Genomic DNA, 55,193 nt, shown 5'->3' with positions numbered 1-55,193 from the left:
CAAGGCCGGCAACCTGCAGGCTGATCTGAAGGCGGCCTGCCCGGATGGCATTGATGTGTACTTCGAAAACGTCGGCGGCGAAGTCACCCGGGCGGTGGCTACCCTGCTGAACCCCGGCTCGCGCGTGCCGATCTGCGGTTATGTGTCAGCCTACAACGCCGAAGATGCGAGCAAGGTCGAGACGCCTTTCCATGTCTTCAAGGCGATGGACAATCCGCCGGAGCACCGCTTCTTCCTGGTGACCGAGTGGCAGGACCGTCATCAGGAAATCACCGGCATACTGGCTGATCAGGTGGCTAACCATCAGCTGAAATACCGCGAGACAGTGGCTGAAGGTCTGGAGAATGCAGTCGAGGCGTTCAAGGGAATGCTCAAGGGCAAGAACTTCGGCAAGCAGCTGGTTCACATCGCCGACTGATCTGGGTCAACAGCGAGCCGACGTCCAGCGCCGGCTCAGTCTGGGGGCCCTGGGGGTGTAGCGCGCCCGCGCTACGCCAAGCTCGCAATCAACGCTAAACCCCGTCGGCGCGCAGGCGCACGCCAACCCCAGGGAAGCCCCACTCGGAGCTGCTACGTCAAAATGGAGAATGCAGGGTGCGGCAGGCAACGCATCCCTGGGGGTGTAGCGCGCCTGCGCTACGCCAATGTCGCAAGCAAACACCAAAGCCTATCAATGAGACCGAACGCGGACCGCGTACTTACCAAACCCGTCGGCGCGCAGGCGCACGCCAACCCCAGGGGGACTCGGCTCGCAGCGCTCCTGGGGGTGTAGCGCGCCTGCGCTACGCCTATGTCGCAAGCAACACCAAAGCCCATCAACGAGTACGAACGTGGCCGGAGGTGCTCATCACACCCCGTCGGCGCGCAGGCGCACGCCAACCCCAGGGGGGCTCGGCTCGCAGCGCTCCTGGGGGTGTAGCGCGCCTGCGCTACGCCAAGCTTGCGGGCAACGATCAACAACCCCAACCTAACCCCTCCAGCTTCCAGCCCTTAACCCTGAATCAACTGCTCCAGCTGCTCAATCCGCGCCTGCAGCGTCGCCTTGTCGGCACAACGTAGCGTGGCGTGACCGACCTTGCGGCCTGGCTTGAAGGCCTTGCCGTAGTGATGCAAATGACAATCCTTAATCGCCGTAACCTTCTCGACCGGCGGCACTTCCCCGATCAGATTGACCATGGCGCTTTCGCCGACCCGCGCTGTGGAGCCAAGCGGCAATCCGGCAATGGCGCGCAGATGGTTCTCGAACTGGCTGCACTCCGAGCCCTCAATCGTCCAGTGCCCGGAGTTATGCACCCGTGGAGCGATTTCATTGGCCTTGAGCCCGCCATCGATCTCGAAGAATTCGAAGGCAATCACGCCGACGTAATCCAGCTCCTTCATTACCCGGCCCAGATAGTCCTCGGCCAGGGTTTGTAAGGGATGCTCACTGCTGGCGACCGAGCGCCGCAGGATGCCATCTTCGTGAACGTTGTGAACCAGCGGATAGAAGCGTGTTTCGCCGTCACGGGCGCGCACGCCGATCAGCGAGACTTCGCCTTCAAAGGGTACGAAGCCTTCGAGTATGCAGGGCACACTGCCCAGCTCGGCGAAGGCGTTGTGTGCATCCTCAGGATAGCGCAGCACCTTCTGTCCCTTGCCGTCGTAACCCAGCGTGCGGGTCTTGAGTACAGCAGGCAGGCCGATGCGCTTGATGGCCGCTTCAAGGTTGTCCTGCGACTGGATGTCGGCGAATTCCGGGGTGGGAATGCCCAGTTCGAGGAACATGGATTTTTCGAACCAGCGATCCCGGGCGATACGCAGCGATTCGGCGTTGGGATAAACCGGAACGAATTGCGACAGAAAGGCCACCGTCTCGGCCGGCACGCTTTCGAATTCAAAAGTCACCACGTCGGCTTCATCCGCCAGCTGGCGAAGGTGATCGTGGTCGTTGTAATCGGCGCGCAGATGTTCGCCTAGCGGCTGTGCGCAGGCATCCGGAGCCGGATCAAGGAATGCAAACTGCTGGCCTAGGGGGGTGCCCGCCAGCGCCAGCATCCGTCCCAGTTGTCCACCGCCGATTACGCCAATCTTCATGATGCTATCCTCACGCCTGACGCGGGTCCGGGTTATCCAGCACCGTCTCGGTCTGCTTGTTGCGAAAATCCTTCAATGCCTGCTGGAACTGCGGGTGCTTGGCACCGAGAATGCTCGCTGACAACAACGCGGCGTTAATCGCCCCGGCCTTGCCTATCGCCAGCGTGGCAACCGGAACGCCGGCAGGCATCTGTACGATGGAAAGCAGCGAATCAACACCGGACAGCATAGACGACTGCACCGGGACGCCCAGCACCGGCAGGTGGGTCTTGGCCGCGCACATACCGGGCAGGTGGGCGGCGCCGCCGGCACCGGCAATGATCACTTCGATGCCGCGGCTATCGGCTTCTTCAGCATACTGGAACAGCAGATCAGGGGTGCGGTGAGCGGAAACCACCTTCACCTCATAGGGAATGCCAAGCTGCTCGAGCATATCGGCCGTATGGCTCAGGGTCGACCAGTCTGACTTGGAGCCCATGATCACGCCAACCAGTGCGGTCATTGTTGTTGCCTCATTCAGTTGTGCCGCTCAATTGCGGTAAAAACCAACAAGCCACGCAAGAATGACTGGCGTGGCTTGGTGGTGCAGTCTGCTGAAGGGAATGCCCCAGCAGTGCGCGGAATATGAAGCGGCACAGTATAACCACATTCGACTGCGATCAGAACTGATCTGCGCCGCGCATGAGCGCAGCGCTAAGCTTCAGTTCACCACCAGCCTCACAGGGTGGGGGAGTAGCGTGATTTGGGCGTCGCCATAGGCAGCGGGCCGTCGTCAATCAGGCGGAATTTTCCGGTTTCAGCATCGTAGGCCCGGATCTCGCAGGTTTCGATATCGTATACCCAGCCATGGATGAACAACTGCCCGCTTGCCAGACGCGCCGCCACCGATGGGTGAGTGCTCAGATGGTTCAGCTGCGCCACCACGTTCTCCTCGGTCAGGGCACCCAGGGTGGTGTGATCGGCGCAGCCGCAGTTCTCCTCAACCACCACTCTGGCAACCTCGGAATGGCGCAGCCAGGCTTTTACCGTCGGCATGCGTTTGAGCGAGCCAGGGTTGAGTACTGCCTTCATTGCGCCGCAATCGGAATGGCCACAAATAATGATGTGATGCACATCCAGCGCCATCACGGCGAATTCGATAGCCGTTGAGACGCCACCCATCATCTGACCGTAGGCCGGTACCACGTTGCCGACATTCCGGGTAACGAACAGATCGCCCGGCGCACTCTGGGTAATCAACTCGGGTACCACGCGCGAATCGGCGCAAGTGATGAACATGGCCTTGGGCTTTTGCTCATGCGCGAGCTTCTTGAAGAGCTCCTGCTGCGCTGGATACACCTCTGTACGAAACCGCTTCAGTCCCACGACGATCGATTGCAGGGCTTCCTCAGCTGTTTCCGGCTGGCCTGAATTATCTTCGCTCATCTCTATCCTCCAGTTTTCTGACCCACGCAGCGGCGAATATTGCACCGCTGCACGGGTAATCAGGCTTCAATTTCAATCAGGATCTCGCCGGGATTGACCCGGTCGCCCTTGGCCACATGCACGGCCTTGACGGTGCCGGCGATCGCGGCCTGGATTTCGCTTTCCATCTTCATTGCCTCGCTTACCAGTACAGCCTGGCCGGCCTTGACCGAGTCGCCAACGGCAACCAGTACTTCGACAACGTTGCCCGGCATGCTGGTGGTGACATGGCCCGGGTGGCTGGCCTGACGACGCTGGCCTGACTCGCCGCTGGCGGTAAAGGTATTGAGTGGCTCGAACACGGCCTCCTCAGGCATGCCGTCCAGGCTCAGATAAAAATGACGCTTGCCAGTCGATTTGACACTGACCCCAGTGATATCCACCCGATAGGATTCGCCGTGCACGTCAATGATGAACTCGGTCGGCACACCGTCCTCGGACATCGGCTTGGCTTGCTCGCCGGTCTGTGGCAGCAGTTCCTCGGGCTTGAGCGTACCGGCGGCGCGCTCTTCGAGGAACTTGCGCCCGATATCGGGGAACATGGCGTAGGTGAGTACATCTTCCTCGCTGCTGGCGATGCTGCCGGCTTCTGCGCGCAGTTTGTCCATCTCCGGCTGGATCAGGTCCGCCGGCCGCACGTCGATCACCTGCTCGTTGCCAATGGCGCGGCGCTGCAGATCCTGATTGATCGGCCCTGGCGCCTTGCCGTAACGGCCTTGCAAGTAGAGCTTCACTTCGTTGGTGATGGTCTTGTAGCGCTCGCCCGCCAACACATTGAAGACCGCCTGGGTGCCGACAATCTGTGAGGTTGGTGTCACCAGCGGAGGAAAGCCCAGATCCTCGCGCACCCGCGGAATTTCCTCGAATACTTCCTGAATGCGGTTAAGCGCGTTCTGTTCCTTTAGCTGGTTGGCCAGGTTGGACATCATGCCGCCCGGCACCTGGTTGACCTGCACCCGGGTATCTACGCCGGTAAATTCGCTTTCGAACTGGTGATACTTCTTGCGCACCTCATGGAAGTACATGCCGATTTCCTGCAGTAATTGCAGATCCAGACCGGTGTCGTAGGGCGTACCTTTAAGGGCGGCAACCATGGATTCGGTGCCCGGATGGCTGGTGCCCCAGGCCAGTGACGAAATGGCCGTGTCGATGTGGTCAGCACCGTTCTCGATGGCCTTGATCTGGCACATTGCGGCGAGGCCGGCGGTGTCATGCGAATGGATATACACCGGCAGCGACTGCTCGCTCTTCAGCGCCTTGACCAATTCACCTGTGGCGAAGGGGGTCAGCAGGCCGGCCATATCCTTGATCGCCAGCGAATCGCAGCCCATGGCCTCCATCTGCTTGGCCTGTGCAACAAACGCCTCGACGGTATGCACCGGCGAGGTGGTGTAGGCGATGGTGCCCTGGGCATGCTTGCCGGCGGCCTTGACCGCTTCGATGGAGGTGCGCAGGTTACGCACATCGTTCATGGCATCGAATATGCGGAACACATCGATGCCGTTAGCGGCGGCCTTGTTGACGAAGGCGCGCACCACGTCATCGCTGTAATGGCGATAGCCAAGCAGGTTCTGGCCGCGCAGGAGCATTTGCAGGCGCGTGTTGGGCAGCGCTTCGCGCAATTGGCGCAACCGCTCCCAGGGGTCCTCCTTGAGAAAGCGGATGCAGGCGTCGAAGGTCGCGCCACCCCAGACTTCAAGGGACCAGTATCCCACCTGATCCAGCTTGGGGCAGATAGGCAGCATGTCTTCGGTGCGCATGCGAGTCGCCAGCAGGGACTGGTGGGCGTCGCGCAGGACGGTATCGGTGATTGTGATGCGTTTGCTCATGGTTTTGTCTCCTCATGAGCTGGAAGCTCGAAGCTTGAAGCGGGGTGTCGGCCTGCCGCTTCCGGCTTTCAGCTTTCAGCTGAATTTATAGTCCTGCATGCGCAGCAATGGCCGTGGCGATCACCAGGGCTATTTCCTCTGGCTTGCGCTTGGTCGAGTAGCGTGTGAGTTCGGGATGGGTCTCGACGAAACTGGTGTCGAATACGCCCGTGCGGAACTCCGGGTTGCGCAGGATTTCCTGGTAGTACTGCGTTGTAGTCTTGACCCCGTGCAGATGCATGTCATCCAGCGCGCGCAACCCGCGGTCAAGTGCTTCTTCCCAGGTCAGGGCCCACACGATCAGCTTCAGACACATCGAATCGTAATAGGGCGGGATGCTGTAACCGGTATAAATCGCCGTGTCCACTCGCACACCCGGCCCGCCCGGCGCGTAATAGCGGGTGATCTTGCCGAAGGAGGGCAGGAAGTCATTCTTCGGGTCTTCGGCGTTGATGCGGAACTGGATCGCAAAACCCTGATGTTTGATGTCCTCCTGCTTTACCGAAAGTGGCAAGCCTGAGGCGATGCGGATCTGTTCGCGGACGATATCGATGCCGGTGATCTGCTCGGTAATGGTGTGTTCGACCTGCACGCGGGTGTTCATTTCCATGAAATACACTTCGCCCTCGGCCAGCAGAAACTCCACCGTTCCGGCGTTTTCATAGCCCACGGCCTGCGCCGCGCGCACGGCCAGATCACCGATATAGGCACGCTGCTCCGGGGTCAGCTGCGGGCTGGGCGCAATTTCGATGAGCTTCTGGTTACGCCGCTGGATCGAACAGTCACGCTCGAACAGATGCACGGTATTGCCGTGACTGTCGGCCAGGATCTGCGCCTCGATGTGCCTGGGATTGACGATGCACTTTTCCAGGAACACATCCGCCGAACCAAATGCCTTGGTCGCCTCGGAGATGACCCGTGGCCAGGCCTGTTCCAGTTCCTGTTGGCTGTTGCAGCGACGAATCCCGCGCCCGCCGCCGCCAGATGTGGCCTTGAGCATGACCGGATAGCCGACACGCTCGGCCTCTGAGAGCGCCTGTTGCAAATCGCTGAGGTTACCTTCGGTGCCGGGTGTGACCGGAACGCCGGCCTTGATCATGCTGCGCCGGGCCTCGGTCTTGTCGCCCATGCGGCGAATCACTTCTGCGGAGGGGCCGATGAACCGGATGCCGCGTTCGGCGCAGATCTCTGCCAGCTCGGCGTTCTCGGAAAGGAATCCATACCCGGGGTGCAACGCATCACAGCCGGTTTCCACGGCCAGATTGACCAGTTGACGCGGGTTCAGATAGCCGGCCAGCGGGTCGCTGCCAACGTTATAGGCTTCGTCCGCGCGCTTGACGTGCAGCGCGTAGCGATCCGCCTCGGCATAGATGGCGACCGAGCGAATATTCAGCTCGGCGCAGGCGCGGACAATTCTGACGGCAATTTCACCGCGGTTGGCGATGAGTATTTTCTTGATCATGGCCGTTCCTCCTGAGAGTGGTCGGTAGGGTCCTCGCTGCCGTCACGGCCTTGACGGGTGAGCACCTGTAATCAAGCTACGCCTGCACGCGCTCAGAGAGAAACGAATAATATTTGCACTAGGTATTAGTAATTACTAATGTATTACGCTGAGTTCACAACCTTTAAGGAATAGCCATGCGCCGTTCGCTATGGCGTATCACCTTGCGTCAGCTGCAGGTGTTCCGTGCGGTCTGCCATACGCGTTCGTATAGCCGCGCGGCCGATGAAATGGCATTGACACAGTCTGCGGTCAGCCAGCAGATCCGGCAGCTGGAGGAGCTGGTCGGAGCGCCGCTGTTTGAATATGTTGGCCGCAAGCTGTATCTCACCGAGGCGGCCGACCATTTGCTCGAGGCGAGCGAGGACGTGTTTCAGCGGCTCGATAACCTGGACATGAGTCTGTCTACGCTCAAGGGCAGCCTGCGCGGCGAATTGCGCATTGCGGTTGTCAGCAGCGTTCAGTACCTGACGCCGCATCTACTGGCCGCCTTTCTGCAGTGTTATCCGGACGTCAGCTTCCGTCTCGAAGTGACCCGCCGAACGCAGGTGATACAGCGCTTGCAGGATAACCGTGACGATGTGGTGCTGATGGCACTGGTGCCGGAGGATCGGGCGCTGGAGTTTTTCCCTTTCCTGAATAACCCGATTATCGCTGTGGCGCGGCCGGATCACCCGCTGGCGGGGCGCAAGGACCTGGCGCTCGCGGAGCTGGAACAGCATGTGTTGCTTCAGCGCGAGCCGGGCTCTGGCACGCAGAAAGCGGCGGACGATTTTCTCGATGAAAAGCGCGTGCATCCCCGTCGCGTATTGCAGCTGGGGTCCGGCGATTCAATTATTCAGGGCGCGCTGGCCGGACTGGGCGTTACGCTGGTCACTCAGCATGCCGCGGCGCCCTTTCTGCGTAGCGGTGAGCTGGTACAGCTGGACTTCCTAGGGTTGCCACTCTATCGCAGCTGGTGCGTTGTGCATGCGCGGGGCAAGCGCCTGAGCCCCGTGGCGGAAGCCTTCCTGGGCTTCATGCGGGAAGAGCGTGCCTTGATCAGGCGTTTGGCGGAGCACTTCAGTGGGCCGGCCGGCGCTGGAAGCCAGCCCCCAGGCTGACAGTATCGAGGCGGCATGCTTGAATGACTCAAAGCCTGTCCAGTGACGGCTGAATACCCAATAATGACGCCCCTTGGCTGGAACGCTGTTCCGCCGCCGCTCTGCCGTCTTCCAACACACATAAAGGAAACACGATAATGGGTCTGGTCCTGATTCTGATCGCGCTGATTGTCTTTATTGTCCTGGCGACAACGCGACTCAAACTGCATCCCTTCCTGGCCCTGCTCGGCGCCGCGCTGCTGGCCGGCTTCGCCTACCAGTTGCCGGCCCTGGAGATTGTCGGGCACATCACCCGAGGCTTCGGTGGCATTCTCGGTTACATCGGCATCGTCATTGTGTTTGGCACCATCATCGGCGTCATCCTCGAACGCAGTGGTGCAGCTATCACCATGGCGGAATCGGTGATCAGCCTGCTGGGTGAACGCTTTCCCACGCTGACGGTGTCGATCATCGGGTATCTGGTGTCGATTCCGGTGTTCTGCGACTCCGGCTACGTCATTCTCAACTCGCTGAAAAACGCCCTGGCGGCGCGGATGAAGGTATCTGTGGTAGCGATGAGCGTGGCGCTGGCGACCGGCCTGTATGCCACCCACACCTTTGTGCCGCCGACCCCGGGCCCGATTGCTGCGGCCGGTAATCTGGGACTGGAATCCAGTCTGGGGCTGGTGATCCTGGTGGGTCTGGTCGTGTCGTTTGTTACCGCCATGGCCGGCATGCTGTGGGCCAACCGCTTCATCGGCAAGGACATCGAACTGGAAGATAATGGCGCGCCGATCATGGACAGCAACGACTATCAGGCCATGCGTGACAGTTATGGTCAGCTGCCGAGCGCGGCCAAGGCCTTCGCCCCCATCTTCGTGCCGATTGCGCTGATCTGTCTGGGCACGGTGGCCAACCTGCCTGCCCGCCCCGTGGGTGAAGGGGGGCTGTATACCCTGATCGTTTTCCTCGGCCAGCCGATTTTAGCTCTGGCGATTGGTCTGGCGCTGGCCTGCACGCTGCTCAAATCGGACAACAAGCGACAGGAGCTGCATGACCGGGTGGCGCAAGGCATCGTAGCTTCGGCACCCATTCTACTGATCACCGGCGCCGGTGGTGCCTTTGGTACCGTGCTCAGTGCCACGCCGCTGGGGGATTATCTGGGCCAGACGCTGTCCTCCCTGGGCATTGGTCTGTTCATGCCCTTCCTCGTTGCTGCCGGATTGAAGACCGCCCAGGGGTCGAGCACGGTATCCCTGGTCACCACCTCGGCGCTGGTAGCGCCGCTGCTCGGGCAACTGGGTCTGGACAGCGAGATGGGCCGGGTACTCACGGTAATGGCAATCGGTGCCGGCGCCATGACGGTATCCCACGCCAATGACAGCTTCTTCTGGGTGGTCACCCAGTTCAGCCGCATGAAGGTGGCCACGGCTTATCAGGCGCAGACGGTCGCCACCCTGATCCAGGGTGTGGTGGGCATGTTCACGGTATGGCTGCTCAGCCTGGTGCTGCTGTGATGAAACTGGTGATCGCCCCCGACTCGTTCAAGGAAAGCCTCAGTGCCGACGATGTGGCCAGCGCCATTGCCCGGGGCTGGCAGACGGTCTATCCCGACGCGGATATCCGCCTGTGTCCGATGGCCGATGGCGGCGAAGGCACCGTGGATGCTGTGCTTGCCGCCAGCGGAGGCGAGCGGCGCGAGCTGAGGGTGTGCGGTCCGCTAGGCCAACCGGTGCAGGCCCATTGGGGCTGGCTGGAGGATGGCCAGGCGGTGATCGAAATGGCGGCCGCCAATGGTCTGCACTGGATCGAGCCGGCCCAGCGTGATGCCCGCATCACCACCAGCTACGGCACCGGGGAATTGATACTGGCGGCGCTGGATGCCGGAGCCCGGCGTATCATTCTCGGTATCGGTGGCAGTGCCACCAATGACGGCGGAGCCGGGCTGCTGCAGGCGCTGGGTGTGCGGTTGCTGGATGCCGCTGGCGAGCCGCTGGCAACAGGCGGCGCAGCACTGATCAATCTGCAGCGCATCGAGCTGGACGGCCTGGACCCGCGCCTGACGAGTGTGGAAATGCTGGTGGCCGCGGATGTGGACAATCCGCTGTGCGGCCCGCGTGGCGCTTCCCATGTATTCGGTCCGCAGAAGGGCGCCACGCCGGAGCAGGTGGAGCAACTAGATCGGGCGTTGGGGCATTTCGCTGATGTGATGGCGGCCACTCTCGGCGAGGACCACCGTGACGTACCAGGGGTCGGTGCTGCCGGAGGTCTGGGCTTTGCCGCCCGGTCGGTACTCAGTGCCAGCTTCCGGCCGGGCATTGAACTGGTGGCGGAACTATCCGGGCTGGCCGCGGCGATGCAGGGCGCCGACCTGGTCATCACCGGTGAAGGTCGGCTGGATGGTCAGAGCCTGCACGGCAAGACGCCGGTGGGCGTGGCGCGCGTCGCCCAGGCCGCCGGGGTGCCGGTGATCGCACTGGTCGGTAGCCTGGGTGACGGTTATCAGCGGGTGTACCAGGCCGGTATCGAAGCGGCATTCAGTCTGGCGCCGGGACCGGTCAGCCTGGAGCAGGCCATGGCCGAAGCCGATAGCCAGCTGCAATCACGCGCCGCGGACATCGCCCGGCTCTGGCGCCTGGCTGCGCGCTCCGTCTGATGCGGCGGCATGTGTCCTTCTCTGTCGAGCCCTAGGACCAGTGGCTGGAATCGCGCAGTTGGCTGCCGAGCAGGTCATGAAAGTCGCAGACCTGCTTGTGCAGGACCTGGCTGTCACGGTACTCCTCGATGGCTCGCCGATAGGCCATGCGCTTCTTGTCCTGCTCGAGTCGCCGTTGGCGGCGCAGGCTGCTGGTACTGTCGGTTGCATTGTCTGGATGGAACGCCATGGTGCATCTCCGTGCAGTGAGTAGCTGACGGTTCTATCCTTGATGACATCCATGACGTATCCATGACAAGGGGCCCGCTGGCGACGAACGGCAAGGTTGAAATGCCTCGCAGGGCGGGCCGAAGATCAAGCCTCGCGCAAATGCCTTTCCATCTCCTCTTCACGCTCCTTCGCTTCGATGGACAGGGTGGCTGTCGGGCGTAGAAGCAGTCGTTTGAGGCCGATAGGCTCACCGGTTTCGGCACACCAGCCGTAGCTGCCGTCGGCAATCCGGTCGAGGGCCTGGTCAATCTTGTCGAGGAGCTTTTTTTCCCTTTCCAGCAGGCGCAGCTGCCATTGGCGCTGTTCTTCGGCACTGCCGCTGTCAGCAATGTCGCTGCCCGGTTCGTATTCGCGTAGAGCCTGAAACTCGGCGTCGATGCGCACCTGCAGATCAGCACGCTGTTCCAGCAGCAGCTTCTGAAAGAACGCCAGCTGGCCCTCATTCATGTAATCGTCTTCGGGCTGGGCTAGTAATTGTTCGGTTGTGAGTGCTGTTTCGCTCATGGTAGTTGGCCTTGTTCAGGTGGCTTGAGGCTCATATCTGAAATGAATTGCCGGCTTAAGTTCCACTCGCAGCAGCTCAGCGGCTGGCAGACCGCAGCGATGCCAGCCGCGACTGCCAGTCACCGCCATTCACGCGGGCACATTCTTCCTCCGTATCGAAGCGGACATGGGCTTTGACTGTGTCGAGTGCAACGTCGGCTTCTTTCAGAGCCTCCGCGCTAAGCTGATACATGCGTTTGCCCTGACCGGTCTCGAGTGCCCGGGTAAGATTCTCGCGGGTATCGAACACCCAGATGATTTGCAGACTGCCGGGAAACGCATGGCGCTCCGCTTCATGGGTCAGCCATGAGAAGCCGACAATTTCGGCCTTGGCGGTTTCACATGCTTGAGTCAAAGAAGAAACGAGCCGTCGCTCGATCTGTCCCTGTTCGCGCTGACTGTTGATCATATTCACCTCGGTGACTGTCCTGTCTGATCGATTTTAGACCGTGGCTTTATCCAAAGGTGCCGGCTTGAGAGCTTATAGCGGCGGGGGCTGGTTGGTCGATGCCGCATAACCCGGCGTAGCGCAGGCGCGCTACACCCCCAGGGTGTGCTGCGGGCTGGTTTTCTGGGGTTGGCGTGCGCCTCGGGCCGCGTTCGGACTCGGCGACGGGTTTGCGTGCTGCTTGCCAGCTTGGCGTAGCGCAGGCGCGCTACACCCCCAGGGTTGGCATTAGCTGCCGCACCGTAGATAGACGAACACGAGCCGGATCAGGACGCGACGCCGATTTCGCGCAGGTAGTCTTCATAGGTGCCGCTGAAGTCGGTCACGCCGTCTGCGGACAACTCGATAATGCGGGTAGCCAGGCTGGAGACGAATTCCCGGTCGTGGCTGACAAAGATCAATGTGCCGGGATAGTTATCCAGCGCCAGGTTGAGTGCCTCGATGGATTCCATGTCCAGGTGGTTGGTCGGTTCGTCCATGACCATCACGTTGGCCTTTTTCAGGATCATCTTGCCGAACAGCATGCGGCCCTGCTCGCCGCCGGAGATGACCTTTACCGATTTGTCGATGTCGTCATTCGAAAACAGCATCCGGCCGAGCGTGCCGCGTACCAGCTGCTCGCCACCCTGGGTCCACTGTGACATCCATTCGAACAGGTTGCAGTCGTACTTGAAATCATCGCCGTGTTCCTGCGCGAAGTAGCCCACGTCAGCGCTCTCTGCCCACTTGACGGTGCCGGCCAGCGGCTGCATTTCGCCCACCATTGTGCGCAGCAGCGTGGTTTTGCCGATGCCGTTGGGCCCGATAATGGCGACCCGTTCCCCGGCTTCGATCTGCAGGCTGAGGTTCTTGAACAAGGGCACGCCATCAAACCCCTGGCTGACCTGGTCCAGAATGACCGCCTGACGGTGCAGCTTCTTGTGCTGCTCGAAGCGAATGAAAGGGCTGACGCGGCTGGATGGCTTGACCTCGTCCAGCTGGATCTTGTCGATCTGCTTGGCGCGGCTGGTGGCCTGCTTGGCTTTGGACGCGTTGGCAGAAAAGCGGCTGACGAAGGTCTGCAGCTCGGCGATCTGCGCCTTTTTCTTGGCATTGTCCGATAGCAGGCGTTCACGGGCCTGAGTCGAGGCGGTCATGTATTCATCATAGTTGCCCGGGAACAGGCGCAGCTCGCAGAAATCCAGATCAGCCATATGGGTACATACGCTGTTCAGGAAGTGACGGTCGTGGGAAATGATGATCATGGTGCTGTTGCGTGAAGTCAGCACGCCTTCCAGCCAGCGAATGGTGTTGATATCCAGATGGTTGGTCGGCTCGTCGAGCAGCAGGACTTCCGGATTGGAAAACAGCGCCTGTGCCAACAATACCCGCAGTTTCCAGCCGGGCGCGATCTCGCTCATCGGGCCGTTATGCTGATCGAGCGGGATGCCCAGGCCGAGCAGCAGTTCGCCGGCGCGGGACTCGGCGGTGTAGCCATCCATCTCGGCAAATTCGGTTTCCAGCTCAGCGACCTTCATGCCGTCCTCTTCGCTCATTTCCGCAAGCGAATAGATGCGGTCCCGCTCGGCATGCACTTTCCACAGTTCTTCATGGCCCATGATCACCGTGTTCAGTACGCTGAAGTCTTCATAGGCGAACTGATCCTGGCGCAGTTTGCCCAGGCGCACATTGGGCTCGAGCATAACCTGGCCGCCAGATGGGTCCAGCTCCCCGCCGAGAATCTTCATGAACGTCGACTTGCCACTGCCGTTGGCGCCGATCAGACCGTAGCGATTGCCGCCGGTGAATTTGACAGAAACGTTCTCGAAAAGGGGTTTTGCCCCGAATTGCATGGTGATATTCGCGGTTGAAATCAAGATGAAGCCCTGCGGGAAAAGAGAGGAGTCGGTGCCGGCCGGCGTACAGAAGGGAGCACCGGAAAAGCGGACCGCGTATTGTACGGGCTAAACCCGATGAGTAACAGGCCGGGCCGATGAGCGCGCATGGCGGCTCGACTCGGGCAGGGGTCAGAGCACTATGCCGATGCCGCCGCACCCGAGAACGACCAGCCATGACGGTAGTTTGCAGCCGGTCAACGCAGTCAACGCAAGCAGTGCCAGGGCAAAATCCGCCGGGCTGTGGATAGCGCTGGTCCATACCGGATCGTACAGCGCCGCCAGCAACAGGCCAACCACCGCCGCGTTTATGCCCATCAGCGCAGCCTGCGCGCGCGGCTGGGTGCGCAGGGCTTCCCAGAACGGCAGTGCGCCAGCGATCAACAAAAACGATGGCAGAAATATCGCAAGCAGGGCAATCACGCCGCCAGGCCAGCCGCTGGGCGCATGGTTCATTGCAGCGCCGAGAAAGCCCGCGAATGTGAATAGCGGTCCGGGAACGGCCTGCGCAGCGCCATAGCCGGCAAGAAAGGTTTCGCCATCAACCCAGCCGGTCGGCACGACCTCCGCTTGCAGCAGGGGCAGCACGACATGGCCACCGCCAAAGACCAGCGACCCGCTGCGATAGAAGGCATCCACGAGCGCCAGGCTTTGCGATGGAATCGCCCCGGCAAGCACCGGCAACCCGAGCAAAAGCAGCCCGAAAAGCGAAAGCCAGAGGGTGCCTGCGCCTCGACTCAACATGACCGGTAAGGTCTCATGCTTTGTATTTACCGCCGGCTTGAACAGCAGCGTACCAATGATTGCTGCCAGTACGATCACCGCTATCTGGCTGAGCGGACTGTTTACCAGCAGTACCAGGCAGGTCGCCACCGCCATCATGCTGACCCGCTGCCTATCCGGGCACAGATTGCGGCCCATGCCCCAGACCGCCTGAGCCACCACCGCCACGGCAGCTATCTTCAGTCCGTCCAGCATGCCGCCAGGTACAGTCTCGCCCCACTCACTCAGCCCCAGCGCAAAGGCGATCAGTAACAGCGCCGAGGGCAATGTGAAGCCGCACCAGGCAGCGAACATGCCCGGGTAACCGCCACGCATCAACCCCAGCGCCATGCCCACCTGGCTGCTGGCCGGGCCCGGAAGGAACTGACACAGGGCAACCACGTCAGCGTAGCTTTTTTCGCTGAGCCAGCGACGCCGGATGACGAACGCTTCGCGGAAATAACCGAGATGCGCCACCGGCCCGCCGAAAGAGGTCAGCCCCAGACGCAAAAATATTACGAAAATCTGCCAACTCCGTTCCGGTCGCTGGCGGGTTTCTCCAAGCATGCGTAGCCCCACAATGGTTAGTCGTGTGCCGCGTCCCGGCATCCCATCGCTCGCTCCCCGGCACCTGCGCTTTTGGATAAGCGCGGGTATCCGGATCGTGCAGCGGCTTGACCATGCGGTTGATGTAAACCCGCATACGCCTGTTTTTCAATTAGCTGTTCGCATTCACGTCGTTATGAGTGGTGGCAAACCGGGCCAGCGCCTGTTCCATGATGTGCGCCTGTTCGGTTATCGACTCGCTGGCTACGGCGTTTTGCGTAACCTGTACAGCGCTTTGGCCTAGCAGTTGGCTGAAGCTGCTGATGCGTTCATTGATACCTGCGACAGCGACGGTCTGTTGCTCGATAGCAGTCGCGATTTCGCTGGTTTTTCCGCCCAGCTCATGCATTCCATCGGTAATGGCCCGAAATGCCTTGAGAATGCCGCCGGCATGGGTCACTGCGGTTTCGCTTTCCGTCAGACTCTGGTTCATCATCGTTGCGGCCTGCCGGGCGGTGCGTTGTAAATCGCTGACCTGGCCGGCGATTTCCGCTGCGGACTGTTGCGAGCGGCGGGCCAGGTTGCGGACCTCGTCGGCGACGACCGCGAAGCCTCGGCCATTCTCGCCAGCCCGAGCCGCCTCGATGGAGGCATTCAGTGCAAGCAGGTTGGTCTGCTCGGCAATCGCGCCGAGTATGTCGAGGATGTTGGTGATTTGCGCGCTGTCCTGCTCAAGCTGCTGCACCGCAGCCGACGTATCGCGAGCGGTGTTGGCTAGAACGTGCAGCGAGGCGATATTGGTCTCGACCAGGCGAGCACCTTCTTCGACCTGCTGTTGCGCCAAGGCTGCGATACGTTCGCCGTGGCTGCAGTTACGGCTGACGTCCTGCATCGAATATTCCATTTCGTCTATTGCCCCGGCGAATTGCGTAACGTGCGTTTGTTGCTGGTTCAATGAGCTGGCCGCCTCGCGACTGTTGATCGATAGCTGAGCAGAGGCGCTGGCGACCAACTCGCTGCTATGGCGGATCTGCTGGTTGAGCTGCTGAAAGCCTTCAAGCATTTCATTGAATACGTGCCCGGCCTGATTGATCTCATCGTTCCCGGTTTGCCTGAAGCGAGCGGACATATCCTTGGTGTCACGTACGTGTTGCAGCGTGTGGGTGAGCGCTTCGATGGGGCGCATGATGGCGCGCATCAAGGTCCAGGCCACTGCCAGGAAGGCGAGAACAATCGCTGCGGTCAGACCCAGCTCCAGGGTGCGAAAATGCACTTCACGCTGCTGCATAACCTGCTGGTTGGTCTGTAGCAAGCGATCGACTTCTGTGCGGAAGAGGTCCAGGGACGCGTTCAATGCGGCCCGGACACCCTTGGAATCATCAATCCCGAGTTGTTCGGTAACCAGCACCAGGTTCATGAAATGGTTTTTATATTGATCAAACAGACCTTGCAGCAGGGGCTGGTTGGCCGGATCGTCAGCACTGAAGTCGCGTGTCAGGTAACGCTTGATCTGCTTGTGCGTTTTCAGGAAGCGAGAAGACTGCGCGAGATCGCCATCGAGACGGAACCGTAACAGCGGGGCTGCCAACAGCTCGCTCTTACTGATCAGCTCAGCGTCAAACTCCTGCTCGGTGACAACGGCGATCTGGCCAGAGACGTGGTCCAGCTCGCCAAGCAGGCCATCCCCCGGCTCGAAACCGATCCGCTCCCAATAGCTCCGCATATGTTCGAAATGCCCACCGATCTCCGTCTGATACCGGATCAGACGGCCTATTTCCGCCTCGGCTTCAATCAGCCCCACGTCCTCCTGCAGAGCCTGCAGAACTGGCCAGCCGGCATCCAGTTCAAGCAGCGATTGCTCGATCCGCTCGCCCAGGGCGGTGGATGGATCCCTGGCGAAAGCCGCGAGATCGGCTTCCAGACTGGCCATGTTTAACGCTGTTTTGCTGAGGTGCTGTTCGAGGCGCTGGAACCCGCGCTCGAGATGTTTGATATACAGCCCGCAAGCGTATAACAAGCAAATGCCAGCCAGCCCGAGGCATACCAGCATTATCGTTTTTCGCCTGATCGTCATCCTGTCCCCTGACCGCTGATTGAGATGCAGTCGGGATGGCGGCATTATGCCGCCATCCCCAGCCGGGGCAGTCTAGGAAGGCGTTATGACAGAGTGATGACCGACGGAGCGATCCGGTGTCAGGTGAGGTTGACCGACCCCATGGTTTGCCGGGAAAAATGGTAATCGCACAGATCAACCAGGGTCAGTTGATCCGGTGGCTCCCATCCGGCAATGCTGCTACCGGGGGTATAGCTATCAACGGTAACGCCAAGGTTTGCGATTGGCGCATCCACAGCTTCGGTGGACGGGTAGAACGGACCGCTTTCAAGCAAGCCTCTGAACACGACGCTGGCTTTGTTGAAGTCGCCGCGGCTGAGAAGTTTCAGTGCGATCTTGCACTGGTGAAGAACCGATATCACCACCCGGCGGGGGCGGTAGTATTTGCGCGCCACGAAAACTTCGTTACGCACGTAATGGCGATGGTATTTAACCCGGTTGGGATTACGCTCGGCCATGATATCGATCGCCCCGTTTTCCTGGCGCAGATGTACCACCTTACTGCTTCCCACGACAAATCCGGGGGCATGTTCAGTGATGCGCAAGGTGTATTCGGTATCCTCGCCCCAGATGAACATCGAGGCGATCGGCAGCCCGTAAGTGGCCAGCGTACGCCGCGGAACCAGGATGGAGACGAAGGTGGCTCGGCGCACGGGTGCGATGCCGTGCTCAAGCGTCAGGGGCCAGTTTTCATAGGCGATACGGTTGGGGCGCTGGTCAATGCTCGGGGCGTTGGTTACCAGGCCGTGCTCGGTATAGGCGGTGGACAGCAGGAAGGCGGGTTCAATTGCCTTTTCGGCAAGTAACCTGTCGGCCTTGAGCAGCTGCTCCAGGGCATCTTCAGCGGGAATGACGTCATCATCCATCATCCACACCTGATCGGTGCCGCTCTGATATGCAAGGCGAAACCCTGCATTGAAACCTCCCGAGGCGCCAATGTTCTCGGAGAGACGGTGTATCGTCACATTGGGCAGGGACAGCTGACGAAGCATTTGCTCTGTGCCATCAGTGCTCGCATTATCGACGACTATAATCTCGTCACAGGGCCGGGACTGGCGACTGACCGCATCAAGGCACTGGCTCAGGAGGTCTTTCCGGTTGTACGTCAGAATTACCGCGGTGATCTTCATTTTCTTACCTCCCTATGAGTGCTGCGTGCAGAACGTGACGTCCTATCCTGGTGGCCACTTACCACCGACTGCCGATCTAGAATACCCACCGTTGTTGGCGGGCCGGAGTCTGTACCAATGGGTTGTCGGTCATGCGCAATGCAGGTGTAGCTGCTTCAACAGGCGCTTGAGACTGCCATTCAAAGCCGCTGACATTGGTGCCATGGTAGCTTGGGACCGCTGCTTCGGCCTGGTCGATATTGTTCTGAAAAATGAGCATCAACGCGGCTCCAAGCACGAGAGCAATTGCTGGTGAGACAAGCGAAGCCGGGCGATATTCCATTTTCGAAACTCCTTTGGTCGGATTTGTTAGTTTTATGCGCCCATAACTTTTGCAAGCCTCGTACCAAGTAGTGGTAAGTCATTTTGTGCTTATTTATCAATAAGATAGACGAAGTGCCAGGCGTTAGGAGTATTGCATTTTGCACGATGGCCAGCGAATGGCCGTGCATTTGGCATGATTCGACTAGCGCGTCTGTGAGCTGTCGCACACTTGAGACGATTTATCTGGAGGCGAGAATTGAGATTCAGACATTGAAGAAGTGAGAGCGGCGGGAAGGCTTAGCGTCGAAGCAGGGAAAAACGGAGGCCGTGGCCTCCGTTTATGGTTGCGTTAGCTACGGCCGCCACCATGGCTATTCTGGCCGCCTTTCTTGCCGGCTTCTGAAGCCTTTTCGCGATCGTTTGCAAAGTTGCCACCGCTGTTGTGGCCGCCTTTTTTCCCTGCTTCCGACGCTTTCTCTCGATCGTTTGCAAAGTTGCCTGGGTTCTTATTGGTAGTCATGTGTCAATCTCCTCACTTGGTGTCAGGGACATACACGAACGACCGGATATCGATCGCTCTTGCAGAATTCGACCCTTGCCTCGATTGAAGTTCCTGTTTTTGAAAGCAAAGCTAATTCCAATTCGTCGTTAAAATTCTTCTTGAAATAGCTGAATGGGAGTAGATACAAGCAGTGGCATGATCGAACGTCTGGTCAGATCCATCCGTGATGAGCGCAGCATGCGGCTGCAGCGCGAAGTCGAGGAGAAACGCTTTCGGCATCGAACTGAAACTTCAGAGCGGCGAGTATTCTCGCTGGGTCAGCATTTTACCTAATAGCTTCGGAGAAGGCCGCTTGCCGGGCGTAGCCAATGATGTAACCGAGCGACAGCTGGCCGCTCACGCCGCTGAGCACATGGCCGTTACCGACCTGCTCACCGGTGTCGGCAACCGTCGCGGCCTGATGAAGCGGCTCGATCAGTCGATGCGGATCGTCGAAAGCGATCCGGGCTACAGCTGTGGTCTGGTCATGCTCGACCTCGACAGGTTCAAGCAGGCCAACGATACCTACGGCCACGCAGTTGGGGATAAGGTCCTGCAGCACGTTGCGTCGCTGCTGACCGAGCTGGGCCGTCAGTCAGATTATGTCGCCCGGCTCGGCGGCGACGAGTTCGTGGTGCTTCTGGAGGGCACGGCGCGGCGGGAAGGTATCGAGCGGGTTCTTGATCGATTCCTGCAGCGAGTCAATGAACCTATCAGAATCGAATCCGGGGTCGAGGTCAGCATTGGCGCCAGCCTCGGCGTGGCCATTCTGAACCGACATGCACAATCCGCTGAGGACCTGCTGCAGCGCGCCGATAGCGCGATGTATCAGGCAAAACACTCCGGTCGCAACTGTTACCGTTTTCACAACGGCTGAAATGCCGTCGCGTGGACCAGGCAGAAAACGCTCAGCCGGGCGCGTGTGCCCTAAAAACGCCTGGTCTGCTGAATGGTTGTGAACTTTCCAGAGGGCTTCCTTTCGTAGTTGGTGAGGGCGGTATGACGCTCGGAAAACAACCGAGGCGGTACCGTATCCCTTTGATATTTAGGTGATATTGCACTTGTCTAGAGGAGAGTTGTATGTCCAGTAAAGACAACATGAGCACAAGCCAGGCCGGTCAGAAGGGCGGTCAGAAAACCTCGCAAACCCACGACAAGGAATTCTATCAGGACATCGGTAGCAAGGGCGGCCAGAACAGCGGCGGCAACTTTGCCAACGACCCTGAGCGCGCCTCTGAGGCTGGCAGCAAAGGCGGCCAGAACAGCGGAGGTAACTTCGCCAACGACCCGGAACGGGCGTCGGAAGCGGGCAGCAAAGGCGGTCAGAACAGTGGCGGCAACTTCGCCAATGACCGCGAAAAAGCATCCGAAGCCGGACGCAAAGGTGGCCAGAACAGCCACAGCGGCGGCCGCAATAGCTGATGCGGACAGGCGGGGGCACAGGCTCCCGCCTTCTTTTTATCTATTGATAACGGAGGCAATCATGACCCGAGGCCTAGGGGGCGACTCCCCGGCAAACGTAAGCACCTATCTGAAAGGTATCGATTTCCCTGCCAGCCGGGACCAGCAGAACGGGGCTGAGCGGGACGTGCTGGACCAGATGCCCGAACAGCAATACGACAACATGGCAGATGTTATGAAAGGTTACGGCGAGGTGAACTAAGCTGAGTAAAATCACCAGACCCGAGGATCGCCATGACGTCATATGTCGTTCATTTCACCGGCCCGATCAACTCATCGACTACCGGACAGCTCATCAGGAAATGCTCGGACGCGGTCAATAGCGAAGCATCCGAGCTGATCGTCAAAATTGCCACAATGGGTGGTGAGTGCAGCTACGGATTTTCGCTGTACAACTTTTTGATGTCTTTGCCCATTCCAGTGCATACCCATAATCTGGGGACGGTCGAATCCATGGGCAACATTATTTATCTCGCGGGCGAGCGTCGCACTGCCTGTAAACACAGCAAGTTCCTGTTTCATCCTTTTCACTGGACCTTGCATGGTTCGGTCGATCATTCGCGCATGTCGGAATATGCCATGAGCCTGGATTACGACCTTCAGATGTATGCGGATATCGTCCGCGAACGGACCGAGGATGTCGGCGACTCGCTGGATACCCTCAGTTATCTGACCGCAGCACCGCGTATCCTCAATCCGAGCGAGGCGATAGCGACCGGACTGGTCCATGAGGTCGACGAGCTGACAGCGCCGCGGGGCGCGACGATCTGTTGTATCCACGCCTGATTGAGTCGCTTCGAGCCACAGCAAGCCAGGGGTCCGGCTGAATGAGCCATGGCCGGCAACCAGGAGCGGACTCTCGGGGCATGACCATTCGATCTGGATGTCGCAGACTCCCAGCTGATCGGCAGAACATTTATCCAGACCCGGAGTCGCAGAATATATAGCCGTCAATCAGCGCGGCCGAGTACTGCCATGGCAAGGAGCGCCCACGATCGGAGACACCCCATGATCCAGTCCAGGCGTATCACCAGGTTCGGTTTACCCATCGCGCTCATTTTTGGGTTGTTGACTGTTTCTGGCTGTAGTGACTCAAACTCCAGCCCGGCAACGGCTTCGCAGGGTGATGGCCATGGCGGGGCGCAGGTTCAGGTCGAGCATCCCAGCGAACATCTGCGGGTGACGGAATTTCCGGGCGGTCTGGTCGCGGCGGATCTCTCCAGGTGGCGCGAACAGGTCCCCGATGTGAAAGACATCGAGATACCCGCCTCGGCTGATGGCGCTTCGCAGAAGGCGCTGTTTTATGACTCCGGTTCGGATCAGGAGAAACCGCTGCTGCTGGTGCTGCATAGCTGGAGCACAGACTATCTGCAGAATATCGATATCCCCATCGCGCAATTTGCGGTCGCCAACGATTGGGTGTTCATGCATCCGGATTTCCGCGGTCAGAATGACGGCCGGCCCGAGTCCACCGCCTCTGACCTGGTGATGTCCGACATGCAGGATGCCCTCGATTATGCGCGCGAGAACGCCAATATCGATCCGCAGCGGATCTACCTGCTGGGTTATTCAGGCGGGGCTATGAATGCCATGCATCTGGCCAGCCGTCATCCGGACGTGTTTGCCGGGGTGTCGTTATGGGTGCCGGTATATGACCTGATTGCCTGGTATCAGTGGAACGACTCGCAGGGCGCGAAATACGCCGGCGAAATTGCCGGTGCCTGCGGTGGCGAGCCGGAGCAAGGCACCGATGCCTATGCCGAGTGCCTGGAACGCAGCCCGCGGTCGCGATTACAGGACGTGCGCGGTGAATTCCCGGTTCATATCGCGCATGGCCTGGGCGATGAGACCGTTCCGCCGGAGCAGGCATTGCGCGCCTTCAATGATCTGGCCAAGGAGGATGACCGGATCGCACCCGACCTGATCGAACAGCTGAACGCCGAGCGCAGCATCCCCGAGGCGCTGAGCGAGCGTTCGATTCATCAGGACGGCGACTATCCCCGGTTCGAAGAAGCAAACGCGAACGTGGTGTTACATCTTCAGTCGGGCCCGGCCGATCTGGTGATCTTTGAGGGGGAGCACGACATGCTCTATCGTCCGGGTCTCGATTGGCTGGCGCGCCAGCACAAGTGATAAGGCCAGCTTCCATGCGCAGTTTTTTCAATCCGATCCGTACAGCCTTGCTGGTGCTCAGCCTGATGACAGTGGGCATTCTGACAATCACCTGGCCAACCGACGCCGCTGCCCAGCAGGACTGGTCGACGGCGGCGGGGCCGGTAGAGGGTGAGCCCCGTATCATCGGGCATCACGGCGGTGCCTGCCTGATCGGCGCGCAGCAGCTGCCCGAGCAAGGCACGGGCTATCAGGCAGTCGATCTCGAGCGGCGTCGCCATTATGGGCACCCCTCGCTGCTTGATTACATTCAGGCTCTCGGCGAGCGGGTGGATGAGGAAGGCTTCGGCCCGATACTGGTGGGCGATATGGCGCAGCCGCGAGGCGGTCCCATGTCCTATGGGCATGTCAGTCATCAAAGCGGCCTGGATGTGGATATCTGGTTCCGGCTTGATTTGCCGGCGCTGGAACCTGGTCGCCGCGAGATGCTGGAACAGCCCATCCTGGTCGATCCGGAGACCGGCAGAATGGACCCTGAGCGCTGGACCGACAGGCACGCCGAGCTGATTCACCTTGCCGCGCTTGATGACCGTGTGGCGCGCATTTTTGTCGATGCCGCCGTCAAGCGGGATCTGTGTGAGCGCAACTGGGAAGACCGAAGCTGGCTGCGCAGGATCCGGCCATGGCCCGCGCATGACGAGCATCTGCATGTCCGTCTGCGTTGCCCTGCGGGTTCGCCGGAATGCGTCGATCAGCCTGCACCGCCGCCAGGAGAAGGCTGCGATAACATTCAGCCAACCCCCCGACTGGCGCGCGAATCCAGTCCGCGCCGCACTGTACCGGCAGCCTGTGAGGCCGTACTTGAGCAATAGCACGGTGCCAGAACGAGACAAGATGCTGCGTGGCGAACTCTATGATCCGCTGTCGCCGGAGCTGGTAGCCGCGCGGAACCGGGCGCGGCTACTCACCAGAGCATTCAACCATACCAGTGATAGCGAGCAGGCCGAGCGTGACCGGCTGCTCCGTGAGCTGGTGCCTGACTGCGGTAGCGATGTGACGATTGAGTCGCCCTTTTTATGTGATTACGGCGATAACATCACGCTCGGGGACAAGGTCTTCTTCAATTTCAATTGTGTGATTCTGGATGTGGCGCGCGTCGTTATTGGCTCGAACGTGCTGTTTGGGCCGGGCGTGCAGGTGTATGCCGCAACTCACCCGATGAGCGCAGCACAGCGGCGCACCGGACTTGAGTCAGGCAAACCAGTCACCATTGGCGATGACGTCTGGGTTGGCGGCGGCGCTGTTATCTGTCCGGGCGTAACTGTGGGTGCCGGTACCGTAATCGGCGCGGGCAGCGTGGTGACCCGCGACATACCGGCTGAGGTGTTTGCCGCGGGCAATCCATGCCGGGTGATCAAGGCCATTGCGGATTGAGCTGTTTAAATGGGCCTATCCAGACGTCGCTGCGAGCGTCTACGCGTCGCCAGGAAAACCGCCATAATCACACCACCGACCACCAGGAAGAACAGTATATTGAATATAGGCAGGGGCTCGTCCCGGGTGGTGGTGGCCTCGATGTCAGTGATGTTCGGAAATGTCGAGAACATCTGTAGCCGCCAGCCGTAATAGCGAATCAGCGCCAGCTGATTGCTGTTCCGCGAAAAATCCTGAGCGCGGGCTTGCACATCGGCGGAGTCGAACTTGAAATACCAGGGGAAGCCCCAGCCGGTATCTTCGTTACGGTACACCCGCACCTTGTTGCTGTCGGGATCCGCGGTATTGATGAAGTACATGTCGCGAGTAGGCCCTTCAGCCGGATTCTCGGCGTTGACCACGCCGTCATCATCGACCCGTTTGACCTCAACGCCGGTGACATGCACAACGTCATGTTTTGGCAGTATGTAATGCAGGCCCAGCGCCGCGCTGATAACCAGGAACGCGATGACAACTATGCCCAACCGCTTGATCCATCTCATCCGTCTACTCCGATCACTGCTTCTGAATATTCACGAGTGTAGAGGATAGGCGCAGGGTGAAGGCTAAAGGTTCCACGAAGTAGGCCATTTAGCCTGATTAGCGGCCAGGTCAGCGCATCAACAGCAGAACTATGACCATGAGTAAAACGGCTGAGATCCACTGCCAGACCAGCACAGGATTGCGTTTGATCAAAGGTGGGCGGGCGCGATTGGCCAGCTCGCGGCTGGGACGGCGCAGCTCGAAGACGAACTCCGATAGCTCTGTGTAACGCTTGTTGGGGCTAGGCTGCAGCGCTTTTCTCACTACCTCGTCGAGCCAGGCGGGAATCTCCCGGTTGTCGTCCAGCACTGACTGGTATTTCAGCTTGTTCTGCGCGGCGCGCGTACGACACTTGGCCACTTCCGCACCATAGGGCAGTTTGCCAGTGAGCATCTGATAGGTAATCACGGCCAGCGAAAACATATCTGAAAGCGGCGTGCCGCTCTCGCCCAGGAAGTATTCGGGAGCGGTGTACTGGGCTGTTCCGAGAATGTCGTTGTGTTGCACCGCTGCGGTGATCTCTGCCAGACCGGCCACCTTGGCGGAGCCAAAGTCGATGATCTTCACTGTGCCGCTGCTGTCGATCATGATGTTTTCGGGGCGCAGATCCTGATGCAGCATCTCCGCTCGATGAAAGGCCTGCAGCCCTTTGGCGATCTGCTCGACAATGCCGCGAACGGTTTCGACATCCGGCGTCGGGTTATCGAGCATCCATTGGGCCAACGTCTGCCCTTCGATGTATTCGGTAAGGGTATACAGATAATTGCGCGGCCGATTGATCGGACAGGGCTTGAGTACGTGGTTGCTGCGGATGCGGCGGGCAATCCACTCTTCCGTCAGAAAGCGTTCCAGATAGGCTGAATCGTCCTGTAGATCAGTAGACGGGGTTTTCAGAACGATAAACCCGGGTTCCTGTTCGTCCTCGGCCAGATATACATGGCTGCGACTGCTGGCATGCACTTCACGGATAATCCGGTAGCCATCAAACACCTCCCCCGGCTGCAGGATGGGCGGTGGCGGCAGTTCGGTCAGTCGTTGATGCAACTCATCGGCGGCCTGATCCGGCAACTCTTCGATACGTATGATCTGCGCCGTGAGATTGTCGTCGCTGCCTTGCTCAAGCGCTTCTTCAACCATGCGCTGGGCGGCCAGGTCCAGATCCAGGGGGGTCGCCGCGATGGCAGCGAGCATGAAGCGACTGCTGGCATGCTCGTACACACCATCGGTGAGCAGCATGAAGGTGTCGCCAACTTCAACTTGCAGGGTGCGGTAGTCGATATCCAGCCAGGCATCAATGCCCAGAGCGCGGCTCAGGTAACTCTTGTCCGCCGATACCCGCATCCGGTGATCTTCAGTGAGCTGTTCCAGCGCGTTGCCCTGTACACGGTAAATGCGGGCATCGCCGACGTGGAAGAGGTGTGCCGTGCGCGATTTCACTACCATGGCGCTGAAGGTGCACACATATCCGCGGTCGAGATCGTAGCGGTATTGGCTCTGCCGGGTCTGGGCGTACAGCCAGGAGTTGGTGGCAGCCAGAACGCGCTGCACGGATTTTTTCACTGACCAGGTTTCGGCGGTGCAGTAGTAGTCTTCGAGAAAACTCGCGACCGCTGACTGGCTGGCAATATGGCTGACATCGCTGCTGCTGATGCCGTCTGCCAGCGCAATGGCGATGCCCTTGGAGCTGAGCAGCGGCTCGCAGGGTATGCACAGCCCGTGAAAATCCTGATTGGTCTGCTTGCGGCCCTTGTCGGAGTACTGGCCGACGGCAATGCGCAAATGACCAGGCCCGGGGGCCTGATCACGGCCCAGCCGCAGACACGACTGGGTTACTCCCACTTTAGAGCGCCTTGGCTGCGTAGTTAGGGCGCTTGGGCGCGGTTCTGACGTGGGTGGTGTAGAGCGTCAGGCCGGTCAGTGACAGACCGCCGATCAGGTTGCCGAGCACCACCGGTAGTTCATTCCAGATCAGGTAGTCCAGTAGCGAGAAATCGCCGCCCATGATCAGGCCCGAGGGGAACAGGAACATGTTGACCACCGAGTGCTCGAAGCCCATCGCGAAGAACAGCATGACAGGCATCCACATGGCGATGACTTTGCCGCTTACTGTGGTCGAGATCATCGCGCCAACCACGCCCAGCGAGACCATCCAGTTACAGAGCACTCCGCCGATGAATACGGTAAGCATCCCCGCCGCGCCGTACTGCTTGTAGCCCACGGTACGGTTCTCGCCGATGTTGGCAATCACTTGTCCGACTTCACCGGGTTCGATGGAAAAGCCATAGGTGAAGGTGATCGCCATCAGCACCGCGACAGTCAGGGCGCCGCAGAAGTTGCCGACGAACACAAAACCCCAGTGTTTCAGTACGCCGCCTATCGTTACGCCCGGACGCCGATCAATCAACGCCAGGGGTGTAAGGACAAACACGCCGGTAAGCAGGTCGAAGCCCAGCAGGTACAACATGCAGAAGCCGACCGGAAAAAGGATCGCACCGACAATCGGGACGCCGGTCTGTACTGAGATGGTCACGGCAAATACTGCCGCCAGAGCGAGAATGGCGCCGGCCATGAAGGCTCTGATCAGCACATCGCGGGTGGCCATGAAGATTTTTGATTCACCTGCATCGACCATTTTGGTGACGAATTCAGCGGGTACCAGATAAGACATAACAATTTACTCAGATATGTAAGAGGAGGTGTCGCGGAGGCATCAGGCCTCCGCGATTTCCACCAGATCACCGTTAAGACGCACAGGCCACGCCCGCAGGCGCTGTTCGGGATACTCCAGACAGCTGCCGTCCTTCAGGCGAAAGTGCTGCTTGTATAAAGGCGAGGCAATTACCAGCTCGCCCTTGAGGTTGCCGACGATGCCGCGGCCAATGACATTGGCGCCGGATTTCGGGTCGCGGTTTTCCAGTGCGAATATCTGTTCGCCCTGTTCCGTGCTTGGCAGGTGGAACAGCGCAACCTGCGCTTCGTCAAGCCAGGCCACCACGCCTGAGTTGGCGACCAGGTCGCGGCGTTCGCAAAGGGGGCGCCAGCTGATGGCGCGGGCGGTGTTATCAATATTCAGTTGGGTCATGACAGAGCCTCCTGGGTGACGGTAATCAGGTGCAGTTCGGATGCGCGGGCAGGGCGAGGCTGGCCGCGCTCCTTGACGAAATGAATGTCCGGATCGCCACGCTGGTCGTTGACGAAGGTGCGGAAGCGCTTGAGTTTCTCCGGATCCGCGATCGCGTTGGCCCATTCGCATTCGTAGCGATCAACGACCAGTTGCATCTGCGCCTCGAGTTCGTCGGCCAGACCCAGGCTGTCGTCGATGATGACTTCCTTGAGATAGTCGAGGCCGCCTTCAAGACTCTCGCGCCATACCGAGGTGCGCTGCAGCTTGTCGGCGGTGCGCACGTAGAACATCAGGAAGCGGTCGATGTAGCGGATCAGTGTCGCGTCATCCAGATCGGTGGCGAACAGCTCCGCGTGACGCGGACGCATGCCACCGTTGCCAGAAACGTACAGGTTCCAGCCGTTTTCAGTGGCGATCACGCCGATGTCCTTGCTCTGGGCTTCGGCGCATTCGCGGGTACAGCCGGAGACGCCGAACTTGATCTTGTGCGGCGCACGCAGGCCCTTGTAGCGATCCTCCAGGCGGATCGCCATGCCGACGCTGTCCTGCACGCCGTAGCGGCACCAGGTGCTGCCGACGCAGGATTTGACCGTGCGCAGCGACTTGCCATAGGCATGACCGGTTTCGAAGCCGGCCTCAATCAACTCGCCCCAGATATCCGGCAGCTGATGAAGTTGCGCGCCGAACAGGTCGATACGCTGGCCGCCGGTGATCTTGGTATAGAGATCGTATTTCTTCGCCACAGCGCCGAGGGTAATCAGCTTGTCCGGGGTGATTTCGCCACCGGCGATGCGCGGCACGATGGAGTAGGTGCCGTTTTTCTGCATGTTGGCCATGAAGGTGTCGTTGGTGTCCTGCAAGGGCACCAGCGTCGGATCGGTGATGGGCTGGTTCCAGCAGGAAGCGAGAATCGAGCCCACCGCCGGTTTGCAGATATCGCAGCCGATATGACCGCGACCGTGTTTGGCCAGCAGCTCGTCAAAGCGGGTAATGCTGTTCACCCGGACAATGTCATACAGCTCCTGACGGGTGTGAGCGAAGTGCTCGCAGAGGCTCTTGTCCACCTCGACCCCGCGGGCGCTCAGCTCGTGCTCGAACACCTGCTTGACCAGCGCCGCGCAGCCACCACAACCGGTCCCGGCCTTGGTCTGTGCCTTGAGCTCGCCGAGATCGGTACAGCCGGCATCGACTGCGCAGCACACCGCGCCCTTGCTGACGTTGTGACAGGAGCAGAGCGTGGCGGTATCGGGCAGTGCATCGGCGCCCAGCGTCGGTGCGCCCTCAGAGAGCGGCAGAATCAGGCTGGACGGGTCCGCCGGTAGCTTGATGCCGTTCTGCGCGTACTGCAGCAGGGTGTCGTAGTAACTGTTGTCGCCAACCAGAACCGCGCCGATAACGGTGCTGTTGTCGGCGGATACGACAAGCCGGCGATAGCTGTTGTTGGCTTCATCGATATAGCGATAGCTTTTCGCACCCGGTGTGGCGGCGTGCGCATCACCGATTGACCCCACGTCAACGCCGAGCAGTTTGAGCTTGGTCGACATGTCGGCGCCGGAGAAGGCTTCGTGCTGCTCGCCAACCAGCTGTAACGCCAGGTTGCGCGCCATGCTGTAGCCGGGGGCTACCAGGCCAAAGCAGCTGCCATTCCAGGAGGCGCACTCACCGATGGCGTAGATGGTCGGGTCGCTGCTGCGGAAATCGTCATCGATGATTACCCCGCCACGCTCGCCCACTTCCAGGCTTGCGCTGCGCGCCAGCGCATCCTGTGGGCGGATGCCGGCGGAGAAGACGATCAGGTCAGTTTCAAGATATTCACCGTCGTTGAAGTTCATCCGGTAGGCGTATTCCTCGCCCGGGACGATTTCGCTGGTAGCACGCGAAAGGTGTACGCCGACGCCAAGCGCCTCGATCCTTGCCTTAAGTGCGGCGCCGCCCAGGTCGTCCAGCTGTACCGGCATCAGCCGCGGAGCGAATTCCACCACGTGTGCTTCAAGGCCCAGTGACTTCAACGCATTGGCGGCTTCCAGCCCAAGCAGGCCGCCACCAACCACCACGCCGCGGCGAGCTTTGGCTGAGGCGTCGCGGATTGCATCCAGGTCATCCAGCGTGCGGTACACCAGGCGGGAGTTGCCTTCGGCACCCGGAATCGGCGGTACAAAGGGAAAGGAGCCGGTGGCCAGGACCAGGCGATCATAGCGCTGACGCCCGGCGCTGGTAACGATTTCCTGATTGTCGCGATCGATATCCAGCACCTGGACACCAAGGTGCAGGTGCACGCCGTGGGTGCCATACAGGTCTGCTTCGCACAGCGCCAAGGACTCCGCATCACGCCCACCGAAATACTCCGATAGATGCACACGGTCATAGGCGCGCTGGCGCTCCTCGCCATACACATGAATATCGTAATGCGCCATGGCACCGCGTTCGATCAATTGTTCCACGCAGTGATGGCCAACCATACCGTTACCGATGATGACTAGCGTTTCGCTCTTGATGGATGAAATGTCAGCTTTCATGGCCTTTCCTCAGTCAAGGCAATCCGGAACGCTGAGTCTCAAAGCGGCTCAGGCTTCGATCTGTCCCGGATATCGTTATTAACGCCACGGCGCGGACCGGCTTGATCACCCCTGGGTGGTTATGTAAAGGAGAGGGGGCGACGGCTGGTTGGCCTGGCAAGCTTACTAAGGGTTGAGCAAGGAGCGTGCCAGGGATGGCCTGCACCCTTCGGTCATCCCGTTGAGCTTTGCGCGAGCCGTTAATGACGCGGGTTCTGGCCAGGGAAGAAAAAATATGAACGATGCGCACCGGCACCGGTAGACCTCCCATGGTGCAAGACGATGAACCATAAGGGTGCGGTTCGACGCCTCGCTTCCCGGTATTGGTGCGCCATGTTGGGGCCTGAGCATGATGCTGAGCGAAGATAGTGCAGCGAAGGCTACGCCAGTGACTAGTGGCTCACGAGTATCGAAACGATTTCACCCGGCATTGAACTGATATCGAAACGCCCGGTCTTTATTTAAGCCAGCGCTGTTGACGGAAAAGTGACGACTAGTTAGCAAACATCAAGGGTGCCTAACGCTACAACCGATAGGGTCTGAAAAAGTTGGATTGCTAAACTTTCTCGGTTTGGAAAGTGCGGATAGTTAATCATTTATATATCCATTTTTGAAACTTTCCACGTTGTTCCGGAGGTAATGTTGTTGCCTCGCCCGGTGTCACTTCAGTTAGAGCTATATCGGAACTACATCCTGTATGGCGCGCGGATAGCCTTGTTCATGGACTGATCAGCTGCTTTGCCTGCTAAGCCGGGCATAAACGAAACAGCGATTTCGAGCTTTTTGGTGGGCGGCTGTCCGGGTTTGCAAAGGTAGTGAGTGGAGTCGGCTGGATACGATGGCCGGCACGGTGAATGGCTTGTTGCGCATCTGTTGGTTATCTATCTAAAGGAAGCAGGCGGAAGGGATTACGTAAATAACAATAGAGGGTGAAAACGTGTCCTTATCTATCTCTGTATCTGCGGCGTATTTCATAAGAAAGCTGTCCTGTGCTCTTTTAGTCTCGATTCCGGTAATGTTGATTACCGGTTGTAACGGTATTCCGGTTCCAGTGTCTCCAATAAACGAGCCGCAGGGGCGCTCTGTTGTGTTGTCTGGTTTTCCTGCACCCGGGTTCTTTATGGCCACTGCTACTCAGTGGAACGAAGAGTACGCGGTGACCACGCGACATACGCCGTTTCTCACTAATGTCGCTCATCAATGTACATCGGGCTGTGATCTGGTATTCCTCAAACGCAAGGCGGAGGACGGCGCGCCGCAATGGCGAAATGCAGTCCCGGGAGAAGAAGTGATCGCCTCGGGTGTGAGCCCCTTTCTGATAACAGTCCAGGGTAGGGGTACGGCGAAATCCACTCGGGTTGTTATCCGCGACCATCCGCCGGAAGTGCTTGCGGCTGTTCACGATGCGCCCGTAGTTAAAGGAATGTCCGGCGGACCTGTTTATGGCGCAGATGGACAAGTGCTCGGAATGACCCTGGGTATGGGGACAGATGTGATCTTCTCCGATACGCATGATCCTCTCAGTGCGGCCCATGGCGATCGCCTGAGCTTTTACATGCCTTATGAGGAGATCCGGAAGGAGTGGGAGCGGTATCAGGTTATCCAGGCGCGAAGAGCCGAGGACGACAAAGCGCCAGACAGCTTGTTTGCGAGTTCGGACTGACCGCAATGGATTATCGATAGCCAACCAGGCATGTGCTCGGCTGGGTTGGATGGTCGCGATGTCGGGGAACAAAAGCGGTGATCCCCGGCATGCGGGCCCTCAACGGCGTTCGGGTAGCGGCGGTCGGCCCTGCTGGCGCAGGACATGGTTAACCACCGGTTCGAGCATAGACATGACCGTGAGATAGCCTGGTAAGGAATCGACCAGGATAAGGTCGAAGTTGTCGCCATCTATGTTGACGTCGAACATCCAGCGCGCACCGGCCATTTCCTCCTGCCCGCCCTTTTCCCAGCGGCGATACATGGTGTAGACGTCCAGTACTTCGTCATATTTGCCGAAGCCCAGCCTGCCGAAAAATTCATCATTGGAATCGTCCTCGTCCTGCCAGTCGGCGCCGACGATATGCTCGAGGTCGTTTGCCACCCAGACCAACTGGCCCTGCTCTACCTTGTAAATTGCCATGCCGTTGCTCCACCACCGATACGTACGATGCCGCAATGATATCACTATGACATTCATGTGCTGGACAATTCGACGATTGGCTTGCGATAGGGTTATGGCCGATGAGCTTGAGCTTGCGCGGTGCGGTGAAACCGGTACAGTCGAAATCTTCATTGCTTCTGACCAGGAAAATAGCCATGGCATCAATCTATGATATTCCCGTGCAATCCATCGATGGCGAACAGACCACGCTCGCACCTTACAAAGGCAAGGTGTTGCTGGTCGTCAACGTGGCGTCCAAATGCGGTCTGACGCCACAGTACGAGGGACTGGAGAAGCTGTACGAGAACCGCCGCGCCGAGGGTCTCGAAGTGCTGGGATTCCCAGCCAACAATTTCAAGGAGCAGGAGCCCGGCACCGATGCCGAGATCCAGGAGTTCTGCACCCTGACCTACAAGGTTCAGTTCCCTTTATTCAGCAAGATTTCGGTGGCCGGAGAGGATCGCCATCCGCTCTACAGCCAGTTGACCGAGGCGCTGCCGCGTGCCACTGGCGAGGGTCCGATGCGGGATCGTCTCTCCGGTTTCGGTATCCAGACCAACGCTGAGCCCGAGGTGCTGTGGAATTTCGAAAAGTTTGTTGTTTCCCGGGATGGCAAGGTGGTTGCCCGCTTCGCGCCGGATGTGGCACCCGAAGACGCGCGCATTCAGGAAGTCATTGACGCCGAGCTAGCCAGAAAGTAACCCCGTCGGGCGATATCAACCCGCGCCGTCAAGGCCGACCACTGTGGGTGCTCCAGCTCCGATCAGCTGGTCGATCAGCCGGACCAGTGTCGAGCCGTCCTCACCGACCAGCACGGCGAGTTGTTTCTGGCTCAGCCCATCACCCGCTTCGTCCATCCGGATGCGCGGCGCCCAGCTGGCGCCATTGATACCGGCGGACCGCCGGTGATCGGGCGCTCGCCGCAGCCGGGCGGACATGGCGGACTGCGAACCAAAGCCTGGTCTTGCGGCATGTTCTGCCGTAAAAAAACAGATGGGCGCTTCCAGACATGCGTGCAGAATGCGATGAGTGGCTCGCCTGGGGCGCGACTGTCGCGCAGAGCCTATACTCAATCTCATCCGTGCTCCCTACGGCGGCGCAATCCAGCTTGCCCTAGGGCATGTAACCGACTGGAGCTCGATATGCTGCATGACAACTCCACCCGCTACGGCAGCGTCACGCGCTGGTTCCACTGGCTGATGACACTGCTGATCATTCAGCAGTTCTTCAAACTGACAGACCGGATAGGCGAGGGCGAACACTGGCTGGGCGATAACTTCGGCCCGTGGCATGTCTCCATTGGCGTGCTGGTGTTGACGCTGGTTGTACTACGCATCGCGTGGGTGCTGAGTCAGCTCGGGCATCGCCCCGTCCACCGCGGCCCCACGGCACCCTTTGTCCGCCTGGGGCACTTCGTGTTGTACGTCATCATGTTGCTGATGCCCGTCACCGGTATCTCTTACATGCTAGGCAATGGCTACGGATTAACCGTTTTTGGAATGGAACTGGCCGAACGTACCGACATCGAAACGCCGTGGCTGGCCAATATTGGTAGCGTGCACTCACCGCTTGCCTGGCTATTTCTGGGAATGGTGCTAGGGCACACTATCGCCGCGTTCTATCATCACTGGGCCCTGCGCGACGACACCATCAAAAGGATGCTCTGATCCTTGGCTACACGAGCAACACGCGTTCCGTTCAGTTATTCTTCCGCTCTGATCGGCCATCAGTAAATCCGAGCATGGTGGTCAACGGGACGTTCCTCACTGCGGAAGTGGTATGCAGCCTCAACTGATCATTTGCGAACACTGCGATTCGGTATATCAACGTCCGGCGCTGGCCCCGAAGCAAACCGCGCACTGCCAGCGTTGCGGTGCGCTGCTGGAGCGCGGCCGGCATCTGACTACCGATCAGCTGCTGGCGCTTACCGTTGCCGCGGCGATTCTGTTCATGCTGGCCAACGCCTTTCCCATTGTCGAGATAAGCATGCAGGGACTGAGCAATGAGGCCACCCTGTGGGCGAGTGTCGAAGCCCTGGCTGAAGGTCGCATCACCATCATCGCGCTGGTCACTGGCTTGAGCATTATCTTCGCGCCCGCATTGCAGATCATTCTGCTCGGATGGGTGCTCTATCACGCCCGCAGCGGGCGCATAGCGCCGGGCTTTCGCACCTGCATGCGCGCGCTGGAGCATCTGCGCCCGTGGAGCATGCTCGAGGTCTGTCTGCTGGGCATCCTGATCGCCATCATCAAGCTGGCGGGCATGCTGGAGGTGCATGCCGGTCTCGGCCTGTGGGCGATGGCCATGCTTACGGTGTTGATTATCCTCATCAGCGGCCGGGATGTGCGGGACTTGTGGAATGAGCTACAGGTACCGGTGCGATGAGTTCACCCCCCTTTGCCAGCGAACTGGACCTGCAGCTGTGTCACGATTGTGGTCAGGTGTGTCAGTCGGGAGCTATCGAATGTCCGCGCTGCGATGCGCTATTGCATCACCGCAAGCCAGACAGCCTTGCCCGAACCTGGGCGCTGCTGATCACGGCGCTGATCCTGTACGTGCCCGCCAATCTGCTTCCGGTCATGTATACCGACATGTTCGGCAGTGGCAGCGAAAACACCATCCTCAGCGGGGTGATTGAATTCTGGCGGGATGGCTCGTGGGATATCGCAGTGATCATTTTTATCGCGAGCGTAGTGGTCCCCTGCGCAAAATTCCTGGTGCTTGGAGTGCTGTTGGTGACGGTCCAGCGCCGCAGTCGCTGGGCCATGCGCGAGCGAGCGCGGTTGTATCGCTTCATTGAGACTATCGGCTACTGGTCGATGCTGGACGTTCTGGTCGTTGCGCTGGTGGCCGCCCTGGTGCAGTTTCGCGCCTTGAGCACCATTGAGCCGCGGCTGGGCATATTGTTTTTCGGTCTGGTTGTCGTCCTGACGATGATCGCCGCGATGACTTTCGATCCGCGACTGATATGGGATGCAGAGATAAACGATGACAGACACGCCTGAGCATAACGCCGCTTCGAGTGCCGGACACCCTGAAATAAGGCAGCGTCGTGTGCGTATTTCGCTGATCTGGCTGGTGCCGATCGTGGCGGCCCTGGTCGGACTTTCAATGGTGGTGCAAAGCTGGCTGTCGGCGGGGCCGCAAATCACCGTGAGCTTCGAAACAGCCGAAGGTCTCGAGGCCAACAAGACCGAGGTCAAATACAAGAACGTGGTGATCGGCCGGGTGACCGGGATCAACCTGACCGAGGATCAGACCCGCGTGGTTGCGACCATTGATCTTGACCAGGGAACCGAACCCTTCACCCGCGAGGATGCGCATTTCTGGGTGGTCCGCCCGCGTATCGGTGCCAGCGGCGTGTCGGGCATTGGTACGCTGTTATCGGGTGCATACATCGGCGCCGACCCTGGTCAGGCAACTGAGACTCGCCGTGAGTTTCTCGGGCTTGAAGCCCCGCCTGCGGTGACATTCGGCGTCGAGGGTAAACGTTTCACATTGCGCACCGGGGATCTGGGTTCGTTGGGGATCGGTTCGCCACTGTATTTCCGCCGGATCCCGGTAGGCCAGGTGGTGTCCTACACTTTGACCGGCGACGGCAAGGGCGTCGAAGTGCAGGTGTTTGTTAACGCGCCCTATGACGAGTTCGTTACCGACGACACGCGTTTCTGGAACGCCAGCGGGGTCGATGTGTCAGTGGCGGCCGATGGGTTGAAGGTCAATACCGAGTCCTTGTCGGCGATTCTTGCCGGCGGTATTGCTTTCCGCGCGCCAAACTACAGCCCCAACGCGATGTCGGCGGAAGAGGGCAGGGAGTTCACACTGTACAACAATGTGCGGCAAGCGATGGCGCCGAGCGATGGCCCGCCTCATTTCGTGCAGATGCGCTTTGATCAGACCCTGCGTGGGCTGAATGTCGACGCCCCGGTAGAGTTTCTCGGTGTACCGATTGGTCAGGTGGTTTCAGTGAAGCTCGACTATGACGAGCAAAGCCAGAGCTTTCCGGTGGTAGTCGGAGCGGTGGTGTATCCGAATCGCCTGGGTGACGCCTACGACAAGCTGCTGGAACGTCTTGGTAGCGATTCCGAACAGGACACCGTTCGCCTGTTCCAGCTATTGGTAGAGCGGGGCCTGCGTGCCCAGGCGAAAACCGGCAATCTGCTCACTGGCCAACTGTATATATCGCTCGATTTCGATCGCAAGGCGCCAGCGGTCGTGTTTGATGCCAATGCCCGACCGCTGACCATCCCGACCATTGCCGGCCGATTCGACAAATTGCAGGATCAGCTCCAGGAGATAGTCGACAAACTCAGCAGGCTGCCCATCGAGTCGCTGGTCGACAACCTCGATGGCAGTCTCAGTGAGCTGCGCTCGACGCTCAAGCAGGTCAACGCCGATGTGCTGCCGCAGTTACAGCGCACATTGGAGCAGTCTGAGCAGACATTGCAGAACGCCAATCAGTCCCTCGCACCCGACTCGCCAGAGCGTCAGGAGCTGGGCAACACCCTCAGGGAAGTCCAGCGGGCAGTGCGCTCTGTACGGGTCTTGTCGGATTACCTTGGCCGTCACCCGGAGGCCCTGCTTCGTGGGCGGAACGACGGCGCCGCGCCGGGCAGCTTCGAAGGTGGCGCCACCTCGCGTGAACTTAACCCGGAGCCCCAGCCATGAACCTGTCTTTTCGCCTGTTACTTGTCTGCGGCCTGTCCACGCTGGTTGCCTGCACCGCATCCCCGGTTCGCTATCACACCCTGATCCCTGTGCAACCGAAGGCCAGCGCGCAGAGCGCCGCGCCGGCGGATTTTCAGCTGCAAGTCATGCCCGTGCGCATCCCGCTGCAGGTGGATCAGCCCAGTCTGGTAGTGCGGGAAAGCGACGGTCAGCTGCTGATTCTGGAAAGCGCACTCTGGGCGTCTCCGCCGGCTGACGAATTTCACGACGCCCTGGCCTTCGAGCTGGAACAGCGCTTCGGCGTCCGCGATCTCGCCGGCCTGCCCGGCACCACGGGTCAGCCGGTATTGAGCGTACGTGCCGATGTGCGCCGCTTTGATTCCTTGCCCGGCCGGCATGCTGCGCTGGATGTGGTGTGGAGCCTGGAGCTGAGCAGCCCGGATAGCGAACGCCGTCGCCTGACCTGCGCCAGCGTGGTCGAACAGCCAGCCGGCGTTGAGGTGGAAAGCCTGGTGCGGGCGCATCAGCACGCCATCGCTGCGCTCGCCGATGAGATGGCCGAAACAGCGCGCCGATGGGCCTCCAGTAGCGCAGCAACCTGTCCCTAGGGCCACCAACGCGTATCAGGCAGACGGTGTGCTCAAGCCGCCGTTTGCTTCACAGACCCTAGATCGCGATGGAAGGTAGGCATTATCTACGCCCTGGGTGAACTCCCCTGTCCAGAGCTGCTCTCAATTTGAAGGTCATATCCCTTAGAGTTCCTAACGCTTAACGGAGGATTCATGTCCTTTCGTAATCAAAGTAGGTCGACCAATGCCTTGGCTGGTGCGGTAGCCGGAGCTGCCGCTGGGGCATTGGCTGTCTGGGTGATGGATCGGGTCGACTGGTTTGCATACAACCGTGAATCTGAACAGGCCAGACAGCGCACAATCGCGGCGCGTCCCGGCGGCATGGACCCTGGCCACGTTCTGGCAAGCAAGGTCGCAGGCGCTGTCGGAAAGGAAATCACCCAGCCGCATCCCGCCGGAATATCCGCTCATTATGTGTTTGGTATGGCGCCCGCTGCGGTCTATGGAGCGCTATACGACAGCGTCCCTGCCTTGAGCGCCGGAAAGGGAACCCTGTTCGGGCTCGGGATGTTTCTTATGCATGACGAAGGGCTGAACGCCCTATCAGGATTGTCAGGCAAGCCGCAGGCGTATCCCTGGCAAGCCCATGCCCGAGGGTTTCTCGCGCACCTGGTGTATGGCGTGGTATTGGACATCGGCGTGAGGCAAGCCAGAAAGCTGCTGAGGTGAGCGAAACAACGCGAGATGACAACAACCGCAAATGAACGGAGATCCTGGCATGTCCACAACATCCGCAAGCCAAACCATTCAAAGCTGGCCCGAACAATCACGTGAAGCCGCCCAGCTGGTAATCGATCAGCATGGTGAGCCCGATGAGGTCACCGATTCGCAATTTGTATGGCACCAGCGCGAACCCTGGAAACGTATTGTCGCCACCAAGGCCTATTTCAAGCACAACTTCCCGACTGAGCACATCGATTCGGTCGCGACATTCATCGACTATCGGGTCCCGGTCGACAAGTTCAGCGATCTTGCCGCGTTCGATGGAAGCATCAAAATAGAGCGGACCTCGGGCGAGGTGTCGGCTCGCTGCCATGACGAGCAGGCCAATATGCTCGCGCTCAACCTGATGCATGACATCGTGACCGGCGCGAAAAACGTCGATGAGGCGCGGTCGTACTATGCCGAAGAGTTTCTTAACTACCGACGCAAGCAACCGACGCCTTATATGGAAAAACTCCACTTTTCGCCAGGCGATGCGAGTGCAGCCGACCCCGATGTGCGGCTGCTGTCCGATGAGGATCTTCAGAAAGCCATCGATGAGGGCAAGAGCCGCGGCTAGGTAAACCAGCAGAAACGGGGCGGGTTGTGAACGACGTTGGGATTTTTGACCGGTCGATGTATGCGGCCTGATGTGCTCGTCATAGGGGCCGGCGTGGCTGGGCTGGCCTGTGCAACCTTGCTGGCTGACAACGGGCTGCGCGTGCTTGTGCTCGAAGCGGCTGACATTCCCGGCGGCAGGGCCCGCAGCTGGACCGATCCGGAGACCGGCGACGTTGTGGATATCGGCCCGCATGTCCTGCTGAACAAATATAGCAATATGCTGGCCTGGCTGGAACGACTGGGCACCGCCGGCCATATCTACTGGCAGACCGACGAACTGCTCACCGTGGTCGACAAACATCGGCCCATTCACTTCAAGGTCGGCGGTTTGCCGGCACCCTTGCACTGGGTGCGTAACCTCAGGCGTATCCTGCCGAGCGTACCCTTGCGCCGCTTGCTGACTAATAGCCGGGTCGGCTGGCAGGTGCTGCGCAGTACCGGTGATGATCTGCTGGCGCTGGACCAGCGTACCGGACGCGATTACCTGGAAGAGATGGGCGTGAGCCCCGAATTTATCGACTGGTTCTGGGCCTCGGCGGCAATCGCTTTTCTCAATGTGCCGATAGAAGACTGTTCGGCGGCGGCGCTGATGCGAATAATTGCTCAGGCGCTGGGCCACAACGACGTGGCTTTTGGCATCTCGCAGACAGGCCTGAATGATCTATACGCCTGGCCTGCCATTCGGTATATCGAAAAGCGCGGCGGCGAAGTCAGGCTGAATAATCCCGCCGATTCGGTGGTTTATCGCAGCGGCCATCCGGTGGGGGTTGCGCTGGCAGACGGAAGCCAGATCGATGCACCGAGCATCGTGCTGGCCGTGCCGCCCACGGCGATCGCTGCACTGCTCCCTGATACCCATCCGCTGGTTTCAGTATCGCGGCGCTTTCGGCCCAGCCCTTATATCAGCTGCTATTTATGGTTTGATCGCAAAATCACTGAAACGCCCTTCTGGGCGCGGCCCTGGTCGCCAGACGAGCTCAATACCGACTTTTACGACTTGTCGAATGTACGCACCAGTAGCACCGGCCCTGGCTCAATGATCGCCACCAACATCATTTACAGTGATCGGGTAGCGCATCTGTCCGACGCGGAGATCATCAGCGCCACCATCGAGGAAATCGCCGACTTCGCGCCGCAGGTCAAGCAGGCTCGGCTGATCGCGCAGGCGGTACACCGAATTCCAATGTCGATTCCCTGTGCGCTGCCTGGGATCGAGGAATTGCGTCCCGCCACGCGTGTGGAGCGCGGTCTGTTTCTCGCCGGAGACTGGATCGATACCGGATTGCCGTTCTGCATGGAAAGTGCAGTCCGCGCCGGGGCCATGGCCGCCGAAGCCGTGCTTGCCGAGCGCGGCGTGGGTGCTGCGCTGGCCAAGCCTTTACCGGTTCCGGGCGGGATAGGGCGCCTGCTGCGCCGGGACAGCGGCGACCGCCAGCGGGTGCAGGGCGGCTATAACCCGAAACGCCCCTGAAGCGAATCCATTCCCAGGCTGACAAATGGGGTTCGGCCATGCAGGAATGCCAGGGGTCCGGATGCAGGAAAGTCCCACAGTGCACGGCCTGAACGTGCCTTGCCTTTGACAGCGCATCGGGTGCGGATCGGTCCGCCTGCGCCGCTTTGAATGGTAAAACCCTGCAGCGGCAGCGTACCGGGAATATCAAAGCGCGATTCAAACTGCAGCGAGGCGAGCGTATTGCCTTGCTGGTCTGTAGCCCGCACTGCCGCGCCCCGGCCGAGCGCAGAGAGTTCGCCCGCGAAATTCGCTAACTCCTTGGGTATGGCCCAGAGGCGTCTGCCGCCTGCGGCTGCAAGCGGATCGCTGACCCAGATATTGATAATGCTGCAGGCCGGGTTGAGCAGGCCTGCGCCGCGCGCCATTACCGCAACCGCCAGCTCGTCGTAGCTCAGCGTGCCGCCAGGTGCGTAGCGGGCCCACAGGGTTGCGACCAGCGTGTGGCCAGCCACGTCGACAAAGCGAATGCCTGGTGCAGGGTCCGGCAACGCCTCGGTTGGCAGTCGCCACAGCGAAACACAGGCCGAACCCTGTAGCTGCCATGGCGCCGGCGGTATGTCATGTTCAGCGATGTTTTCGATTCCGGATGATTGCATATGCCACCCCAATGGTTGCCTGTAACCAATAAGACCCGTTATGAGCGCTGTGGATCCCGGCGGGATGGGCGGCATGAACTTTCATTGTGGTCCCTGTCGTAACAGGAACACTGTTTCATAACTGGAGGCTGTAATGAGCAATTCCCTGAACGGCAAACGCGTCGCCCTGTTGGTCACCGACGGCTTCGAGCAGGTTGAGCTGACTGGCCCCAAACAAGCGCTTGAAGACGCCGGCGCGACAACCGAGATTCTGTCGAACACGAGCGGCAAGGTGAAAGGCTGGAATCACACGGATCCCGCGGATGACTTCGATGTGGACAAGACCTTCGATGCGGCGAAGATTGAAGACTATGACGCCATCGTGCTACCCGGCGGTGTGGTCAATGGCGACAATATTCGCCTGGAAGAATCGGCCAAACTTCTGGTTAGCGGAGCAGCCGGCGCCGACAAGGTCATCGCAGTGATCTGCCACGGCGGTTGGATTCTCGCTTCGACCGACCTGGTACGCGGCAAGACCATGACCAGCTGGCCATCGCTGGCTGACGATCTGCGCAACGCTGGCGCCGACTGGGTCGATAAGGAAGTGGTTGTAGACGGCAAGCTGATCAGTAGCCGCAAACCCGACGATCTGGACGCGTTCAACAAGGCGCTTGTGTCTGCCCTGGGAGGTTAGGGCGTCGTCGCTTCGTGCGGGGCTTGACCATGACATGGTGTCAAGGAGGAGGATTGAAGCCTGTCGATTGCCGGCGTGATTGAGGAGCAAGCTATGAGCACCGTTTTTCTACAAGTCGAAGGTATGAACTGTGGTTCGTGCGTCAAACATGTCACCAAAGCGCTGAACGAGGTGCCTGGCGTGAACGATGTGGCAGTGGATCTTGACGCAGGGCGGGCGACCGTCGAAGGCAGCGCGGACTCGTCAGCGCTGACTGCAGCCCTCAAGGACGCCGGGTATCCCGCCACGGTGGACGAATCGGCCAAGCCAGCTTGAGGTCCGGTTCAGGCAGCGCGCTGCCTGCCTGAACTGCCTAGCGCGCCTTGTCGGCAGGCATGTCCGGAACTCCCTCGGCTGCGCTGAATCATAGGCTGCATGCCCGAACCTGCGAACGTCGCTTTGCCCACCTTTCTCACCGGCCCCCTATTGCGCCGGCTCGCTCCAGAGCGGCTGCTGATATGGTTGGTGGCCACGCGGCCGCTCGATTTTGAATTGGTCCTGCAACCGGCATTGGCTGCGGAGCGATCTGTCACGCTCGACGGACACAGGTGTCGCAGGATCCCGATCGGCCGCCACGCCTGGATTCATATGCTGGACGTGGCGATGGTGCCGCCATTGCCAGCCGATACGGAGATTGAATACGACCTGTTGTGGGAGGCAGACGGCGCGCCGCTGCGTTTATCTACGGCCCTGCCTTACCTTTGCCATTCCGGACGTGAGCGGCCTGCGTTCGTTATTGCGTCCAACAATCGCAATCTCCTGCACGGCTCCTGCCGCAAGCCACACTTTGACGGCCTGGATGGACTGGTGCGTGCCGATGCATGGTTGGCAGAACGGCTGGACCAACCAGAGCAGCGGCCCGCCTGGCTGATCATGACCGGTGACCAGGTGTATGCCGACGATGTTGCCGGTCCGATGCTGGTGGCAATCCATCAACTGATCTCGCGTCTCGGACTGTTCGATGAAGCGCTTGAAGGCGCCACGGTGCCCGACAGTCAGGCGCTCTATGCCGCCGGGCAGGGCTATTATCAGCGCGAAGAACTGCTGCCTGACGTGGCGTCGAGCGCGGCGGTGCGGCGTCGCTTCTTCGGCGGAGCCAGAAAGCCGATCTTTACCTCGGCGCACGCACATAATCATCTGATTACCTTTGCCGAGACCATGGCCATGTATCTGCTGGTCTGGTCGCCCGAGCCGTGGCATTTGGTGGATGTAGTCGAGCCTCGGTTATCTGCCGAGCACCGGAAAACCTTTGCGCAGGAACGTGAGATTCTGCAGCGATTCACCGCCGGGTTACCCAGCGTGGCCCGGTTGTTGGCGCATCAGCCTTCGCTGATGATCTTCGATGACCACGATGTGACCGATGACTGGAACCTCTCCGCCGAGTGGGAAAGCACCGCCTATGGTCATCCCCTGTCAAAGCGCATCATCGGCAACGCCCTGCTGGCTTATCTGTTATGTCAGGCATGGGGTAACGCGCCTGACAAGGTAGCCGATGCGATTGACCGGGCCGACACATTCCTGAACAAGCTTGGCAGTGAAGGACAGCTGGATTCGCAGGAGCAGGACGCCTGCATTGACTGGCTATTGAGATACCAGGGCTGGGAATACGAGGTGCCAGGCACGCCGCATCTACTGGTGCTGGATACGCGGACCCGGCGCTGGCGCAGTGAGCGCAGCCCGGGTCGGCCCTCCGGACTGATGGACTGGGAAGCATTGACCGAAATGCAGCAAGCCTTGCTGGATAAACCGAGCGTAGTAGTGGTCTCGCCGGCGCCGATGTTCGGGGTAAAGCTGATCGAGATCATCCAGAAGCTGTTTACCCTGGCCGGCAAACCGCTACTGGTGGATGCGGAAAACTGGATGGCGCATCGGGGCGCGGCACAGGTGATGCTGAACATCTTTCGCCATTCACGCACCCCGGGTAACTACGTGGTGTTGTCCGGGGACGTCCACTATTCCTATGTGTATGACATCCGTATCCGTCACCGCCGACAGGGCCCGCGTATCTGGCAGATCACGAGCAGCGGATTGAAAAATGCCTTCCCGGATACGCTGCTCGACTGGCTGGATCGACTCAACCGCTGGCTCTATGCACCCTGGTCGCCGCTGAACTGGCTGACCAAACGCCGCCGCATGCGCATTACGCCCCGGGATCCCGAAGGCGCCAGGGCCGGCGAGCGCCTCTGGAACGGTACGGGCATCGGCCTGGTGAGGCTGGACGCGCAGGGCCGTCCGGCAGAGATTCGCCAGCTTGATGCGCGTGGTCCCGAGGTGTTGTTTCCCCCCGCCAGCCAGCCCGGGAACAGACCCTAGCGAGCGGTTTTCTGCTGCTGCCACGCACGGCCGCCGACGACGATCAGCGTGATAGCAGTCAATGGCAATACGTAGCCGAGCATGGCGTCACCAAACACCTCGGCTACCGGGCGCCCGGCTGAAAATACCACCAGGTAGAAGGTATAGGCAGCGTAGTACGCGAGAAACAGCAGACCTTCCCAGCGGTTGATGCGGTAGCCGGAGAAAAAGATCGGCAGGCACGCCACAGCGACCGCAATCATCACCGGGAAGTCGAATATCAAGGCGTTGGCCGCAACCAGTATCGGCTCAGGCGACACCAGAGCCGCCAGCCCGAGGACGCAGAGCAGGTTGAAGATATTGCTGCCGACGATATTGCCCACCGCGATGTCCCGCTCGCCTCGAATGACTGCCAGCACGGAGGTGGCGAGCTCAGGCAAGGAGGTGCCGATCGCCACCACCGTCAGGCCGATGACCAGCTCTGACAAACCCAGAGCCCGTGCCAGGCTGACCGCACCGGTCACCAGAAAATTGGAGCCCGACACCAGCAATACCAGGCCGACCACAACCAGTGCCAGGTTGATCAGCCAGGCGTAGGGCTTTGGCGTCTCGTGCAGTCCATATTCCTTGTCGAACTCGTCATCCGCTGCGTCCTGCTTGTCGCGGCGGCTACTGATGATCAGGAACGCGGTGTAAGCCAAGATGCAGACGAACAGTATTGCCCCGTCGAGTTTGCTCAGCGCGCCATCCCACGCCAGCGCCAGAGCCAGCAGGCTGGCGCCGATCATGATCGGTACATCCAGCCGGATCAGCTGGCGCGACACTATCAGCGGGGCGATCAGGGCTGTCACGCCGAGAATAAACAGCACGTTGGCGATGTTGCTGCCGACCACGTTACCGATTGCCAGATCACCGCTGCCATCCAGTGCCGCCTGTACACTGACGGCGGTTTCCGGCGCGCTGGTGCCAAAGGCAACCACGGTAAGGCCCACAATCAACGGAGGAATGCCGAACTGAGCGGCGAGTTTGGCTGCCCCCTTGACCAGGATTTCTGCACCTGCAACAAGCAGGATCAAACCGGCGATCAGGTATCCGAACGTCATAAGGGTCATTGCGAGGGCTCCAGTGGTTGTGCCGCCAGTATAGTGTGGCCGCCGGCGTCTCGTAAGCTGGCCGGTGAGCTTTACACATCTTTATTTTTCGCAGTCTCGATCGCTCAAGTTCGGGGCTTTGCGGCCGAAACACACACTTCACTCCACGAAATAGAATTCCCAGATCATGGCTACATCCTCTTCACTTCGTACCCAGGCCCTGGTGCTGCTGGTTGGCAGCCTGACGCTGATGGTTCTGGTGGCATTAACCAGTCTGAATACGCTATCGAAGGGTATGAGCAGCTATCGCTCGCTCATCGAGGGGCCGCTGCAGGCGTCAAGCCTGGTCAACGATGCGAACCTGGCCTTCAAGGGGCAGGTACAGGAGTGGAAGAACGTATTGCTGCGCGGCGGCAACGGTCAGGACATGGAGCGCTATTGGGCCCAGTTTGAAAAGGAAGAGCAGCAGGTTCAAGCATTGCTGACGGAAATTGCGGCTCTGGATATCCAGCCCCAGGCTCGCCAGCAGGTCGAACAGTTGCGCACGGAGCATCAGCGGCTCCGCGACGCATACCGTGTCGGCCTGCAGGCTTACAGGACTGGCGGTTTCGATCCGCTGGCCGGCGATCGGAATGTGCGAGGTATCGATCGTGCGACCAGCGATCAGATGGCGTCACTGGTCGATACCATTGAGTCCTACGCCCTCGAGCAGGGCCGGATTATCGGAGAGCAGGCAAGTCGTGCCATCTGGATCGGCGTTGGCCTGTTGCTGGGCTCGACCGTGCTGATCTGCATGCTCAGCGTCTGGCTGGTGAACCAGCGTCTGGTCGCACCCATCACGGGCTTGATCAGCCAGATAGAGCAGCTTGCCAGTGGCCGTATCGGTTTGCCGATCAAAACCGATCGCAACGATGAGCTGGGTACGCTGGCGCGGGCGGCGAACCAGCTTCGCGATTTCCTCGCCGATACGTTTCGCAAGCTTGAACAGAGTACCAGCGAGCTTGACCACGCCAGCGGCGAACTCAACACGGTGGCGACACGTATGACTGATGGCGCAAGGGAGCAGTTTTCCCGTACTGATCAGGTCGCCGCTGCCATGCAGGAGATGTCGGCAACCGCCGCCGAAGTGGCCCGACATGCCGCAGATGCCGCCAATGCAGCTGACCTGGCCGACGATCACACTCGCCAGGGCGAACAGGATATGAGCCAGACCGTTTCGGCCATGCAGTCGATGCTCGGTGAGATTTCCCGTACTGCCGAAATCATTGGACAGCTCGAAGGGGATAGCCAGCGGATCGGCAAGGTACTTGAGGTCATTCAGGGCATCGCTGCGCAAACCAATCTGTTGGCGCTGAACGCGGCAATCGAAGCGGCTCGAGCCGGTGAGGCCGGGCGTGGGTTCGCTGTTGTGGCAGATGAGGTACGCACCCTGGCCCAGCGCACCAGTGCGTCAACCGCCGAGATCCAACAGATTATCGATAACGTCCGTGACGGCGCGGAGCACGCCGCGCGTGCCATAGAAGGGGGGCAGTCAAGCAGTGAAACCGGAATGCGCCAGGTGAATATGATGGGCGAGCGCCTGCGTGAAATAACACTTTCGGTCGAAGCGATCCGCGATATGAATCGCCAGATCGCCACCGCAGCCGAGGAGCAGACCAGCGTGTCAGAGGATATTTCACGCAATATCACCGAGATAAGCGAAATTGCCGCGAGCAACCAGCGTGACGTCGAGCGCACCGCCCAAGCGAGTGCAGGTCTGCACGAAATGTCTAACCAACTGGGCGAGTTGACCAGACGGCTGTCCCTTTGATCGCTCGCAGGCCACCCTACGGCACCGAAGCCAATGATGGTTGTCCAATTTATTGTCTCCACTCCGTTGCCGTACGTGGCGCGTCAACCTGGTTGAAGTAAAGTTCCCGCCAGGACGCAGAACTTTGCACTTTGCACGATATCGAAGCGCCACATCATGCACCCTGCATGGTAGCAACGCTTTTTGTATTTCGTAAGCTATTGTTTTATATGGGTTTACCCAAAAGTGTGAACTGGCACAGGACTTGCGATATTTACCCAACGCGTTAGAGCTCTTTCAGCCAATGCTTTGGGGAGATGCACATGAGTCTTGAACGTCTACAACGAGCGCCTCTGGTTCTGGCCGTTATGGCGATTGCCATGGTTGCTGGGCCGCAATCCTCGCAGAAGATCATCCCATCTGCTCCCGCCTGGGAGCGCTCCGCTGGCATGCAGTTCGAATCTGTCAGCTTCGAAGAAAGCCCGGCGCAACCCCTTTCGATTACCCAGCAGAGCACCGCCAAGCCTGCGACGCTTCCGTTTGTCGCCCAGGGCGAGAACTACGCCGAGAACAAGGCAAGCGCTCAACGCTGGGTATTCTAAGTATACAAGCATGGCCAGTCGTGACCGGGCTAGCCCGTCACGAGACTGGCCAGCGATCTGACTGAGCCAGACAAAGGCGGTACACGAGGACGCAAATTGAACAGACCGCTGGAGTGGGTAGCAGCGGGAATAATAAAACCGTTAGGCTGAGGAGCAGCTATGAATTACCGAAGTGTCAGTGATCTGTCGACACTCACCAATCGATTCGCTAGTAAAGTGCCCACTGACGTAGACCTGGTTGTGGGTATCCCTCGCAGCGGAATGCTGGTAGCCAGTATTGTCGCGTTGAAACTCAATCTACCGCTGACCGATCTGTACGCCTTCGAACGCAACGATGAATTGAAGAAGGGGCACACTCGCACGTACAAGCATGAAGCGCTACGCCTGCCGCAGCAGGCCCGGAAAATCCTGCTGGTGGATGACAGTATCGCCTCAGGCGGGTCCATGCGCGAAGCTCGCGACAAGGTCAGCAGCATCTTTTCGGGCGAGGTAGTGACCATGGTTGCTTTCGCTCAGCGAAATAACGCTGAGGCAGTGGATATCTTCCTCGAGGCGGTAGAGCAGCCACGTGTATTTGAATGGAACATCATGCACCACCCGCTGATCAGCCATTCGTGCCTGGATATCGATGGCGTGCTGTGTGTTGATCCGACGCGGATGCAGAACGATGATGGGGCAAACTACCTCGGGTTTCTCGAGCATGCCAGGCCGCTATTTATCCCTTCGGTCGAGGTGAAGCATCTGGTTACCAGTCGGCTGGAGAAATACCGTTGCGAAACAGAAGCCTGGCTCGAACGTCACGGGGTGCGCTATCAGCAGTTGCATATGCTGGATCTGCCCAGTGCCGCCGAACGACGGCGCCTGGATATGCACAAACAGTTCAAGGCTGATGTCTATCGTAGCGACCCGCATGCTGTGCTGTTCATTGAAAACGAAGAGCTTCAGGCTCGCGAGATCATGCGGCTCACCAGCAAGCCGGTGTTCTGTCTGGAAACAAACGAGATGTATTCCCCGGGGGCAAGTCTGTCAGGGTTGAAGTCTCAGGCGGTACGCAAAAGCTTGTCGTTTCGCGACAAGGCCCTGGGCAAGGTCAAGCGGTTCATGGACCGCCATCTGCCGTTGACACCCTGACGTAGCGGTCCACGGTTACCGGGCAGGATCTCCAACGCCCTGGCTCTGGTGCCGCCACAAGGCGGCGCCGCCGCTGATACCTGTATCGCTGGGCGCCATCCTGACCGAGGATGGCAGGTCGACCGTGACCAGCCGCACGTTGCCTCCCGTCAGCACGATGTGATCGGGATGCAGCAAGACCTCCAGCACATCGAGCACGCGCAGTAACCGCTCGTTCCACACCTCTGCGTTGATCTGTTTCAGCGCGGCATTTCCCAGATATTGGTCATAGGTCAGGTTGTCAGCCACCGGATGGTGCGCAAGCTCCAGGTGCGGCATTAATTGCCCGTCGCGAAACAGTGCCGAGCCGAAGCCTGTGCCCAGAGTAATAACCAGCTCCAGTCCCTTACCCCGAATCAGGGCAAACCCCTGCAGATCGGCATCGTTGATGATCCGTGCGGGATGATTATCCATTCGGCGGGAAAGGGCATCAGGCAAGTCAAAACCAATCCACTCGCGGCTATCGAGGTTGGCTGCGGTGAGAATGAGTCCATTGCGAATCGCGCCGGGGAATCCGATGGATATGCGATTGTAGGCCGGACAGAGCGCGACCAGCTGGACGAGGGTGTCGACAAGCACCGAAGGCAGACATGGATGCGGGGTGGGCACACGCAAGCGCTCGCTCAGAAGATTGCCTTGCTCATCAACTACCGCGGCCTTGATGCCGCTGCCGCCGATGTCGAATACCAGAATGCCCGGTTTCAATATGGCTCCCGTGTTATGTGTGGAAGATGGGTTATGGTCGGTGCGTCTGATCAGGCCGGATCCGGGCAGTCGCAACCATTCCGGATCCGGCTAACACCTCAGCTTTCTTCTTCGCAGACCAGTTTCGAGCGAATGGTCGCGCTTGAATAGCTGCCTTCCAGACGCAAGGTGGCTGAATCGCCCGCTTCGATAAGGGTTTCAGGCGAGCCGGTCATCGCTGGCTCGGATGGATGAGGTTCAAGTCTGCAGTTGGCAGTGACGTCGCCATTATTGGTTACTCTGAGTGCCTGGACTCCGCTGGTTCCGCCAGTAGCGGGGCCCGCGGTGGTGCCGGTGTCGCCCACCACTTCAGTCTGAATATCCAGCCCGTTCAATTCCTTCTCCAGCTCTACGTTATCTGCAGCGGCAACAAGAGGAAAGCAGGTGGCCAAACCACAAGCTAAGAGGATCTTTTTCATTTTCTACCTGTGACATCAGGAATGTTCAGATATAGAAGGGGTGAATAGCGCTGAAGTTCCTTGATGCAGGAACCAGTAGCGCCAAACCACGGACAGACGTGTATCCAGGCAGACCAGAACCTCCAGGAGCGAGCAGAGTGCGAGACGCTGGTGCCTAGCCTGCCGCAGCGACCGGTGCGCTTGGTACCAACTGTTTGATAGTCGCAATCAGCGAGTCGATTTCGTATGGCTTGCTGAAGACCGGACGATCCGCCCACACCTCAGGCATGCCGGCCGCGCCGAAGCCGGTCGTGAACATGAACGGAATGCCCCGGTCGGATAAGCGTTCAGCTACCGGAAACACCGAGTCGCCGCCCAGGCTGACATCCAGAATGGCCACGTCCACGTCCAGCGATGACGCCATGGTTTCGCCTTCAGCCAGTGTCGAGGCATGCGCCGCGACGTTATAGCCGCGGGTATCGAGCATTTCTTCAAGAAGCATTGCGATCAGTGCTTCATCTTCTACGATCAGTATGTTCATGATGCGACCACCAGTGTTTGAAAACTATCGCCGAACGGCTGCGGCTGTCTGTTTCGCCTGTTTCGCAGCCCTCAGGTAGATGTTGAGGCCGGCAAGCGAGGCGGGGCGATGTAGGGATCCGCTATAAAGATTCCTATGTTGCTTCCAAGTTCCCCCGAATATGCCGAATAAGATTCCTATTTGCGGCGAATGTGTCAGAAAGCGGAACAGCTCGTCGGTAACCGGCGGCAATCTTGCACGTCTCGGCAACTTTTGTCTTCCCGCCATGTACTAACCCTTTGTATGCAATCGCCGCGGGACGCCGGCCGTATGCTTCCGGCACATCATTGCAGTGGAACGCGCACTGCTGCGCAATCGGCGTAGTAGCACATCGAAGGAATCACCACGCGGCATTCGTTCATCCGAACAGGAGATTCCCATGAGAGCACTCCGCTGGCATGGCAAGAAAGATATTCGTTGTGACAATCACGTACCCGACCCCTCCATCGAAGATCCGCGTGACGCGATTGTAAAGGTATCCTCGTGCGCTATTTGTGGGTCCGACCTGCACCTGTACGACGGCTTCATGCCGGGCATGACCCACGGGGACATCATGGGCCATGAGTTCATGGGGGAAGTGATGGAAGTCGGGTCTGCCAACAAGAAGCTCAAGGTTGGCGATCGGGTTGTCGTGCCATTCACTATCAGCTGCGGGGAGTGCGACCAATGCCGGCGCGGCAATTTTTCAGTGTGTGAGCGGAGTAACCGCAACGCCAAACTGGCCGACAAGCTGTTTGGTCACACCACCGCCGGCCTGTTTGGTTATACGCAGCTCACCGGTGGCTACGACGGTGGTCAGGCTGAATTCGTAAGAGTGCCCTTCGCTGATGTCGGGCCTGTGGTCGTGCCAGAGGGCATGACTGATGAGCAAGCATTGTTCCTTGGCGATATCTTCCCGACGGGCTGGCAAGCGGCCGTGCAGTGCGATATTCAGCGTACCGACACTGTGGCTATCTGGGGAGCGGGTCCGGTTGGTCAGTTCACCATACGCAGCGCCATTCTGCTTGGCGCCGAGCAGGTCATCTGTATCGACAATGTTCCGGAGCGGTTGTCCATGGCCCGTGCTGGCGGCGCGATCACCATCAACTTTGATGAAGAAAGTGTGGTTGAACGACTCAGCGAGCTGACCAAGGGCAAGGGGCCCGAGAAATGCATCGATGCGGTCGGAATGGAATCCCACGCAGCGCGCTCGATCGACGCGATGTATGACCGGATCAAGCAGGCTACCTTCATGGAAACTGGCCGCCCGCATGTGTTACGCGAAATGATGTACGTCTGCCGTCCCGGCGGTACCCTGTCGATTCCCGGCGTGTACGGCGGTCTGCTGGACAAGCTTCCCTTCGGTGCAGCCATGAACAAGTCACTGACCTTCCGCATGGGGCAGACCCATGTCCAACGCTGGGCTGATGACCTGCTTAAGCGCATTCAGGACGGGCAGATCGATCCGTCGTTTGTCATCACCCATACGGCCAAGCTTGAAGATGGCCCGGACCTGTACAAGACCTTCCGCGACAAGCATGACGGCTGCGTCAAAGTCGTGCTGAAGCCCTGAGGAGATATGATCATGCAACGTAAATCGAGTCGGGAATACCGCACCAATCATGCTGCACACAAGGCCGCACGGAGCCTGGGCTGGCTCAGCATTGGCCTGGGTGTCGCCGAGCTGCTGATGCCGCGCGCGCTGGCCAGTACCGTTGGCCTGCCGGGCCGGGCCGGATTGCTGCGGCTTTATGGTCTGCGCGAGATTGCCACCGGGGTCGGCTTGTTGATGACCGATAAGCCCGCGCCATGGATCTATGCGCGCATTGGTGGAGACGCACTGGATCTGGCGACGCTGGGGGTTGCGGCCCAGCGCGGTAACGAACCGGTGAACACCGCCATCGCGCTGGGCGGTGTAGCGGCGATTGCCGCCGCTGACCTGGCCTGCGCCCGGGGCTTGGGCAAGGAGAAGCAATTGGTCACGGTGTATGACTATAGCGATCGTAGTGGTTTTTCCGAACCTGCTGAGAAAATGCGCGGACGGGCCGCAGCAGGGGACGGTAGCATCAACGATGCGCCGCAGGTGAGCGGAATGCAGGCTGCGGATAGAGAAACCGCCAAGCGGCCCTGAGGGGCGTACCGACGCAGCGTCCGCTGCGTCGGTATGTATGGCTCAGCGCGTATAGTTGCGTTGAAAGCGAACCAGACCTGCGACGCGACGGTCTCACCAAGGTTCTCGTTTTACAAGGATTTCCCGCTTGCCGAAAGTTACCTCACCCAGGGCCTGGCTGGACCGGCTCGATCGCTCACGCCACGCGCTCTGGTTGTTATTTGCCGCCTCGATGGCAGAAACATTGCTGGTGCCGATTCCCATCGAGGTCATCCTGATTCCCTGGATGCTCTGTCATCCCGAGCGCAAATGGACCATTGCAGGTGTGGCGTTGGCGGGGAATCTGACAGCCGCAACACTGGGTTATTATTTCGGCGTCTTCGCGATGGATCACTGGGGCGACACGCTGATTAATTTTTTCGGTAACCAGGACTCATACGAGCAGTTTCAGTCGCGCTTCAGCGAAGAAGGCTTTGTTGCGATCCTTACTATCGGCATAGTGCCGGTGCCCTTTCAGATCGCCATGCTGGCCGCTGGCGCGAATGGTTATCCGATTGCGTTATTCCTGCTTGCCGCCATGATCGGCCGGGGTGCGCGCTATTTTGGTCTGGCGTTGCTGGTGGCGATTGCCGGCGATGCGGCGATGAAAATCTGGGACAAGTATTCCAGGCCGCTCGGGGTGCTGCTGCTGGTGCTGGCTGGCGTATGGCTATGGTTCGAAATTACTGGTTAGGCGCTATGCCGTTGGTTGCTTTCGGCCCGGATTCTGCCTGCCAGCGCCTTTAGCGCTGGCTGCGTTCAATGCGGTCGGGGTGGATGACAATCAGGCCCTGTTTCAGCAAACCACCGATAGCCTTCTTGAAGCTGCCCTTGCTCACACCGAACGCCTTGGTGATGGCTTCTGGCGGGCTCTTGTCGCTCAAGGCAAGCACCCCCTGCCGGGCATCAAGTTGCTCGAGAATCTGCTGCTGAAGTTGATCGCCAGCCCCGCTACCGACCGGCTGCAAGCTCAGACTGATCTTGCCATCGGCACGAATTTCCTTGATATAGCCTTTTTCGCGCATGCCGCTGCGCAGGAACTTGAACACCTCGTTCTTGTGGATCAAGCCCCAGTGCGAGTGGTTGATGATGGCCTTGTAGCCGAGATCGGTTGGCGACACGATCAGCAGGTCCACCTCATCGCCCGGGTTGTAGCGCACCGGTAGCTTGTCGAGATACCGGTCCAGATATGCCGTAGCGGTGATACGGCGCGTATGCCGGTCCAGATACAGATAGACCACACAGTAATCACCCTCTTTCAGCGGGCGTTTTTCTTCGGAATGGGGTAGCAGAACGTCCTTGGGCAGACCCCAGTCGAGGAACAGGCCGACCCGGTTTATTTCCGCTACTTTGAGACTGGCAAATTCCCCTACCTGAACCTTGGGCGTTTCGGTGGTGGCGATCAGCTTGTCTTCGCTGTCCAGATAGATGAACACATTGAGCCAGTCGTAGACTTCGGTCGGTTGGTCTTTGGGTATGTAACGGTTCGGCAGCAGTATTTCGCCGTCCGGCCCGCCGTCCAGATAGAGGCCGAATCCGGTGTGTTTGACGATTTGCAGTGTGTTGAAGCGCCCGATTGCAGCCATGGTCAGATTCCGCGTTGAAGTGCCTGGCATTGTAGCAGGAGCTCCGGTGCGCGGGGCGGTTGCCGGCGCGCCTCAGATGCCGCTGCGCCTGCCTACAACGGACTCTGCGGGTCGACGAACGGAGGTGAACGACAGATTTGGGAATGGTCACAAATTCACGGGTTGCGTGAACTCAATCCGATGGCTGCCAACGAAGAAACATCAGGCGAAGCGGTCGCGGATATCGCGCGCGGGGTATGACGTCATGTATCGGCGGCCAGGGTGCCTGGCCGGCTAACCCGCCCAGGCCGCAAACGCGTCAGGCTTTGCCCTGACCTGTCGAGGGCGAGGCGACAGGAATCACCAAGGAGGCATAGATGCAATTGAAAGGTTCGTGTCATTGCGGCGCGGTGCGCTTCGAACTTGAAAGCGCGCACCCCTATCCCTATCAGCGCTGCTACTGTTCGATCTGCCGCAAGACGCAGGGCGGAGGAGGGTATGCAATCAATCTGAGTGGCGATACGGCCAGTATGGAGGTGACCGGCCGGGAAGATATCACCATTTACCATGCAGTGATGCCGGGCGAGGATGGCAGCGTTAGAGCCAGCAGCGCCGAGCGGCACTTCTGTAGCCGCTGCGGATCGGGCTTATGGTTGTTCAGCCCTGAGTGGCCTGAATTGACTCATCCGTTCGCCTCGGCGATCGATACGCCATTGCCGGTCCCGCCGGAGCGCACGCATATGATGCTGGGCTCACGCGCGGCATGGGCGGAGCCGGAGACCCGGCCGGGCGACAAGGAATATCG

The 55,193-nt window shown here is 59.5% G+C and carries 59 protein-coding genes and 2 pseudogenes (2 of these 61 running past the window's edge); 33 read left to right on the top strand and 28 right to left on the bottom strand.

From position 1 onward, the window contains the following. Positions 1 to 418 carry the 3' portion of an NADP-dependent oxidoreductase gene (locus G3M63_RS04180; protein WP_163981945.1) on the top strand. Its footprint begins 605 nt before the window's first position, so only the last 418 of its 1,023 coding nucleotides appear in the window; its start codon lies beyond the left edge, outside the window; the stop codon is at positions 416 to 418. A gap of 572 nt (positions 419 to 990) precedes the next feature. Here G3M63_RS04180 and G3M63_RS04175 read toward each other — a convergent pair. The 5 genes from G3M63_RS04175 to G3M63_RS04155 all read right to left on the bottom strand — a co-directional run bounded on the left by G3M63_RS04175 (position 991) and on the right by G3M63_RS04155 (position 6,867). Further along, a complete protein-coding gene (locus tag G3M63_RS04175) occupies positions 991 to 2,073 on the bottom strand; it encodes a 5-(carboxyamino)imidazole ribonucleotide synthase (protein ID WP_163981944.1) in 1,083 nt (360 codons plus the stop codon). A gap of 10 nt (positions 2,074 to 2,083) precedes the next feature. Continuing rightward, a complete protein-coding gene (gene purE, locus G3M63_RS04170) occupies positions 2,084 to 2,575 on the bottom strand; it encodes a 5-(carboxyamino)imidazole ribonucleotide mutase (RefSeq protein WP_163981943.1) in 492 nt (163 codons plus the stop codon). 215 nt (positions 2,576 to 2,790) lie between these two features. Then, positions 2,791 to 3,498: a carbonic anhydrase gene (locus G3M63_RS04165; RefSeq protein ID WP_150299875.1), complete on the bottom strand. Its 708-nt coding sequence runs from the start codon at positions 3,496 to 3,498 to the stop codon at positions 2,791 to 2,793. Positions 3,499 to 3,557: 59 nt separating this feature from the next. Beyond that, a complete protein-coding gene (gene oadA, locus G3M63_RS04160; RefSeq protein WP_150299874.1) occupies positions 3,558 to 5,366 on the bottom strand; it encodes a sodium-extruding oxaloacetate decarboxylase subunit alpha in 1,809 nt (602 codons plus the stop codon). 85 nt (positions 5,367 to 5,451) lie between these two features. Beyond that, the gene (locus tag G3M63_RS04155) at positions 5,452 to 6,867 is read right to left on the bottom strand and encodes an acetyl-CoA carboxylase biotin carboxylase subunit (RefSeq protein ID WP_150299873.1); all 1,416 of its coding nucleotides are present in this window, start codon (positions 6,865 to 6,867) and stop codon (positions 5,452 to 5,454) included. Between the two features lie 176 nt (positions 6,868 to 7,043). On the opposite strand from G3M63_RS04155, the gene G3M63_RS04150 reads away from it, so the two are divergent. From G3M63_RS04150 to G3M63_RS04140, 3 genes are all read left to right on the top strand, one after another. Continuing rightward, complete coding sequence (locus G3M63_RS04150; RefSeq protein WP_163981942.1) at positions 7,044 to 8,009, top strand: LysR family transcriptional regulator; 966 nt, start codon at positions 7,044 to 7,046, stop codon at positions 8,007 to 8,009. Between the two features lie 137 nt (positions 8,010 to 8,146). Next, on the top strand, positions 8,147 to 9,505 hold the full coding sequence (locus G3M63_RS04145; RefSeq protein ID WP_163981941.1) for a GntP family permease: 1,359 nt from the start codon (positions 8,147 to 8,149) through the stop codon (positions 9,503 to 9,505). Further along, complete coding sequence (locus G3M63_RS04140; RefSeq protein ID WP_163981940.1) at positions 9,505 to 10,644, top strand: glycerate kinase; 1,140 nt, start codon at positions 9,505 to 9,507, stop codon at positions 10,642 to 10,644. The genes G3M63_RS04145 and G3M63_RS04140 overlap by 1 nt, the downstream gene beginning before the upstream one ends. Positions 10,645 to 10,675: 31 nt before the next feature. Here the strand turns inward: G3M63_RS04140 and G3M63_RS04135 are convergent, their stop codons facing one another. From G3M63_RS04135 to G3M63_RS04095, 10 genes and pseudogenes are all read right to left on the bottom strand, one after another. Then, the gene (locus G3M63_RS04135; RefSeq protein ID WP_150299869.1) at positions 10,676 to 10,873 is read right to left on the bottom strand and encodes a hypothetical protein; all 198 of its coding nucleotides are present in this window, start codon (positions 10,871 to 10,873) and stop codon (positions 10,676 to 10,678) included. Between the two features lie 125 nt (positions 10,874 to 10,998). Then, positions 10,999 to 11,418 carry an RNA polymerase-binding protein DksA gene (dksA, locus tag G3M63_RS04130; protein WP_150299868.1) on the bottom strand — a complete coding sequence of 140 codons (420 nt, stop codon included), beginning with the start codon at positions 11,416 to 11,418 and terminating at the stop codon, positions 10,999 to 11,001. Positions 11,419 to 11,494: 76 nt separating this feature from the next. Further along, on the bottom strand, positions 11,495 to 11,866 hold the full coding sequence (locus G3M63_RS04125) for a hypothetical protein (protein ID WP_163981939.1): 372 nt from the start codon (positions 11,864 to 11,866) through the stop codon (positions 11,495 to 11,497). Positions 11,867 to 12,171: 305 nt separating this feature from the next. Continuing rightward, on the bottom strand, positions 12,172 to 13,761 hold the full coding sequence (locus tag G3M63_RS04120; RefSeq protein WP_150299866.1) for an ABC-F family ATPase: 1,590 nt from the start codon (positions 13,759 to 13,761) through the stop codon (positions 12,172 to 12,174). Between the two features lie 150 nt (positions 13,762 to 13,911). Further along, entirely contained in the window at positions 13,912 to 15,108 is a 1,197-nt protein-coding gene (chrA, locus tag G3M63_RS04115) for a chromate efflux transporter (protein ID WP_163981938.1), read from the bottom strand. 151 nt (positions 15,109 to 15,259) lie between these two features. Further along, on the bottom strand, positions 15,260 to 16,150 hold the full coding sequence (locus G3M63_RS19700) for a methyl-accepting chemotaxis protein (protein ID WP_371923573.1): 891 nt from the start codon (positions 16,148 to 16,150) through the stop codon (positions 15,260 to 15,262). Continuing rightward, positions 16,151 to 16,285 (bottom strand): annotated as a pseudogene (locus G3M63_RS19695) (HAMP domain-containing protein); the annotation flags it as partial. A gap of 995 nt (positions 16,286 to 17,280) precedes the next feature. Continuing rightward, positions 17,281 to 18,330 carry a glycosyltransferase family 2 protein gene (locus G3M63_RS04105; RefSeq protein ID WP_163981936.1) on the bottom strand — a complete coding sequence of 350 codons (1,050 nt, stop codon included), beginning with the start codon at positions 18,328 to 18,330 and terminating at the stop codon, positions 17,281 to 17,283. 76 nt (positions 18,331 to 18,406) lie between these two features. Further along, positions 18,407 to 18,652, bottom strand: coding sequence for a hypothetical protein (locus G3M63_RS04100; RefSeq protein WP_150299862.1), 246 nt, complete (start codon positions 18,650 to 18,652; stop codon positions 18,407 to 18,409). Positions 18,653 to 18,982: 330 nt separating this feature from the next. Continuing rightward, positions 18,983 to 19,153 (bottom strand): general stress protein, encoded by a 171-nt coding sequence (locus G3M63_RS04095; protein ID WP_150299861.1) that lies wholly within the window; start codon positions 19,151 to 19,153, stop codon positions 18,983 to 18,985. A 153-nt stretch (positions 19,154 to 19,306) separates the two neighbouring features. On the opposite strand from G3M63_RS04095, the gene G3M63_RS04090 reads away from it, so the two are divergent. From G3M63_RS04090 to G3M63_RS04055, 8 genes are all read left to right on the top strand, one after another. After that, entirely contained in the window at positions 19,307 to 19,468 is a 162-nt protein-coding gene (locus G3M63_RS04090) for a hypothetical protein (RefSeq protein WP_163981935.1), read from the top strand. Between the two features lie 19 nt (positions 19,469 to 19,487). After that, a complete protein-coding gene (locus G3M63_RS04085; protein WP_163981934.1) occupies positions 19,488 to 20,051 on the top strand; it encodes a GGDEF domain-containing protein in 564 nt (187 codons plus the stop codon). A 203-nt stretch (positions 20,052 to 20,254) separates the two neighbouring features. Further along, positions 20,255 to 20,596, top strand: coding sequence for a general stress protein (locus tag G3M63_RS04080; protein ID WP_150299859.1), 342 nt, complete (start codon positions 20,255 to 20,257; stop codon positions 20,594 to 20,596). Between the two features lie 61 nt (positions 20,597 to 20,657). Beyond that, the gene (locus tag G3M63_RS04075) at positions 20,658 to 20,837 is read left to right on the top strand and encodes a DUF2795 domain-containing protein (protein WP_163981933.1); all 180 of its coding nucleotides are present in this window, start codon (positions 20,658 to 20,660) and stop codon (positions 20,835 to 20,837) included. 32 nt (positions 20,838 to 20,869) lie between these two features. Further along, positions 20,870 to 21,421, top strand: coding sequence for an ATP-dependent Clp protease proteolytic subunit (locus tag G3M63_RS04070; protein ID WP_150299858.1), 552 nt, complete (start codon positions 20,870 to 20,872; stop codon positions 21,419 to 21,421). A 222-nt stretch (positions 21,422 to 21,643) separates the two neighbouring features. Next, positions 21,644 to 22,768, top strand: coding sequence for a S9 family peptidase (locus G3M63_RS04065; RefSeq protein ID WP_218573653.1), 1,125 nt, complete (start codon positions 21,644 to 21,646; stop codon positions 22,766 to 22,768). Positions 22,769 to 22,782: 14 nt separating this feature from the next. Further along, a complete protein-coding gene (mepA, locus tag G3M63_RS04060) occupies positions 22,783 to 23,619 on the top strand; it encodes a penicillin-insensitive murein endopeptidase (protein WP_163981931.1) in 837 nt (278 codons plus the stop codon). After that, a complete protein-coding gene (locus tag G3M63_RS04055; protein WP_256669935.1) occupies positions 23,609 to 24,181 on the top strand; it encodes a sugar O-acetyltransferase in 573 nt (190 codons plus the stop codon). The genes mepA and G3M63_RS04055 overlap by 11 nt, the downstream gene beginning before the upstream one ends. 5 nt (positions 24,182 to 24,186) lie before the next feature. Here the strand turns inward: G3M63_RS04055 and G3M63_RS04050 are convergent, their stop codons facing one another. From G3M63_RS04050 to nirB, 5 genes are all read right to left on the bottom strand, one after another. Next, a complete protein-coding gene (locus G3M63_RS04050; RefSeq protein ID WP_163981930.1) occupies positions 24,187 to 24,723 on the bottom strand; it encodes a DUF1523 family protein in 537 nt (178 codons plus the stop codon). Between the two features lie 109 nt (positions 24,724 to 24,832). Then, entirely contained in the window at positions 24,833 to 26,602 is a 1,770-nt protein-coding gene (locus tag G3M63_RS04045; RefSeq protein ID WP_256669934.1) for a bifunctional protein-serine/threonine kinase/phosphatase, read from the bottom strand. A 1-nt stretch (position 26,603) separates the two neighbouring features. Further along, positions 26,604 to 27,431, bottom strand: coding sequence for a formate/nitrite transporter family protein (locus tag G3M63_RS04040; RefSeq protein WP_150299854.1), 828 nt, complete (start codon positions 27,429 to 27,431; stop codon positions 26,604 to 26,606). 42 nt (positions 27,432 to 27,473) lie between these two features. Beyond that, complete coding sequence (gene nirD / locus G3M63_RS04035; protein ID WP_150299853.1) at positions 27,474 to 27,845, bottom strand: nitrite reductase small subunit NirD; 372 nt, start codon at positions 27,843 to 27,845, stop codon at positions 27,474 to 27,476. Continuing rightward, a complete protein-coding gene (gene nirB, locus G3M63_RS04030) occupies positions 27,842 to 30,403 on the bottom strand; it encodes a nitrite reductase large subunit NirB (protein ID WP_163981929.1) in 2,562 nt (853 codons plus the stop codon). The genes nirD and nirB overlap by 4 nt, the downstream gene beginning before the upstream one ends. A gap of 1,159 nt (positions 30,404 to 31,562) precedes the next feature. Here nirB and G3M63_RS04025 point away from each other — a divergent pair. Beyond that, complete coding sequence (locus G3M63_RS04025; RefSeq protein WP_163981928.1) at positions 31,563 to 32,105, top strand: trypsin-like peptidase domain-containing protein; 543 nt, start codon at positions 31,563 to 31,565, stop codon at positions 32,103 to 32,105. A gap of 99 nt (positions 32,106 to 32,204) precedes the next feature. On the opposite strand, the gene G3M63_RS04020 is transcribed toward G3M63_RS04025, so the two are convergent. Next, entirely contained in the window at positions 32,205 to 32,567 is a 363-nt protein-coding gene (locus G3M63_RS04020; protein ID WP_163981927.1) for a hypothetical protein, read from the bottom strand. A 176-nt stretch (positions 32,568 to 32,743) separates the two neighbouring features. Here G3M63_RS04020 and G3M63_RS04015 point away from each other — a divergent pair, with 176 nt between their 5' ends. Then, the gene (locus tag G3M63_RS04015) at positions 32,744 to 33,289 is read left to right on the top strand and encodes a glutathione peroxidase (protein WP_163981926.1); all 546 of its coding nucleotides are present in this window, start codon (positions 32,744 to 32,746) and stop codon (positions 33,287 to 33,289) included. 15 nt (positions 33,290 to 33,304) lie between these two features. On the opposite strand, the gene G3M63_RS04010 is transcribed toward G3M63_RS04015, so the two are convergent. Next, entirely contained in the window at positions 33,305 to 33,667 is a 363-nt protein-coding gene (locus tag G3M63_RS04010) for a hypothetical protein (protein WP_163981925.1), read from the bottom strand. 63 nt (positions 33,668 to 33,730) lie between these two features. Here G3M63_RS04010 and G3M63_RS04005 point away from each other — a divergent pair, with 63 nt between their 5' ends. The 8 genes from G3M63_RS04005 to G3M63_RS03970 all read left to right on the top strand — a co-directional run bounded on the left by G3M63_RS04005 (position 33,731) and on the right by G3M63_RS03970 (position 40,679). After that, positions 33,731 to 34,255, top strand: coding sequence for a cytochrome b (locus tag G3M63_RS04005; protein WP_178100941.1), 525 nt, complete (start codon positions 33,731 to 33,733; stop codon positions 34,253 to 34,255). Positions 34,256 to 34,367: 112 nt separating this feature from the next. Further along, positions 34,368 to 34,973, top strand: a complete 606-nt coding sequence (locus G3M63_RS04000) for a paraquat-inducible protein A (protein WP_163981924.1) — start codon at positions 34,368 to 34,370, stop codon at positions 34,971 to 34,973. After that, on the top strand, positions 34,970 to 35,593 hold the full coding sequence (locus G3M63_RS03995) for a paraquat-inducible protein A (RefSeq protein WP_150299846.1): 624 nt from the start codon (positions 34,970 to 34,972) through the stop codon (positions 35,591 to 35,593). Before G3M63_RS04000 ends, G3M63_RS03995 begins: the two co-directional genes overlap by 4 nt. Next, on the top strand, positions 35,577 to 37,256 hold the full coding sequence (locus G3M63_RS03990) for an intermembrane transport protein PqiB (RefSeq protein WP_163981923.1): 1,680 nt from the start codon (positions 35,577 to 35,579) through the stop codon (positions 37,254 to 37,256). The genes G3M63_RS03995 and G3M63_RS03990 overlap by 17 nt, the downstream gene beginning before the upstream one ends. Continuing rightward, positions 37,253 to 37,864, top strand: coding sequence for a membrane integrity-associated transporter subunit PqiC (locus G3M63_RS03985; protein WP_150299844.1), 612 nt, complete (start codon positions 37,253 to 37,255; stop codon positions 37,862 to 37,864). Before G3M63_RS03990 ends, G3M63_RS03985 begins: the two co-directional genes overlap by 4 nt. 174 nt (positions 37,865 to 38,038) lie before the next feature. After that, positions 38,039 to 38,554 carry a DUF1440 domain-containing protein gene (locus tag G3M63_RS03980; protein WP_163981922.1) on the top strand — a complete coding sequence of 172 codons (516 nt, stop codon included), beginning with the start codon at positions 38,039 to 38,041 and terminating at the stop codon, positions 38,552 to 38,554. Between the two features lie 49 nt (positions 38,555 to 38,603). Beyond that, entirely contained in the window at positions 38,604 to 39,167 is a 564-nt protein-coding gene (locus tag G3M63_RS03975; protein WP_163981921.1) for a hypothetical protein, read from the top strand. 60 nt (positions 39,168 to 39,227) lie between these two features. Then, positions 39,228 to 40,679 carry an FAD-dependent oxidoreductase gene (locus G3M63_RS03970; RefSeq protein WP_163981920.1) on the top strand — a complete coding sequence of 484 codons (1,452 nt, stop codon included), beginning with the start codon at positions 39,228 to 39,230 and terminating at the stop codon, positions 40,677 to 40,679. On the opposite strand, the gene G3M63_RS03965 is transcribed toward G3M63_RS03970, so the two are convergent. Next, positions 40,658 to 41,317, bottom strand: coding sequence for an acetoacetate decarboxylase family protein (locus tag G3M63_RS03965; RefSeq protein WP_163981919.1), 660 nt, complete (start codon positions 41,315 to 41,317; stop codon positions 40,658 to 40,660). The two genes, G3M63_RS03970 and G3M63_RS03965, sit on opposite strands and share 22 nt — an antisense overlap. A gap of 133 nt (positions 41,318 to 41,450) precedes the next feature. On the opposite strand from G3M63_RS03965, the gene G3M63_RS03960 reads away from it, so the two are divergent. The 3 genes from G3M63_RS03960 (at position 41,451) to G3M63_RS03950 (ending at position 44,342) form a co-directional block, all read left to right on the top strand. Further along, positions 41,451 to 41,990 carry a type 1 glutamine amidotransferase domain-containing protein gene (locus G3M63_RS03960; RefSeq protein WP_150299839.1) on the top strand — a complete coding sequence of 180 codons (540 nt, stop codon included), beginning with the start codon at positions 41,451 to 41,453 and terminating at the stop codon, positions 41,988 to 41,990. Positions 41,991 to 42,083: 93 nt separating this feature from the next. Then, complete coding sequence (locus tag G3M63_RS03955; RefSeq protein WP_163981918.1) at positions 42,084 to 42,305, top strand: heavy-metal-associated domain-containing protein; 222 nt, start codon at positions 42,084 to 42,086, stop codon at positions 42,303 to 42,305. A 99-nt stretch (positions 42,306 to 42,404) separates the two neighbouring features. After that, a complete protein-coding gene (locus tag G3M63_RS03950) occupies positions 42,405 to 44,342 on the top strand; it encodes an alkaline phosphatase D family protein (RefSeq protein WP_163981917.1) in 1,938 nt (645 codons plus the stop codon). On the opposite strand, the gene G3M63_RS03945 is transcribed toward G3M63_RS03950, so the two are convergent. Next, positions 44,339 to 45,433: a calcium/sodium antiporter gene (locus tag G3M63_RS03945; RefSeq protein ID WP_150299836.1), complete on the bottom strand. Its 1,095-nt coding sequence runs from the start codon at positions 45,431 to 45,433 to the stop codon at positions 44,339 to 44,341. The genes G3M63_RS03950 and G3M63_RS03945 overlap by 4 nt on opposite strands. Before the next feature lie 166 nt (positions 45,434 to 45,599). Between G3M63_RS03945 and G3M63_RS19690 the strand changes: the two are divergent. The 4 genes and pseudogenes from G3M63_RS19690 to G3M63_RS03930 all read left to right on the top strand — a co-directional run. Further along, positions 45,600 to 46,352: pseudogene (locus G3M63_RS19690) on the top strand (HAMP domain-containing protein); the annotation flags it as partial. A gap of 102 nt (positions 46,353 to 46,454) precedes the next feature. Next, positions 46,455 to 47,222, top strand: coding sequence for a methyl-accepting chemotaxis protein (locus G3M63_RS19685; protein ID WP_371923572.1), 768 nt, complete (start codon positions 46,455 to 46,457; stop codon positions 47,220 to 47,222). Between the two features lie 302 nt (positions 47,223 to 47,524). Further along, positions 47,525 to 47,803, top strand: a complete 279-nt coding sequence (locus G3M63_RS03935; protein ID WP_163981915.1) for a hypothetical protein — start codon at positions 47,525 to 47,527, stop codon at positions 47,801 to 47,803. A gap of 159 nt (positions 47,804 to 47,962) precedes the next feature. Beyond that, positions 47,963 to 48,934 (top strand): phosphoribosyltransferase, encoded by a 972-nt coding sequence (locus tag G3M63_RS03930; protein WP_150299833.1) that lies wholly within the window; start codon positions 47,963 to 47,965, stop codon positions 48,932 to 48,934. A 15-nt stretch (positions 48,935 to 48,949) separates the two neighbouring features. On the opposite strand, the gene G3M63_RS03925 is transcribed toward G3M63_RS03930, so the two are convergent. From G3M63_RS03925 to G3M63_RS03915, 3 genes are all read right to left on the bottom strand, one after another. Beyond that, entirely contained in the window at positions 48,950 to 49,678 is a 729-nt protein-coding gene (locus G3M63_RS03925) for an ROK family protein (RefSeq protein WP_218573652.1), read from the bottom strand. 98 nt (positions 49,679 to 49,776) lie between these two features. Beyond that, positions 49,777 to 50,136 carry a hypothetical protein gene (locus tag G3M63_RS03920; protein ID WP_150299832.1) on the bottom strand — a complete coding sequence of 120 codons (360 nt, stop codon included), beginning with the start codon at positions 50,134 to 50,136 and terminating at the stop codon, positions 49,777 to 49,779. A gap of 154 nt (positions 50,137 to 50,290) precedes the next feature. After that, positions 50,291 to 50,656: a response regulator gene (locus G3M63_RS03915; protein ID WP_163981914.1), complete on the bottom strand. Its 366-nt coding sequence runs from the start codon at positions 50,654 to 50,656 to the stop codon at positions 50,291 to 50,293. 418 nt (positions 50,657 to 51,074) lie between these two features. Between G3M63_RS03915 and G3M63_RS03910 the strand changes: the two genes are divergently transcribed. From G3M63_RS03910 to G3M63_RS03900, 3 genes are all read left to right on the top strand, one after another. Then, positions 51,075 to 52,247 (top strand): zinc-dependent alcohol dehydrogenase, encoded by a 1,173-nt coding sequence (locus G3M63_RS03910; protein WP_150299830.1) that lies wholly within the window; start codon positions 51,075 to 51,077, stop codon positions 52,245 to 52,247. Positions 52,248 to 52,259: 12 nt separating this feature from the next. Then, positions 52,260 to 52,805: a transcriptional regulator gene (locus G3M63_RS03905; RefSeq protein WP_150299829.1), complete on the top strand. Its 546-nt coding sequence runs from the start codon at positions 52,260 to 52,262 to the stop codon at positions 52,803 to 52,805. A 127-nt stretch (positions 52,806 to 52,932) separates the two neighbouring features. Continuing rightward, positions 52,933 to 53,517 (top strand): YqaA family protein, encoded by a 585-nt coding sequence (locus G3M63_RS03900; protein ID WP_218573651.1) that lies wholly within the window; start codon positions 52,933 to 52,935, stop codon positions 53,515 to 53,517. Between the two features lie 49 nt (positions 53,518 to 53,566). On the opposite strand, the gene G3M63_RS03895 is transcribed toward G3M63_RS03900, so the two are convergent. After that, entirely contained in the window at positions 53,567 to 54,409 is an 843-nt protein-coding gene (locus G3M63_RS03895; protein WP_163981913.1) for a S1 RNA-binding domain-containing protein, read from the bottom strand. 356 nt (positions 54,410 to 54,765) lie between these two features. Between G3M63_RS03895 and G3M63_RS03890 the strand changes: the two genes are divergently transcribed. After that, positions 54,766 to 55,193, top strand: the 5' portion of a protein-coding gene (locus tag G3M63_RS03890) for a GFA family protein (RefSeq protein WP_163981912.1). It continues 58 nt past the right edge of the window; the window shows 428 of its 486 coding nt (coding positions 1-428); the start codon lies at positions 54,766 to 54,768; its stop codon lies beyond the right edge, outside the window.

The organism is Pseudomonas sp. OIL-1, from assembly GCF_010669185.1.
Classification (GTDB): domain Bacteria; phylum Pseudomonadota; class Gammaproteobacteria; order Pseudomonadales; family Pseudomonadaceae; genus Halopseudomonas; species Halopseudomonas profundi.
The sequence above is the reverse complement of the archived record's forward strand: the minus strand, read 5'-3'. Positions and strand labels throughout refer to the sequence as shown.

Excerpts from the sequence above, each read along its gene's own strand:
- G3M63_RS04175 (WP_163981944.1), bottom strand. The coding sequence starts at position 2,073 with ATGAAGATTGGCGTAATCGGCGGTGGACAACTGGGACGGATGCTGGCG.
- purE (WP_163981943.1), bottom strand. The coding sequence starts at position 2,575 with ATGACCGCACTGGTTGGCGTGATCATGGGCTCCAAGTCAGACTGGTCG.
- G3M63_RS04165 (WP_150299875.1), bottom strand. The coding sequence starts at position 3,498 with ATGAGCGAAGATAATTCAGGCCAGCCGGAAACAGCTGAGGAAGCCCTG.
- oadA (WP_150299874.1), bottom strand. The coding sequence starts at position 5,366 with ATGAGCAAACGCATCACAATCACCGATACCGTCCTGCGCGACGCCCAC.
- G3M63_RS04155 (WP_150299873.1), bottom strand. The coding sequence starts at position 6,867 with ATGATCAAGAAAATACTCATCGCCAACCGCGGTGAAATTGCCGTCAGA.
- G3M63_RS04150 (WP_163981942.1), top strand. The coding sequence starts at position 7,044 with ATGCGCCGTTCGCTATGGCGTATCACCTTGCGTCAGCTGCAGGTGTTC.
- G3M63_RS04145 (WP_163981941.1), top strand. The coding sequence starts at position 8,147 with ATGGGTCTGGTCCTGATTCTGATCGCGCTGATTGTCTTTATTGTCCTG.
- G3M63_RS04140 (WP_163981940.1), top strand. The coding sequence starts at position 9,505 with ATGAAACTGGTGATCGCCCCCGACTCGTTCAAGGAAAGCCTCAGTGCC.
- G3M63_RS04135 (WP_150299869.1), bottom strand. The coding sequence starts at position 10,873 with ATGGCGTTCCATCCAGACAATGCAACCGACAGTACCAGCAGCCTGCGC.
- dksA (WP_150299868.1), bottom strand. The coding sequence starts at position 11,418 with ATGAGCGAAACAGCACTCACAACCGAACAATTACTAGCCCAGCCCGAA.
- G3M63_RS04125 (WP_163981939.1), bottom strand. The coding sequence starts at position 11,866 with ATGATCAACAGTCAGCGCGAACAGGGACAGATCGAGCGACGGCTCGTT.
- chrA (WP_163981938.1), bottom strand. The coding sequence starts at position 15,108 with ATGCTTGGAGAAACCCGCCAGCGACCGGAACGGAGTTGGCAGATTTTC.
- G3M63_RS19700 (WP_371923573.1), bottom strand. The coding sequence starts at position 16,150 with ATGCTTGAAGGCTTTCAGCAGCTCAACCAGCAGATCCGCCATAGCAGC.
- G3M63_RS04105 (WP_163981936.1), bottom strand. The coding sequence starts at position 18,330 with ATGAAGATCACCGCGGTAATTCTGACGTACAACCGGAAAGACCTCCTG.
- G3M63_RS04100 (WP_150299862.1), bottom strand. The coding sequence starts at position 18,652 with ATGGAATATCGCCCGGCTTCGCTTGTCTCACCAGCAATTGCTCTCGTG.
- G3M63_RS04095 (WP_150299861.1), bottom strand. The coding sequence starts at position 19,153 with ATGACTACCAATAAGAACCCAGGCAACTTTGCAAACGATCGAGAGAAA.
- G3M63_RS04090 (WP_163981935.1), top strand. The coding sequence starts at position 19,307 with ATGGGAGTAGATACAAGCAGTGGCATGATCGAACGTCTGGTCAGATCC.
- G3M63_RS04080 (WP_150299859.1), top strand. The coding sequence starts at position 20,255 with ATGTCCAGTAAAGACAACATGAGCACAAGCCAGGCCGGTCAGAAGGGC.
- G3M63_RS04075 (WP_163981933.1), top strand. The coding sequence starts at position 20,658 with ATGACCCGAGGCCTAGGGGGCGACTCCCCGGCAAACGTAAGCACCTAT.
- G3M63_RS04070 (WP_150299858.1), top strand. The coding sequence starts at position 20,870 with ATGACGTCATATGTCGTTCATTTCACCGGCCCGATCAACTCATCGACT.
- G3M63_RS04065 (WP_218573653.1), top strand. The coding sequence starts at position 21,644 with ATGATCCAGTCCAGGCGTATCACCAGGTTCGGTTTACCCATCGCGCTC.
- mepA (WP_163981931.1), top strand. The coding sequence starts at position 22,783 with ATGCGCAGTTTTTTCAATCCGATCCGTACAGCCTTGCTGGTGCTCAGC.
- G3M63_RS04050 (WP_163981930.1), bottom strand. The coding sequence starts at position 24,723 with ATGAGATGGATCAAGCGGTTGGGCATAGTTGTCATCGCGTTCCTGGTT.
- G3M63_RS04040 (WP_150299854.1), bottom strand. The coding sequence starts at position 27,431 with ATGTCTTATCTGGTACCCGCTGAATTCGTCACCAAAATGGTCGATGCA.
- nirD (WP_150299853.1), bottom strand. The coding sequence starts at position 27,845 with ATGACCCAACTGAATATTGATAACACCGCCCGCGCCATCAGCTGGCGC.
- nirB (WP_163981929.1), bottom strand. The coding sequence starts at position 30,403 with ATGAAAGCTGACATTTCATCCATCAAGAGCGAAACGCTAGTCATCATC.
- G3M63_RS04025 (WP_163981928.1), top strand. The coding sequence starts at position 31,563 with ATGGCCACTGCTACTCAGTGGAACGAAGAGTACGCGGTGACCACGCGA.
- G3M63_RS04020 (WP_163981927.1), bottom strand. The coding sequence starts at position 32,567 with ATGGCAATTTACAAGGTAGAGCAGGGCCAGTTGGTCTGGGTGGCAAAC.
- G3M63_RS04015 (WP_163981926.1), top strand. The coding sequence starts at position 32,744 with ATGGCATCAATCTATGATATTCCCGTGCAATCCATCGATGGCGAACAG.
- G3M63_RS04010 (WP_163981925.1), bottom strand. The coding sequence starts at position 33,667 with ATGAGATTGAGTATAGGCTCTGCGCGACAGTCGCGCCCCAGGCGAGCC.
- G3M63_RS04005 (WP_178100941.1), top strand. The coding sequence starts at position 33,731 with ATGCTGCATGACAACTCCACCCGCTACGGCAGCGTCACGCGCTGGTTC.
- G3M63_RS04000 (WP_163981924.1), top strand. The coding sequence starts at position 34,368 with ATGCAGCCTCAACTGATCATTTGCGAACACTGCGATTCGGTATATCAA.
- G3M63_RS03995 (WP_150299846.1), top strand. The coding sequence starts at position 34,970 with ATGAGTTCACCCCCCTTTGCCAGCGAACTGGACCTGCAGCTGTGTCAC.
- G3M63_RS03990 (WP_163981923.1), top strand. The coding sequence starts at position 35,577 with ATGACAGACACGCCTGAGCATAACGCCGCTTCGAGTGCCGGACACCCT.
- G3M63_RS03985 (WP_150299844.1), top strand. The coding sequence starts at position 37,253 with ATGAACCTGTCTTTTCGCCTGTTACTTGTCTGCGGCCTGTCCACGCTG.
- G3M63_RS03980 (WP_163981922.1), top strand. The coding sequence starts at position 38,039 with ATGTCCTTTCGTAATCAAAGTAGGTCGACCAATGCCTTGGCTGGTGCG.
- G3M63_RS03975 (WP_163981921.1), top strand. The coding sequence starts at position 38,604 with ATGTCCACAACATCCGCAAGCCAAACCATTCAAAGCTGGCCCGAACAA.
- G3M63_RS03970 (WP_163981920.1), top strand. The coding sequence starts at position 39,228 with ATGCGGCCTGATGTGCTCGTCATAGGGGCCGGCGTGGCTGGGCTGGCC.
- G3M63_RS03965 (WP_163981919.1), bottom strand. The coding sequence starts at position 41,317 with ATGCAATCATCCGGAATCGAAAACATCGCTGAACATGACATACCGCCG.
- G3M63_RS03960 (WP_150299839.1), top strand. The coding sequence starts at position 41,451 with ATGAGCAATTCCCTGAACGGCAAACGCGTCGCCCTGTTGGTCACCGAC.
- G3M63_RS03955 (WP_163981918.1), top strand. The coding sequence starts at position 42,084 with ATGAGCACCGTTTTTCTACAAGTCGAAGGTATGAACTGTGGTTCGTGC.
- G3M63_RS03950 (WP_163981917.1), top strand. The coding sequence starts at position 42,405 with ATGCCCGAACCTGCGAACGTCGCTTTGCCCACCTTTCTCACCGGCCCC.
- G3M63_RS03945 (WP_150299836.1), bottom strand. The coding sequence starts at position 45,433 with ATGACCCTTATGACGTTCGGATACCTGATCGCCGGTTTGATCCTGCTT.
- G3M63_RS19685 (WP_371923572.1), top strand. The coding sequence starts at position 46,455 with ATGACTGATGGCGCAAGGGAGCAGTTTTCCCGTACTGATCAGGTCGCC.
- G3M63_RS03935 (WP_163981915.1), top strand. The coding sequence starts at position 47,525 with ATGAGTCTTGAACGTCTACAACGAGCGCCTCTGGTTCTGGCCGTTATG.
- G3M63_RS03930 (WP_150299833.1), top strand. The coding sequence starts at position 47,963 with ATGAATTACCGAAGTGTCAGTGATCTGTCGACACTCACCAATCGATTC.
- G3M63_RS03920 (WP_150299832.1), bottom strand. The coding sequence starts at position 50,136 with ATGAAAAAGATCCTCTTAGCTTGTGGTTTGGCCACCTGCTTTCCTCTT.
- G3M63_RS03915 (WP_163981914.1), bottom strand. The coding sequence starts at position 50,656 with ATGAACATACTGATCGTAGAAGATGAAGCACTGATCGCAATGCTTCTT.
- G3M63_RS03910 (WP_150299830.1), top strand. The coding sequence starts at position 51,075 with ATGAGAGCACTCCGCTGGCATGGCAAGAAAGATATTCGTTGTGACAAT.
- G3M63_RS03905 (WP_150299829.1), top strand. The coding sequence starts at position 52,260 with ATGCAACGTAAATCGAGTCGGGAATACCGCACCAATCATGCTGCACAC.
- G3M63_RS03895 (WP_163981913.1), bottom strand. The coding sequence starts at position 54,409 with ATGGCTGCAATCGGGCGCTTCAACACACTGCAAATCGTCAAACACACC.